Below are 57,671 nucleotides of genomic sequence, written 5' to 3'. Positions count from 1 at the left end.
CTCGAATAAGTCCACTTGGGTATTGTGCGGTGAGGTGAACATAATGGAGCGACCATCGAAAGGTCCAAGGTTTTTGCTGCGGTCATCGATCAGCACGTCCCCTTTGAGCACGTGCTTGTCACCACAGAGTATCCTGTTCTGCCAGGGAATGAAGGGAAAGTATGCATCCAGCCAATCCGATTTTTCACGAAGGGATTGCGGAAACTCCATGGCGGCCGAGGCGATGTACACTTGGTGCCTTGCGCTGAGTTCCCTGAGCACCTCACGGCTTCCCTCGATCAGTTTCAGGTCCTTGAAAAACCCATCCCTTCGGGTATGGTCCTTGATGGATTGTTGGTGGGCCTTGGGCACACATTGCCAAAACTCCTTGCCCATGCACTCCTCCGCCTTTATATCGGCATTGTATTCCTGGTTATAAATATCTATATGGGCTTGGTAAGCGTCGGCGATTACCTCGTCCATATCAACAAAAATGATCATAGGCCTTCTTTTTTGTGAAGTACGTCAAATCCCTTCAAAAATGAAAGTTTCCCGATCAATTCCATGGGCAAGGACCTTTATTTCCTCAAAAAGTACCCATGCTTTTCCAAAATTCCATAAAATTCATCCTGTGGTGGACTAAACTTCCACACTGGATTTTAATTTAGAAAAATATCGAGTATTTTCACGATCAAGATGCGTGTAAAGGGCCTAAAGGTCCTTTGGACCAAAACCGACCAAAAATGTTGCCCACAGGAAACTTCCCCAAAAAAGTATATCTAAACGGAGAAATACTGGATTCCCATGATGCTAAAATCTCGGTGTTCGATCGCGGATTTCTGTTCGGGGACGGGATTTACGAGGTGATGGTGCAATTGGAAAACGGCATTTTCTACAAGAAGGCCCATTTGGACCGCTTACAGGACAATCTGGACAAAATAAGCATCCTTTTCGATGTAAGGGACATCGACGATGCGTTGATCGGTTTGCTCAGTGCTTCGGGACTATCCCAAAAGTCCTCTCTGATCTATATGCAAGTGACCCGGGGCATTGCCCCCAGAAAACACGCTTACCCCAAAGGGGCAGCGGCCAGTGTGATGATGTATGCCCTGCCCTATGAACTGCCCCCGATCAACCCAAAGCGGATGAAGGCCATTATAGAGAGCGATTTCAGGTGGCATCGCTGTGATATCAAGTCCATTTCCCTATTGGGCAATATCATGACCAACGAAGCGGCCATGGAGTCCGGGAACGATGAAGCTGCCCTGGTCCGTAATGGCATCCTGACCGAAGGGTCCCATACCAATATTTTTTTCGTCAGGGACGGCACGGTGATCACCCATCCGGCCGATGAACATATCCTCAACGGCATTACCAGGAAGATCGTGCTCCAACTCTGTGGTGAGCTGGGGATCCCGGTAATGGAACGCCCTTTGAGGGAAGAGGAAATACCGGATATGGACGAGGCCTTTTTTACGGGCACCACGACCCAGATCGCTTCGATCTCCCAATTGGGGGACCACAGCTTTGGGCATGGTGATGAGGTTGGGCGAACGACCAAAAAATTACAGGGGGCCTTTGCACTGCTCAGGGAAAAGGATACAGCCGAAACCACTCTTTAAACAACCATTTTATGATGACCAAAATAAATTCCAGCACACGTATTTTAGCGCTATTGGGAGCATGCCTGCTATGGATCACATCCTGCGGTCCGGGTGAAACCTACGATCTGTTGATCCTCAACGGATCGGTATATGATGGCAAGGGGGGCGACCCTGCGCAGACCGACATCGGGATCAAGGATTCCATGATCGTGGCCCTCGGCGACCTCAAAAACGCCAAGGCGGATAAAATCATAGATGCCACGGGAATGGCCGTCTCCCCTGGTTTTATAGATATGCACACCCATATTGAGCCGATCATGGAACTGAATTCCTGTGAAAGCCATGTGCGACAAGGGGTGACCACGGCCCTTGGGGGACCCGATGGAAGTTCCCCTTATCCTTTACAACCCTATATGGACAGTCTCCAACAAAAGGGCGTTGGAATGAACGTGGCCTATTTGGTCGGTCACAACACGATCAGAAGAAACATTATGGGATTGGAGGACAGGACCCCCACCCAAGAGGAACTCAAGGCGATGGAGGCCCAAGTGGACAGTGCTATGAAAGATGGTGCCTTTGGTATATCCACGGGACTGAAGTATCTGCCCGGTGCCTTCTCCAAGGTCGATGAGGTCATCAGTTTGTCCAAGGTCGCCTCCGGCCATGGTGGCATCTACACCTCGCACCTTAGGGAAGAGGGACTTGGACTCTTCGATGCGGTGGCAGAGGCCATTAAGATATCGGAAGATGCCGATATCCCCGTTGTGCTGACCCATCACAAGGCCATCGGAAAGCCGATGTGGGGCAAAAGCGCAAGGACCCTTGCCATGGTGGATTCCGCAAGAGCCAAAGGACTGGACATTAAAATGGACCAGTATCCCTATGCAGCGAGCTATACGGGCATTTCCGTGCTCATTCCCAGTTGGGCCAGGGCCGGTGGACAAGAAGCGTTCAAGGCGCGGGTGGCCGATCCCGTTCTGCGCGACAGCATAAAAAACGGTATCGTCTTCAACATCCTCAATGACCGGGGCGGTTCCGACCTGGACAGGATACAATTCGCAAAAGTGGCCTGGGAACCCGGGCTGGAGGGCAAGACCTTGAAATTTTGGTGCGAAGAGAACGATATGGAGCCCTCCGTGGAAAATGGCGCGGAGATGGTCATCAAGGCCCAATTGAACGGCGGGGCTTCCTGTGTGTTCCACGCCATGGCAGAGGAGGATGTGGAACGCATCATGAAACACCCCTTCACCATGATCGGCTCGGACGGTCGGTTGGTAGAGCCCGGCATGGGACACCCCCACCCCAGGTGGTACGGTACCTTTCCAAGGGTCTTGGGGCGTTATGTGCGGGAAAAGAATACTTTGGAACTCAGTGAGGCCATACGCAAGATGACCTATTTACCGGCACAGAGCCTTCAACTATCCGATCGCGGATCGATACAGGAGGGACTCAGGGCCGACATTACGGTTTTCGATCCGAACACGGTCATCGACAAGGCCACTTTCGAAAAACCGCACCAATATTCGGAAGGCATCCACTACGTGATCGTCAACGGGGGCATCGCTGTGGACCAAGGGGAGTTCAAGGATATCAAATCAGGAAAAGTTTTAAGAAAACAATAGTATACCATGAAAATTATGAAACATATTACATTGGGCATTTTGATGACCTTGGGATTTTCGACCTGTTCGGTCTTCGCCCAGGGAAGCACTGAAATTGACAAAAAATACAGTAAGGAGGTCGATCGTCTGTATAAATCCAAAAAGGTCAAGGAGGCCTTCTCCCATATAAGGTCACAAATGGACGAGACCACGGCCGACCTGATCACACTGACAGAAGTATTGGCCCCACCCTTCATGGAGGACGAAAGAGGCAAGGTCTTCGCAAAAATGTTGGAAGAGGCAGGAGTGGACAGCCTTTGGACGGACAAGGTGGGCAATGTGATCGGTCTTCGAAAAGGCACATCGGGGGCTTCGGGCTATGTGGGCGTGGACGCCCATCTGGACGTGGTCTTTCCTCAAGGCACCGATGTAAGCGTACAAAAAGTGGGCGATACCCTAAAAGCGCCGGGCATCGGGGATGACACCCGTGGCCTTGCCATGTTGATCAGTATGCTCAAGGCCATGAACAAGGCCGAGATCAAAACGGAAAAAGACCTACTGATCGTGGGCACCGTAGGTGAAGAAGGTCTTGGCGACCTCAGGGGCATGAAATATTTGTTCAACGAGTCGGGACTGGACATAGACTCCTGGATAGCGATCGACGGTGGCAGTTTGGGACGGATCAGCAATGCCGGACTTGGCTCCAAACGCTACAAATTGCTCATTAAGGGACAGGGAGGTCACTCCTGGGGAGCTTTCGGACTGGCAAATCCACATCATGCACTGGGCAAGGCCATCGATATCTTTTCCAAGGATGCTTGGGCCTACACCTCAGGTGATATCCCCAAAACGAGTTTCAATGTGGGCAGGATCGGTGGGGGAACCTCGGTGAACTCTATCCCCTTTGAATCTTGGATGGAAGTGGACATGCGGGCCATCGACCCTAAAAACCTCGATGAGATAGAGGCCATTTTCAAGAATTCGGTGGAAAAAGCGATCACGCAATACAATGCCAGTGGTGTCCGGGGAGAGGTCGATTACGAACTGATCAAAATCGGTGACAGGCCATCCGGGGAGCTACCTGCTTCCCTACCCTTGATCCAGAGGACCATGGCGGCGACCAAGTTATTCGGGGAAACACCAAGATTGGGCCGTGGTTCCACCAATATCAATATTCCGGTGGCAAAGGGCATTCCCGCCGTATGTATCGGAAGGGGAGGCCAAGGAGGCGGGGCACACTCCCTCCACGAATGGTACCTGAACGACGAGGAAGGCGATGAGTCCATCCAATTGGCGCTGTTGATCACCTTGTCCGAAGCAGGACTGGACAAATAAGCAAGCATGAAATCGGTATCCAAACTTTTGACCGCCCTCGCATTGGCCATATCACTACAGGCCAATGCACAGATCAATGAAAAACAATGGGCGCAAATTGACAGTCTGTTCATCGCGTGGAACCGTCCCGATCATCCAGGGGGCGCCATTGCCGTCATGCAAGGGGACCAGCTGGTCTTCTCCAAGGCCTACGGACTGGCCAGTATGGAATATTTGGTGCCCAATACCACGGGGACCCAATTCAATGTCGCCTCGGTATCCAAGCAATTCAGTGCTCTGGGCATTGTGAAGTTGCACTTGGAGGGCAAACTATCGATAGATGATACCATCGACAGGTATATCGAGGGACTTGCCCCTTTTGGACAACAGGTCACGATCAGGCAAATGCTCCATCATACCAGTGGACTTAGAAGCCTTCACGCCCTGTTTGGACTGGCCGGCTGGCGGAACGATGATACCCGTACCAATGAAGATGTGGACCGGATCATGGCCAAACAACAAGAGCTCAATTTTGAGCCGGGATCCGAATACATGTACTGCAACACCGGTTATATGTTCTTGGCCAATATCATAGAAAAAGTAACGGGCAGATCATTTGTCGCCTATATGCGGGAAGAGGTATTCGAACCATTGGGAATGACAGATACCTATGTCGAGGCGGATTATGACCACATTGTACCCAACAATGCCACTTCGTACTACCGACGAACGGAAGGGTTTGCAAGGGCAGTGGAATATTGGGGCTATGTAGGCTCCGGGAACATGCACACCACGACCATGGACCTGATATCCTATCTCAAAAATTATTACGACCCTTTGCCCGGATGGAAACCGGCCTTCGATATGATGCAGACCTTGGATCCCTTGAACGATGGCAGTCACAACCAATATGCCCTCGGGGTCAATGTGGACGAACTGCTCGGGGAGAAAAGAATCGGCCACGGCGGTTCCATAGGGGGCTTTAGGTCCAATATTTCCGTTTTCCCGGAAAAGAGGACAAGTATTGCCATAGTGACCAATTTTTCCACTGCCGCACCGGCTGATAAATCGGAACGGATTGCCTCTATCGTTTTTGGTAAAACGCCGCGACAAAAAGACCTGCGAGCGGTGGAGCTGACCAGGGAACAAAAAAATGCCTATACGGGCACCTTTTGGGACGATACCACCTATACTGAGGAAAGAATCACACTGGAAGGGGACACCTTGTTTATGGGCAACAAAGCCTTTCTGCCCATCAAAAGCGATGAGTTCTCAGCTTTGGCCGAGGGCGATGATGACCGCATCACATTTGACAGGGAAAAGATGACCTACTATCCCGCAAGCGGAAGTCCCAAGGTGTTTTCAAAACTTGAAAAAGGCGCATCGAAACTTACAACGGGGGCTGAATATGCAGGTTCCTATTACAGTCCCGAATTGGAGACCACATATACCATCCACTATGAAAACGGTACATGGTACGCCCATCATATACGGCATGGGAAACTACCATTGGAATTGCGAAAAAACGACCTTTTGAAAGGTAGGTACCCCTTATCGAACATTAGGATACAGCGAAAGAACGGAAAGATCACGGGCGCCCATATCAGTAATGGTAGGGTACGTAACCTTTGGTTCACCAAAACAGAATAATAAAAAAATGAGAACACTTTTATCCCTTTTTATGCTCTGTTCCCTCACCCTGGGAGCGCAGAGCTTTCCCGACAGGGTATGGCATAATGCCTCGGAGGAAGAGGCACGGCCATGGCAGAATGAAAGAACCAGGGCATTCCGTGACTATTTGATCGATAGCACGAAGATCACAGGGCTTATGATCGTGCACAAGGGCAAAGTGGTCTTTGATTATGGGGACCTAGAGGAATTGAGCTACATTGCTTCCATTCGAAAAAGCGTACTCTCGATGCTCTATGGCCAGTATGTCGAAGATGGCACCATCGATCTGGACAAGACCATAGCTGAATTGGGCATTGACGATGTGGAGGGCATCTTGCCCATTGAACAAAAAGCCACTATCCAGGATATCATATCGGCCCGATCAGGGGTGTACCACCCTGAGGGCTATCCAGGGGGAATGCAGGAGTACGCACCGGAAAGGGGTTCTGTGGAGCCGGGTTCCCATTGGCTTTACAGCAATTGGGACTTTAATGTGGCCGGTTTTATTTTTGAACAGGAAACGGGCCGGGACATTTATGATGAAGTGGAGCGCCAATTGGCGGACCCTTTGCATATGCAGGACTGGGATAGATCGCTCCAAGGTAAACAGGGAAACACTTCGATCTCGAAATATCTGGCCTATCCAATGTGGTTTTCGACCAGGGACATGGCACGTATGGGCCTACTGATGCTCAACAAGGGAAAATGGAAAGATGTTCAGGTGATCAGTGAATCCTGGGTGGATGAAATGCTCAAGACCAGGACCACCTACAAAGAGCTCAACAAGAGCGTGCCCGTATTCCAGAACAGCGGTGTCAACTATGGTTATGGATATATGTGGTGGCTCTGGCAAGGAATGGACGATCCACGCTTCGAAGGGGCCTATTCCGCCAAAGGGGCGATGGGCCAGAACATTACGGTCTACCCGGCCATATCGACCGTTCTGGCATTCAAAACAAAGGCGGCCTACCGCAGGGTTAACCCCTCCCAAGTCAGAATCGATGTCGCAAAAAAAGCGGCCGAGATCTTTGAAATGGAACCTTAGTCCTACTGAAGACCGACTACCTTAAGTTCCCTGGTGTTCCCTTGGTAATCCGTGATCTTTATATCGGCCGTGCTCCCCTTGTGATAGCCCAAGGTCCTTGAAGGGTTCCCCAAGTAGGTGTTCCCATAGGGAAACTCCACCCTTTTTAATTGACCGTCCACCGTGGTGATTTCCGCAAATGCATCCATGGAACCGATCGGCATCCTGGCCATTCCGGTATTGTCATACCCATAGGCCCTAAGTTTTCCCGAATTGTTCCCGATGAGCATGGCGGAAGTACCATCCGCGAGTTGGATCATGGCGGTTCCTTTTGCACTGCCAGACAATGATAGACCGCTCTTGTTGGGGGAGACCACGGTGAATCCACCATTTCCGTCCCCGAGCAGACAATATCCTATGGACGCATCACTTTGCCCGATAAATGGTTCGATATCGAACTGATTGCCCGTGACCAAAAGATCCAGGTTGCCATCGCGGTTGAAATCTTCCACCAACATTCCGAATACGGGGGAAAACTGGACTTCCTTGGGCAACGGGACCATAGTGAATTTTCCATTGCCCAGGTTTTCGATATAGCCGGACGCAAATTCATAGACTTTCAACTGCCCGGCATCCTCTAGACCTGCAGCCTCCTTGACCTCGTTGAAATCGGCCTTTGCGTAGGACTCGTAATCCTTGAACTTGCCCTTCATGGCGCTGATCTGGTCCACAAGGATATCCCGTGTATGGATAAGGTGCTCCTCACCTTCCCTATAACAACTGATCAATGGATCAATGGTCCCATTTCCGTCTATATCCTTGGTATATATGGTCAGGGGTTGTTCCGGTGAACACTTAAAATCACTGTTCAGGCCAAAATTCCCTACTACATAGTCCATATCGCCATCGGAGTCAAAATCCCCGGCGACGATACTGTTCCACCATCCTTGGGTAAACTCCAGTCCGGTGGTACCGGTCACATTGGCAAACGAGCCCTTGTTGTTTTTCATAAAGGTTATTTCCATGAACTCTCCCACCAAGATCAGGTCGAACCAACCATCATTGTCAAAATCCGTCCATAGGGCATCACTGACCATCCCCAGTTCCTGATTTCCAAAAACCTCCGTACTTATATCCTTAAAACCATCGGGGTCGTTCCTAAGTAGATAACTTTTCGGGCTTTTGGGATAAAAACCATTGATCACGCGGCCTCCGACAAAGACGTCCAGGTCGCCGTCCCGGTCAAAATCGGCCAGCTCCAGTGACCCTCCCCTGGCCTTTCTGCCCAGGAATGTCCCGCAATCAAAGTTCCCTGTGCCATCATTGTAGAAAATCGCATCCTTATAATCCTGCCGGGCCATTTCCTCTATGCCTCCCCCATCCACGGACAAGAGGTCCAGGTCACCGTCACCGTCCACATCCACAAAGACCACGCCCATGTCCTCCCTTAGACCGGCACAGGTTATGGAACGTTCTTCGAAAGTGGCATCAACTCGCTGGACATAAAGCTTGCCCGTCCTTTCCTTGGTGCCTCCCACATAAAAATCCTCCAGACTGTCCCCATTGATATCCCCAACGGCAATGCCCGGTCCCAGATTGGTGTTCATTTTGAGCAAGGTCGTCTGAAGCTTGAACTCGTCAAAATCATCCTCCATATGCTCGTAGGCCACACCTATCTCCGTGATGATCTCATGGAACATTTTGGAGCCTGGATCTTTCTTGTCGGTATCCATAGCCTCCGAGGCATGGGCAATATCAAGTGTCAAGTGCTGATCTGCGGTTACATCATACAGCGTCTGTACCTGTCCATTGTACCAGACTACCTGCAAGGAATCCACGGTAGCGGAGTCGCCCAGCCCAAAATGCATTTCGGCATCCATGGTGGAGAGATAACCGCGCACCGTGGAGAAAAACTTATACTGTGTCTTGCCATTATGGTAAAGGCTTACGGAGCTGCCCGTAAGATCCTCGTGCGCTTTGCCCTTTAGCGCAATGGCCAAATAATGGGCACGGTCCATGGGTTTGGTCTTCGCTATGGTATTGTTCTTATAGATACTGGCGGGATCGTCGATATTGTTGACCACCAGGTCGAGGTCCCCATCGTTGTCAAGGTCGGCAAAAGCGGCCCCGTTGGAATATAGGGGCTTGTCCAGTCCCCATTCCTCCATTTTATTGGAGAATGTAAGATCTCCATTGTTCTTGTAAATATAGTTGGAGAGTTTAACCTCTGGCAAGCTGCTCACCCGTTCCAGTTCCCCCTGGATCAACTCATCCTCGGTCTGATATTTGGCAGGTCGCTGGGTGTAGGATTGGTAATCCAAATTGGTGATATCCCTACGATACCCATTGGTAATAAAGATATCGTTCAGTCCATCATTGTCAAAATCGGCGATCAAGGGGGCCCAGCTCCAATCGGTATTATGGATGCCACTGAACTGCCCAATCTCACTAAAGGTCTGGTTACCATTATTGAGTTGAAGGGTGTTGCGCACGAATTGCGGGGCATAACCTATGGTGATATTGTGCGAAAAGACGTCCAGACTGGGTTTCATCATGGTCTGTTTGATCCTTTCGTTGCTGTTTGGGAACATATCCACCGTAATGACCTCAGGGTTTCCGTCATTATTGAGGTCTCCCATATCATTGCCCATTCCATTATAGCTCAAGTGCCTAAAATATGTGGTAAGTCGATCGGTGAACGTACCATCCTGATTATTGACATATAACAGGTCATCGGTCAAAAAGTCATTGGAAATATAAAGGTCCAACCATCCGTCCTTATTGATGTCACAAACCGATACTCCCAGCCCGAAGCCTTCCATGGAGATACCGGCATCCCATGAGATATTGGTGAATGTTCCGTCCCCATTGTTGCGGTACAGGCGATCGGTACTGTCCGCGCTACCGTCACTGGTCTTGTACTTGGAGGTATTCCTATTATAATCGACCAAGGCATTGGTCAATACATAAAGGTCCCTGTCACCGTCTTTGTCAAAATCAAAGAACACTGCCTGTACACTATAGCCGGTATCCGCGATACCGTATTCCTTTGCCCTATCGGTAAAGGTTCCGTCCCCATTGTTCACAAAGAGCCTGTTCGCCCAATCTTCCCTGGGCCAATCACGGGTCCCTCCCCTACTTACATAGATATCCAAAAGTCCATCCTCGTTGATATCCGTCATGGTAACCCCGTTGGACCAACCGGTGGAAACAATATGAGCGGATTCGCTGATATCCTCGAATTGGAAGTCCCCTTTATTGATATATAGACGATCCGCGACCTGGTTCCCTGTAAAATATAGATCTTTCAGGCCATCGTTGTTGATATCCCCAACGGCCACCCCGGCCCCATTGTACATATATTCGAACCCGACAATGTTCATGGTATCCAATTCCATGAGCTTATTGGTAAAATCTATATGGGTGGTCTGCGTATCCAATAGTTCAAACAAGGGCTCTGTTTTCTTTTTAGGGGTGCAGGATACAATGATCAGGGTACATAACAGAAGATATGCTCTAAAATTCGTCATGGTCGAGGTCTATACAGGTTATTAGGTTGTCAGTATTGATTGTTCGATATTATCAATACTATAATAATAGTTGTTTTATGTTGCCAACTACGCAATATTAAAAATTATTGGGATGAATACATCATTTTTATTTTTTTTAAAAAAAATCACTATTTCCCCGGTAATTGTTATGAACAATTGATTTTATCCCATCATTTTCCTTGAAGCCAAATTAGGACCGGAACAGGCGAAAGCGCGAAAACACTACTATTAAGGAAATGTTAAGTCAACCTTAATTATGAATTTAATAATATAACTATCCCAAATTTACATTTATCGAAAACGTTTGCGATAACCTTAATATTTATCTATACTTTTATGGATATAACAAAATTAACGGTAACTATTTGCTATTTCGGGATTTTAATGTTTTAATTTGCATTTAACAGTTGAAGTGTTTTATTAACATTATACTGTTTTATTCACAATAAATTAACTTAATTTTTTAACTATTTAAACTAAATCTCGTACGTATTAACTAACTAGACAAACCTTGATCATTATGAATGAAAACAGACGTTCATGGCACAATCTTGCTAAGCCATGTTTATCTCTTGCTCTAGGGTTTTTATTGATGCTGTTCAGCAGCTCAGTTATCAGAGCCCATGAAAATCCTTTGGATTTTAATCCAAATCCAGACCAATCCCAGATTACGGGTACGGTCACCGATCAGAACGGGGAACCATTGATCGGTGCCAACGTATTGGTGAAAGGTACCACCAATGGTACACAGACCGACTTTGATGGGAATTACACCATCAGTGCCGATTCCAATGCTACTTTGATTTTTAGTTATGTTGGATTCTCAACACAAGAAGTAGCGATAAGTGGAAGGTCTGTTGTAGATGTTACGCTATCCGAAGATGCGAGCCAACTTGATGAAGTAGTAGTATTAGGGTACTCTACTCAAACAAGAGGTGACCTGACAGGTTCCGTAGCTTCGGTAGATCTATCTGAAGCCACCAAAGCGCCGATTGTGAACGCTGCGGAAGCATTGGAAGGTAGGGTTACCGGTGTATCCTTGATCAACTCAGGTGTTCCCGGTTCGTCACCAACGATCCGTATCCGTGGATTCGGTTCCACCAACGGTAACGACCCACTTTTCATTATTGATGGGGTACAGACCACAGATGGTTCCATTTTAAACTCCATTGATCCTGCGGACATTTTACAAATGAACGTATTGAAGGATGGTGCTGCATCTATTTATGGTGCAAGGGCATCCAATGGTGTTGTGATCGTAACCACCAAGAACGGAGGTTACAATATGGAGTCAGCAGAAATATCTTTGGATATGTACACTGGTTTTTCCAGAGCTGCCAATCTTCCAGGCCTATTGAATCCTCAACAACATGGACAAATGTTCTGGGACAGTTTCAACAATGTGGGACAAGCACCAACACATGCCCAATACGGCGATGGGGCTTCCCCTGTTGTGCCATCAACTATTTTGGGTGCGCCAGAACCGGTAACCGCAAGATCGGGAGGTTCATGGTTTGATGACATCTTTAGAAGTGCTCCTACACAAAACGTCTCCTTGCGTATGGAGAACGGTAATGCAGGTGCCAAATATTCCATGACCGCTTCTTACCTAAACCGTCAAGGTATCCAATTGGAGTCTTCCTTTAAAAGGGGACTGATGAGGGTAAACTCCGAGTTCAAGGTTGGGGAAAAAGTTAGGATAGGACAGCACTTGAACGTATCCTTTGCCAACAGTAGTGCTCCAAAGAATCCAAACACAAGTTTGGGTGGCAGCCCATTGATGTTGGCCATGAGAAACTCCCCATTATTGCCAGCCTACACGGACGCAGGCAACTACGCGGGAACTTATTCCAACGCATTGGACCTATCCAACCCTACCAACCCGGTGGCGGATTTGAGAAGGGCCGGTGATAACTTCTACAAGACCTTCAGGATATTGGGCGACATTTATGCTACCTATCAGATCGTGGATGGACTTACCCTTAAATCATCCATTGGTGGTGACGCAGAGCTTTTGAGTACAAGAGCGTTCTTGCCGACCAACCCTGAGCACTCCGAAGCCAGATCGACCAATTCATTGACCGAGTCGGACACGGATGCCTTTAGCTGGGTGTGGACAAATACCTTGAATTACAACAAAACCTTCGGAGATCACAACATCAATGCATTGTTTGGTCTTGAAGCTGTTGAGAACAGGAGTAAATTCAAATCGGTGACCGTTACGGACTTTTTGTTCGAAACCCCTGATTATTATCTTCCTGATACTGGAACCGGAGATCCTATTGTAAGTGCTGGCGACAACACCACATCCCTTTTCTCCGTATTCGGTAGCATCAACTACTCATATGGCAACAAGTATTACTTGACCGCTACATTGCGTAGGGATACTTCTTCCAACTTCTTGGGAGATAACCAAAGTGATACCTTCCCTGCGGTAAGTGCAGGATGGTTGTTGAGCGAAGAAGATTGGTTCGATTCAAGCTGGTTGAACCGTGTGAAGTTCAAAGGATCTTACGGTGAATTGGGTAACCAACAGGTGCCCGTAGTAGGTCCGACCCTTACTCAGGCCGGTATCGATGTTGGACAATCCAACTATGCATTCAACGGAAGTGGAGCTCCTTCCACTGGTGCCATTATTTCTGCCATTGGAAACCCTGATTTGAGATGGGAAACTTCCCAAACCAGTAACCTTGGTGTGGAATTGGGCTTTTTGGACAATAAGTTGAGCGTAGAGTTTGAACTGTTCAAGATCACTACAGAGGATTTGATCGCGCAGGATTTGCAATTGATCAGTACCACTGCTCCTGATGCCAATGCTCCTTTCGTAAACTTGGGAAGCATAGAGAACAAAGGTTTCGATTTGGCAATTGGATACAGGGACCAAACAGATTCCGGTTTCCGCTATGGTGTAGATTTCAACCTTTCTTCTTACAAGAACGAAGTAACCGACCTTATCTATAACCAACAGTTCGGAGATCCTGGATTCAGGGGTGGAGCTATTACAGTGACCGAAGTGGGACAGCCTATCTCCTATTTCTATGGTTTTGATGTGATCGGTATCTTCCAAAGTGAATCAGAAGTAGGGTCTTCTCCTGACCAACAGTTCGAAAATGATGCTGATGGTGTTGGACGTTTCAAGTACAGGGATGTTAACGACGATGGTGTGATCAATGACTCGGATAGAACCAACATAGGTTCTCCGCACCCGGATTTCACTTACGGTATCAACCTTAATTTAGGGTATAAGAACTGGGATCTTTCCGCATTTTTCTCCGGCGTACAGGGTAGGGATGTATACAACTATTCCAAAATCTTTACCGATTTCCCGACCTTCTTCTTCGGAAACAGAAGCACAAGAGTGTTGGATTCCTGGTCACCACAGAATACAGGTGGATCATTGCCTGCTCTTGGAACATCGGTTGTTAACCGTGAGACAAGCCCTAACTCCTATTTTGTTGAGGACGCATCTTACCTAAGATTGAAGAACCTTCAGATCGGGTATACCTTACCTGATACCATTTTGGACAAATTGGGCATGAACCAGATCAGATTGTATTTACAGGCATCCAACCTGTTCACTATCACCGACTATAGTGGAATGGATCCTGAAATTCCAATTCTGGTAACTGATGGGTCTGCTGATAACCTTACACAAGGAATCGATACGGCTCCTTATCCTTTGGCCCAAGTTTATACGTTTGGTGTTAACTTAAAATTCTAAAAAAAAATGATTAAGAGAATATTTATTATTGCTATACTCATAGGTACTGCATTTGCATGTAAAGATGATTTTACAGAGCAGAGTCCCATTGGAGTTTTGTCCGACGAGGCAACGGCCAATGAGACTGGAGTAAATCTTTTATTGACAGGTGCCTATTCTGCTCTTGATGGAGTTCGATTGAACCAATTGGGCAATGGTTTTGCCATTGCTCCCGACAACTGGTGGGCTGATGCCATGTCCGATGATGCACATAAAGGAAGTACCGATGGTGACCAAGTGGAATTGTTCCAATTGGAGACTTACGACATCCAGACCAGTAACCCATATATCCTTGGTAAGTGGATGTCCCTTTATGCCGGTGTAAACCGTGCCAATGCCGTAATTTCACTGATCTCAACTATTGAAGAAGGTGATTTCTCCGCGCAGTTGGCCGAGGCGCGATTCCTAAGAGGTTATTTTAACTTTGAACTACAAAAAATGTTCGGGAACCCAGCCTATATCTCCGAGGAGAACTATGCCAATGTTGAGTTCAACCAACCCAATACCGGGGACATTTGGGCGGAAGTAGGGGCTGATTTCCAATATGCCATCGATAACCTTCCGGATGCACAATCCGAAGCTGGAAGACCTACATCTTGGACCGCAAAGGCCTTTATGGGCAAAACACAGTTGTACCAATCCAATTGGGCCGCTGCCTTGACTATGTTCCAGGATGTGATCAACAATGGACCTTACAGCTTAAATGCTGAATTCGTGGATAACTTCAACGCTGCCGGTGAAAACTCAGCAGAGTCTGTTTTCGCTGTTCAATATGCTGCCGATGGCGGACAATCTTTGAACGGTAACCAAGGGGGTACATTGAATTTCCCAGGTGGTGGACCTATCAACACTTGTTGTGGATTCTTCCAGCCTTCACAGGATTTGGTAAATACATTCCAAACCGATGGTAGTGGTCTTCCTTTATTGGATACCTACAACCAGAGCGATGTAACGAACGACCAGCTTGTGGCAACTGATGATCCTTTTACACCTCATACCGGACCTTTGGATCCAAGATTGGATTATACCGTAGGTCGTAGAGGTATCGATTACAATGGCTTTGGTGTCATGGTAGGTCAGGAATGGATTCGTTCTACGGATGCCGATATCTCAGGCCCTTATTTGGCTGCTAAGAACATGTACCAGGCCGATGAACTTGACGCCAGTCAAGGTTTGGGTGCATGGGGCCAACAACACTCCGGTCTTAACTATAACATCATGAGATATGCTGACGTTCTTTTGATGGCTGCGGAAGCAGCTGTGGAAACTGGAGATCTACCTACAGCACTTGACTATGTAAATCAAGTTAGAAACAGGGCCAAAAACATGACATACGTAATGAACGAAGCTGGTGATGCTCCCGCAGCAAACTATGCCGTTGAGCCTTACGGTTCTTTCCCTGATGCAGCTTTTGCAAGACAGGCCGTCCGATTCGAAAGAAGATTGGAATTGGGCATGGAAGGCCACCGTTTGTTCGATTTGAGAAGATGGGGCGTATCCGCAGATGTCTTGAACACTTATGTAGTCAATGAAACGAGGACCATAGCCACATTGGATTCCAAAGTAAGAACATATCAAAGTTTTATGGACCTGTTCCCTATTCCAATAACAGCCATTGACCTTAGTGGTAATGTACTTACTCAAAACCCAGGGTATTAAATAGTTTAATTGAGTTTAGTTAAGCGTTTATTCGTTTAGTACCTGATGGCCTTGTAGTGATACAAGGCCATTTTTAATTATGAAAAGGCTTGACTACCTTTATTCGGATGGATCGAACAAACCAAAACCAAACACTATGCAAACTTTAAGGACATATTTTAAATGGGGCACCCTTCCCCTAGCTGCACTTATGATCGGTTGCGGCCCCAAATTCAAGGAAGAGATAAAAGAAGGTTACCATTTGGTCAACAATGAGAACGGCGCTGTGCTTGGATACAGCCCGGGTTCCGATGTCAATATCATAACGGTGGACCGATTGGCTTTCAAGGACCTCAATAAGAATTCCACCCTAGATCCATATGAAGACTGGAGACTTCCTGCAGAGGAAAGGGCAAATGACCTGGCCTCAAAAATGAGCGTGGAACAAATTGCAGGTCTTATGCTCTATAGTGCCCACCAGTCCATTCCCGGTGGCGGCAACAGCTTTTTTGGGGCCGTGACCTATAATGGCAAACCCTATAAGGAAAGTAGTGCCCTACCCAGCGACCTCTCTGATGCGCAAAAAAAATTCCTTGAGGAGGACAATGTAAGGCATGTGCTCATTACCAGTGTGGAATCCCCGGCGATTGCCGCACAATGGAACAATAATGCCCAGGCCATGGTCGAGGGCCTTGGTTTGGGCATCCCGATCAATACAAGCTCCGATCCAAGACATGGTAGCGACTCCTACGCCGAGTTCAATGCAGGTGCTGGAGGTAAAATTTCGATGTGGCCCAGTACCTTGGGCATTGCGGCCAGTTTCGATCCAGCCCTAATGCAACAGTTTGGTGAAATCGCCTCTCAGGAGTACAGGGCCTTAGGGATTTCCACTGCCCTTTCCCCACAGATAGACCTTGCCACGGAGCCACGTTGGTCCCGTTTTGATGGCACCATGGGTGAAGACCCTGAACTGGCCGCCGACATGGCCAGGGCCTATGTGGAAGGCTTTCAGGCCTCCGAAAACGGGGATTGGGGCAATCGTAGCGTTAATGCCATGGTCAAACATTGGCCGGGAGGTGGACCGGAAGAGGGCGGACGAGATGGTCATTTTGGCTACGGGGCCTATGCTGTTTATCCCGGTAACAATCTGGAAGACCATTTAAAACCGTTTACCGAAGGTGCCTTTGATCTTAAGGGTCCGACAGAAATGGCCGCGGCCGTTATGCCCTACTATACCATTTCATACGAAAGGGACACCAAGAATGGGGAAAATGTCGGGAATGCCTACAACAAATATTTGATTACCGACCTGCTCCGTGGCAAATATGGCTATGATGGTGTTGTATGCACCGATTGGGGAATTACCAGCGATGCTCCGAATGTTTACGAATTTAGAGGAAAACCTTGGGGTGTGGAAACCATGAGCGTTGCCGAGAGGCACTACAAGATCATTGAAGCAGGTTGCGATCAATTTGGGGGCAACAATGATATGGGACCGGTTCTGGAGGCTTATCAAATGGGCGTTGAAGAACATGGTGAGGAGTATATGCGTGAACGTTTCGAGGTCTCTGCCGTTCGCTTGCTCAAGAACATCTTTAGAACAGGGCTTTTCGAAAACCCATATTTGGACGTTTCACAGACCGAAGCCACCGTTGGCAAAGCGGATTTTATGGCAGCTGGTTACACCGCCCAGCTCAAATCAATCGTTATGTTGAAGAACAGGGCTAAGACACTTCCTGTGAAGGAAAAGAAAAAAGTTTATGTGCCGCAGCGTTATGTGGCCCCTACGGTAAATTGGTTTGGGGTTGCCACACAGGAGCGTACCGAACATCCATTTAATATGGAAGTGGTGGGTAAGTATTTTGACATCGTGGATAACCCCGATGAAGCAGATCTGGCACTTGTTGGTATCGAAAACCCAAATGGAGGGGTCGGTTATGACATTACCGATAAAGAAAACGGAGGCAATGGCTATGTCCCCATAAGTCTTCAATACGGCACCTATACCGCCACCAGTGCACGCGAAAAGAGCATTGCCGCGGGCAGCCCATTGGAGGAAGGGGTCTTGAACCGCTCCTACAAGGGTAAAACCACAACAGCAGTGAATATTTCGGATATGTCCCTGGTCACGGATACCAAAAGAAGAATGGGCGATAAACCTGTTGTAGTAATCGTGAAAGTGGCAAAGCCCATGGTATTCTCGGAAATAGAGGACGCCGCCGATGCCATTCTAGTACATATGGGCGTACAGGACCAGGCCATATTGGATATCGTAACCGGTAAAACGGAACCCTCTGCCCTATTGCCTTTCCAAATGCCCAAAGACATGATGAGCGTTGAATCACAGTTCGAGGATGTTCCCAGGGACATGGAACCCTATCTGGACTCAGAAGGAAACAAATATGATTTTGCCTTTGGACTTGATTGGAAAGGGGTTATTGACGATGACAGGACCAAAGCTTATAAATAGAAGCTTGAGCTTGGAAAAGGTCTCCTAAAAAGGAGGCCTTTTTTTCTGATGAACCCTGAATTTGCCAGCTATTATTCCATCGTTTATTTGAACTTTTTGTCTTTTTGGGATTATTTGATTTTACCTATTCTTCCAACTATTAGCAATCCAATTCCGAGTCCAACTAAGAGTCCAGAGAGAAAATCCATAGGTTCATTTCTCAGGACAAATCGAATGACAATTCCAGCTATTAGGATAACTAACCCAATGATTCTAACTTTATTCATACTGTTTTATGTTTTTAATAGGCATCATTATAAATCGTTTATTTGAACTTTGTTTTGAATCCCCTCTCAAAAGCTGTTTATTTATAACTGGACGGTATTTTAATTTGTAGATACCGTTCCTACTATTATTATCATAAACCCAGCTAAAGAGAAAAGATAGTCGGCTGGTCTTAATTTTCTCCCGTCATTTGGGTCAATTCTGTCCGAGTCCAGTCTTAAAGTGGTTACAATAAAATTATCTCCATAAATTCTTTTATTTATTAAATTCAAAATGAACGAAGTGACAATCGTCAAAGGCAATGCTTTTAACCAGACCAAGTCATTTCCATTTACATTTTGAATTTGAGGTAAATCACGATATGTATAATAAAATACTAACTGAATCACTCCTACTAATCCCCAAATGAAAAGTATTTTGTTATTCCAAAACCGTTTATGGTAAACATCAAATATTAAGAAGACATAACACAACGGAATTACAAAATAAAAATCTTGAATCCATTCTCGATCATAAAGATTCAGCATATAAATTAATGCGACAATTAAGTGGATTCCTATGTATGCAAACAACAAAATCTTGTCTATTCTTTTCAATGTCACTACAATCGTTTATTTGAACTTTTTAGTTTGTTGGATCATCCTTTGTGAAACTTGTACTGGATTCACCATCAGGTGTTATGTCTAGAGATTTCCCTTTTACAAATAATATGCCTCTTGCATATTTTTCAAAATCCAGACCTGATTCATTAAAGGTCTTCCAATTGCTAAATTCAATTTCGCAAAAACCATTTTCACTTCTATTCCAGTTTCCTGTGTCAGTAATAATTTTGCCTCCTATTCTGTAATAATGTAAAAATGACCCATCCTTATTCAGTTCCAAATAATTTGTGGCATTTGGATCATTATTACATACATATTTTCCAGTAACCTCTTCAGGGCATTCACTTAAATCCAAACAACCATTGTTTAATGTTAGAATTAATAGACCTAAAAAAGAGGCAACAGTACTTCTCATCGTTTATTTGAACTTTGCTTTAATTTGTTTCCATATTGAATTAGCATTGTTGCCATTTGTTTTTATTCCATCTATAAAAGTGTCCAATTCAGTTTGCTCCAAATTATTTGAATCATCATAAATCAAATAAAAAGTCAATACGAATTTGCTAACTTGGTAATTTAAAACTCTCAAATTTGATGGGATTGGATTAATGCTGTTTTTGGTTTTATAGTCGAACCCATATTCAGTGGAAAGTGCTCCTGTCATTTGATTTCTCAAAATCCTTTTTGCATTCATGGGTACTTCGTTAGTCTTTTTTGCCAAATAAGGTGCCCACATTAATTCATACTTATTGATACTCCGAATATTCAGATTGCTTCCGCCTTTCAATGCCCTGATGTGAAATAAATAACATGCAATTACTGGTCTTCCACTATTTTTTTTGAGTACAAATACAGGTGGAAAAATTCCCTTTTCAAAGCTGTCCAAGTCCTTTTTTGAAAATTCCGAGTTTTCTGGAAAAACATATTCTGCTTTGAATTTTTCAAAAATAACACCGTCATCGACTTTAAATCCACTTGGAATAGGTATTGAAATTCCGATGTCGTTCAATTCAATAGAATTTTCTAAAATTCCAACTTTAGGTTTGAATTTCAGTTCTCGAATTTTTATTTGGTCTGTTAATTTCATTCTAATTAATGGAAGCTTGTTTAAAGAAAGTAAAATACATCACCATTATCGTTTATTTGAACTTTGATTGTGGTTACCCATTACTTTATCCTAGCTATTCTGACTATTTCACCATAACCCTCATTAAAGGTTCCTTTATATCCAATTTTCTAGTCGCCATCCGTCTTTTAAATTTTCAAAGATTTCAGGAATGCTCCACATTCCATACGGGGAGAACTTTTTTTGCTCATCACTTAGCTCTTCAACAACCTCAGATTTATCCCCTTCATTTATTATTCTCCATCCAGAACCAAATACATTTTCTGTTCTATATCGTTTTGGTATGGTGAAGTCAAGAGACAAAGGTATGTTTCCAATAAGATTAACACCTTTATCTTTGATACCATAGCGGTACGGAAAATCTAAAAAGAAAAAGTCATCTTTTATTATTGAATAAATATCAATGGGACGTTCATCATAAACCCTGTAGAAAACCCTCATTTTTTCTAATAAAGTTTCATTTTCAGCTTCCTTCACATATTGTAAATAAACTTTTTTTCCGTCTTCTTCTAATTCAATAATATCGCCTAATGTCATTTTTTATAATGTCAGTCAAACCATTAATCGTTTATTTGAACTTTATTCTTTAAACATACCTGAATCGATTCCAGGTATTATCTTAAGAGCGTTTTTATAATAGATTTTTTTAAGCACTTCATCAGACAAACCCATTCCATACAAGCTCCAAAAGGCATGATATTTTTTATGGTATGGGAAGTATTCATCAGTTGTTTCCAAAGTCCTGAAGTATGTTGCATATTCTGATGGCACCCATGAATCCTTTCCGAACAAAATCCTATCTTGATGAGCTTCAAAAAAATCCTTGGCCGTTATGGGTTGTCTGCCCAATTCCCCGATGACTGCGCCAAACTCAACATACACATTTGAGTATTTATTCAAAATCATCGAAAGCTGCTCCAAATTATTTCCATACCAACCAAAGTGTGCATTAATAAAAATAGTATTGGGGTGTTTGGAAAAAACATCATGTTGTTCTTTCATCAATTGTTCCCAAGGTGGGATTGTACTGTTTGAATAGTTGCGATCTGGATATTTATATAATTCGAGCCACCTTTCATTTTTTTCATCCATTGGATCCCAAAAAGACTTTGGAGCACCAGAATGAATAAGAACTGGTATCCCAAGTTCTCCACATATTGCCCAGATGGGATCCAACCGAGCGTCGTTGATTGGGATCCTATTGCCATGAATGTCCAAATGGGTCATGCCCAATTCTTTGAAAATCTTTAAACCACTGGCTCCGTTGGCAACATCCTCCTTAAGTTGGTCCACCGTGTATTCCGTCCATTGCACGAACCCAAATCCCTGAAAGTCGATATTTGCAAACACCGCCATCCTATTCGACATACTATTTTTGCTCACATTCTCCACCTTCTCCTTTAATGTGGATCCCCAACCTCCACTGAGGTTGACCATGAAACTCATGTTTAAAGTGTCCATAGCCGTCTTAAGCTTTTTGAAATCTTCTGGTGTCTTTAAATTTTGGTGACTATGAACATCTATAAAAGGGAACTTCGAAGCGGTTATAATATGCTCAGGAACCACCAAAGTAGAAGTTGGGTTATATTTCTCTATTGTAATTTGAGCATTCAACCAAAGCGGAACTAGGCCTATTATAGCAATCAATTCTAATTTTATTATCCTCAATTCCACTTGTTGTTTGAATCGTTTATTTGAACTTTTATGGCTGTTGATTTTGGTTCATTATCTGGATGAAAGTTTCATGCAAATAAACTCTCTTCAACTCGCTATTTTCTTTCTTGTTGTAAATCAAAATTTCAAATTCGGTTTCAGGCCTTAACTCTTGTAATGGTCCAGCCAACATTTCGGATTCCACTCTAGCAAGTGTATCCAAATAATTTGTCTTAGCGGAAATTATCAAATTCCCTATTACCTGTTTGGCTTGATTTATAATATCACTTTCCGAGTTCTGAAAATAGTTGTGCCTTACAATTTCCACGTTTTCACTTTCAAGGTCATATAGAAATCCAAAAACACTGTCTTTAGTAATTATTGCCCCCTTTTTTACAAAATCGAAAGGAGGATTAACATTGGTGGAACGTTGTTCAATGAATGCAAGCGAATCCAATTCGTCGAAATTTAGTTTCAAGCTGGAAAAGATTTCTGAAATTAGTGCGGTACGTTTGTTATGATTCTCTTTAGCCTGATACAGTAACTCTTGTTCTGGAGTTCTTCCACTATCTAGCTTATAGACAATTGTTGTATCGATGTATTGTTTTACATATTCTTCATTTTGATAGACCTCCCAATCACTCTTGAAATTTTCGTCATATAATTCCTTAAAGCTTTGAGCATTTGCGAATGAGCAAATCAATAATATTAATACAAGTGGTTTTTTCATTGATTAGACCAGTTATGCTTATGGTTTATTTGAACTTTGATTTAATTTATAATCAATTTATCTAGCGTGAACAATGTTACTATTGTCCCAACAATAGCCCAGTCACGAATTTTAATACTGTAAAAATCTCTTATTGGTTTGATGACCAACATAAAAGCCAGAATGAAAAACACAGCCAGAATAGCGCCTATACTTATATAATCTCCTTGATCCTCCAACAATACCTTACCATTGACACCCATTGCGATTAGTATAAACCCAATTGAGTATATCAATAAACTCGATACACTTGTAATCCATCCCCAACGCTTACCTTTTAACAAAAGAATTCCTGATATCAAACCCAATAATCCTGACAAGAAAACAAAATGAGCTTGTTTGAATAATTTAAATAGAGATATTCTTTCATGTCAGAAGACTTATGACTAATAGTCTCAAAATCAGGTAATGTTGCACTGGCTAACCTGAAAATAGAAAGTAAAGAAACAAGAAGTATCAATTTATACTCTTTCATCGTTTATTTGAACTTTATTTTTTCGAATTCCATTTTAAAAGGGATTTTATCTTGTCTATGTATAATTCCCCCCATTGTTAGGACAATAAATCTTTAAAAATAAGTTTAATGATGATGTTGAAAGAGGGGGGTCTGGGGGGAGACTCATAACCTGCCCGATTTGTTGAAAACCCTTTTTGCCTCTTTGGTACCATCATGCCACTTGTTTCTTGCTCTGTTGATAAATTGTTAATGGGGTTTCTTCCCCTAGGCTTTGATGCCTGCGCTCATTGTTGTAATACCTAAAATATTCCTCCAGCCCACGGTAGCACTGCAGACCGTCATCGGCCGGGAACAGGTACACGTGCTCGTACTTTACGTCGCGCCAGAGGCGCTCGATAAATATGTTGTCCAGTGCCCTTCCCTTGCCGTCCATGCTCAGGCGTATGCCCTGCTGTGGTGCCGTGGCCCAATCACAGAACTCATGGGCGGTAAACTGGCTTCCTTGGTCAGTGTTGAGGATCTGCGGCGAACCGTGTTCTTCTATGGCGGCCTCCAAGGTCTTTCTGCACCATTCTGATGTCATTGTATTGGAAAGTGACCAGCCTACTACATAGCGGCTGTACAGGTCGATTATCCCGCAAAGGTACAAATAGCCACCGCGAACCGAGATATAGGTGATGTCCATGGCCCATACCTGACCACAGCGTGTTACTTCTAAGTTTCTCAAGAGGTATTTGTATATTCTGTGCAGTTCCCCCTTGCCTTTCTTGGAAGTGTTGGGCTTAGGGCCAATGGCAGATATCCCCATAAGCCTATACAACCGCTCAATTCGTTTCTTGTTGATGCAGTGCCCCATGTCACGGTTAAGCCAGGTAACCATACGGGGAACGCCAAGCCAAGGGTGCAACATGTGCTTTTCATCAATCTGACGCATCAGTGCCAGATTCAGGTCGGTCTCCTGTTTTGGACGGTAATACACCCCACTGCGGTGGAGCTCCAAAAGCTCGCACTGGCGCAGTATGCTCAGCTTGGATTTTTTATCCACCAGTTCCCTTCTTTGCTTTCCGGACTTACTCATGATGAGGCCTTCTTTAAAAAATCATTCTCCACCTTGAGCTGCCCTATGGTCTTTAAAAGACGTTCCTCCATCTCCTCGGACTCCGTTTTGGGATCCTTGACCTTATTGTCAAAAACGCCTTCACCGTTCTTTAAAAACTGGGCTTTCCATGTCGTTATCTGTGCCGGGTGGATATCATACTTCCTGCCCAGCTCTTGGATGGTAAAACGTTCCGATAGCGCCTCCAGCACCACCTTGAACTTGAATTTAGATGTGTGTTTCCTGCGTGTCATAATACAGTAAATTTAAGATAAAAATTAAACTTAACTTACTGTCCTATTCTCGGGGGGAATTATAATGAAAGTAATTACCAACCCAATTAAAACAAGTAAAGTTCCGTATAAAATGTCGTTTGAATTTTCGTATTCATTTAGAAAGACGATTTTATCCTTTTTCAAATTTGTCAATACATCAACACTTTCCTTTCCAAAAACCTGTTCACAAATAAGGCGATTCCCATTTTTTACAAAAACCTTTCCATTGAATTCCAATTTGTAGTAGCCGCCTCTTCTTCCTAGATTATCACAGTTCAATGGTGTCTCTAGAACCTTTGCAGATACAATCCTATTTTCCTCAGTTATTTTCTTTTTAATTACTCCATTCCTGATCACTAGCAAGGAAACAAGGACCATAAAAATACCACCAACTTTTAAACCATACTTATTGAGAAATGTGAGTGTTTTTGTTTTCAAGTCAGAGTTATAAAAATAAGTTTGAAAGGCTATTTGAATCGTTTATTTGAACTTTATCTTAAAGATTCTATTGAATGGTTGCCATCTGTTCTTTCATTTGCTTTCTAAAATAGAAGTACATGAAAATGTAAAGGGGCATACCTATAAAGAAAAATATAATAGCTCCATCCGCTCCAAAAGATTTCCCCAGTGCTTTGTAAAAATTGGATTGGTCCATAAAAGATTTCATTAGGAAAAATAAATACCCTAAAAGAACCATCACATTTGTAATAGATAAGAACAAATCAGCATGACTCCAATTTAAAAACAGTAAAGTAAGTAAGATATTCCCAAATATTAAATATAAATACAAGCCAAATGCAATTCTTGAGTTTCGACGAAAACTATCATATAAACCCAAGGCCCGATCATATGTCGAGTTTTGAAAATTTCCAGTGAGCCTAAGTTCAAACTCGTCAATCCCTCTACTCTTAAGAATGATTAATGCCTCATTTTTAAGTTCATCACTATAACCATATTGCCTATAGTTTTTAACCACATCAATCAGCTTCGTACTTTCCATCCTCTTAAGCCGCTCTAAAATATCCTCCATGTTATGAATGATTCATAATCGTTTATTTGAACTTTGTTTGTAAAGATATTTTTTCTTCAATCAGCTTTAATGCATTTCTAAATTCCATATTGTGAGTCGGTGAAGTTTTATACCTCCAATCACCTCCATTTTTCAATACAATCTTTAAAATCCAAGGGTCTTTTTTAGCAAACATCCGACCAGCTATTGATGTTGAAATATAAAGCCTCATAAACCAATTGTCATTTGGGTTGTAGTGTGAAACCCTTTTAACATCAGAATATTTAAAAGTCCTGAAATCCCAATAGTCCAAAGCCTTTATTTGAAATTCATCCCTATGAATTTTAACCATTGGAAATCCCTTTTCCTCAACTCTTAAAATTTCGTTTTCCTTTGAATCCTTAATCACAATCGTTTATTTGAACTATTGATTGCTTCTATTTAAAACACTGATCACCAAACGCTTTACTGTTTCCATTTCCTCAGGTTTGCTTGATGCTATAAATAAGGTTAAGCTAGCTAGTGTTTCGTTATTGATTATTGGTTGTTGTTTACTATTAAAAAGCATATTGTTATGTTGCAAGAATTTTAGAAAACATGCTGCCGCAATTCGTTTATTACCATCTACAAATGAATGGTTTTTCACAATCAAGTATAAAAGCATTGCAGCCTTTTCTTCTAATGTCGGATAAAAATCCGTTTCGCCAAAACCCTTTGCGACTTGGCTTAGAGAGCTTTGAAAACTGTTGTCCTTTTCCTTTCCAAATACAGCACTGTCAAATTCAGATTTCATTTGATCCACTACCTCAAAATAAGCCTCTATAGTCGGATAGGTTGCCGCTCTTGCAGTTAATCCTTTGGCATCTAATTGCTCATGGTCGTAATCGTCTAATAAACTTAAACCTTTAGCATAAACTTTAAGCCATTCATTATCTTCTACTTTTTCTTCAATGGCCCTGCTTAATATTTGTATGCCTCCTTTTAAAAGTTGTACTTCTTGCTCCTTTTGGGCCAAACGTTTTTCATTTACAGCGTACCCTTGTATAAGATATTCCTTTAGAATATTGGAAGCCCATATTCTAAATTGTGTCCCTCTTTGAGATTTTACCCTATAACCTACAGAAATTATAACATCTAGATTGTACAAGTTAACGTTGGAGGTTTGTGTTTTCCCTGCAATGGCACCGTGTTGAGTGGTTGTCCGGGATTTCCGGACAACCAGTTTTTCATCCAGTTCACCTTCTTTAAAAATATTTCGTATGTGCTCTGAAATCGTACGCTTGTTTTTTTCAAATAGTTGACCCATTTGCGCTTGGGTTAACCAAACAGTATCTTGTTCAAATTGAACATTAATTTGAGTGGAACCGTCATTGGCCTGATAAATCTCTATTTGCTTATCCGTATTCATATAGTTATGAACTGAAACCTTCTGTTTGAGATAATTTTTCATTACTGTCCCATTAAAATCTAAAATAGTTCTTTGAAATATTTGAAATATAGTTAGTTACAGAGGTTTTTCGATTAAACGGATTTCAATTTTAACTTTTGCAATTCTTATACAGATTTGCAATGCATAAAGACAAATTCGTTTTCTCACAGCTTGTTTCCTTTTTGGATAGAAACAAGTTCAATTATATTGTTCGTACCTATCGGGGGGATAAATATGTGAAGCACTTCACCTGCTGGAACCAGTTGCTCGCTTTGATGTTCGGCCAGCTCTCCAATCGTGAAAGCCTTAGGGATCTGGTAATCGCACTTGATGCCCACCGATCCAAATGTTATCATTTGGGAATGGGGAAGAATGTCTCTAAATCATCTTTGGCAAGGGCCAATCAGGACAGGGATTACCATATCTTTGAGGAGTATGCCTACTATTTGGTAAATCAGGCCAGAGAAACCAGAACTACCAACATCTTCGATCTGAGTGGCCACGTCTATGCTTTCGATTCGACAACGATCGACCTGTGTCTTTCCGTATTCTGGTGGGCAAAGTTCCGAAGGAGAAAAGGTGGCATCAAAGTACACACCTTGTATGATGTGGAAACACAGATACCGGCATTTTTTCATATTACCGAAGCTTCAGTACACGACTCAAAGGTTATGAAAGAAATTCCTTATGAACCAGGGTCCTACTATATATTTGATCGAGCCTATAACAACTTTAAGATGCTGTATAAAATCCATCAGATAGGTGCTTACTTTGTGATCAGGGCAAAGAATAACCTGCAGTACAGATCCATCAAGTGGAAACGCAGATTGCCCAGGAACGTGCTTTCAGATCTGACCATTGGGTTGACTGGATTTTACCCAAAGCAGTACTATCCTGGGTCACTGCGGCTTGTCAGATACTGGGATGAACTACAACAACGGGAGTTCGTCTTTTTGACCAATGCTACTCACATCTCAGCCCTACAGGTTGCTGAACTTTATAAGAACCGCTGGCAGGTAGAGCTGTTCTTCAAATGGCTGAAACAACACCTTAAAATCAAAAAGTTCTGGGGTACTACCGAGAATGCCGTGCGAATCCAGATCTATGCTGCCATCTGCACCTATTGTTTGGTGGCCATCGTTCAGCACGATATGAAACTGGAGAGAAGTACTTATGAAGTGCTGCAGATATTAAGCATCTCCCTGACCGATAAAACGAACCTTCGGGAACTCTTTAGCAAAACTAAATTTCAAAATGACAAAGAACGAAATAGGCTTAATGGGCCAAATTTATTTAATTTTTAAAACGTCCCAATTTTAATGGGACACTAGTGATAATTTTTGTTTAATCACTTTCAGTCGTTAGTTATCGTTTATTTGAACTTTAGTAATTATTGGTGCTAAGCTAGTTATAAAGGCTTTCATCTAAGCCAAAATAACCACCACCTATTTCTTCACATTTTTCAAGATAACTCAATAAAACATCTTCTTCATTGATTCCCCTTGCTCCGAAAAAACTAATTTTCTCATCATCTTTATGAACCAAAATTATAACTGGTTCCCCATCGTTGAGCATAAATGGTGAATTCAATTCAAATCCAACATCAGGTGTTTCCTTTTCTAAATTGTAGATAAAGTAAATACTCGTCTTACTGATGTTCTTATAATCAATCTTTCTTTTTGTTTTAAATATTATGCCTTGCACCTCAATAAAGTCATCGTCATTATAATCCTCAAATTTCTTTTTAGATTCTGAACAGCCAATTAATGAGACAACAAAGCAGAGTATGAAAATGATTTTTTTCAAATTAGTTCTGTTTAAATACGTAGTAGCTCATCGTTTATTTGAACTTTTATTCGAGTACGGCTTTCACTTGTTTCTCTAAATCCTGAATACCGCTAAATTTCCTAAAGTCTAAATCCTTTCCAAGAGACTTCAATTCATCTACTAAGTCCAGTATCAATTCATATGGTTCAGCCTCAAATCCAAACATGTTATTGTCAAATTGAGTACCTAATAAAAGTCCATCATTTTCCATTCCAACACACCAATTTTCCATAAACTCGACTAATGTTATTTCCGCTAACTCATATTCATTCCAGCCATCCTTTATGCAAGATTTGGCTCTTGCACTTTCTGACCAAAAACAAATCAACCCAATCGGGTTACCATCTTCATCTTCATAATGTACAGAGCTAGATGTTGCAAATCCCGTTTTGTTCTTCAATGCATAAACCGTTTCAGTTTCACTTACATTCTTGATAAACTTTTTATGTCGATTTTTAACAGTGATATGATCTTGGAACATTTTTCGAAAATGGTTTAGATGAATCGTTTATTTGAACTTATCATTTCTTTTTTTTAATCCTAGATAACTAGCAAAGCTTATAATTGCAATTAGCAAACATACCACCCTTACTATTCGTATATCAATCGGCAACCCTCTATATTTAACGGGTTCTGACTGGAAGTGAAGCCCAATAAACACTAATGTGAAAACAATTGCAAGAATCAAGAAATGGTTCCAGTTTTCGCTTTTCATTTATTCTAAGGGCTTTTTTCTTTTTCCAATTTATTTTTAAAACTCATCAACTCTTCTTTAGTCAAATCTTCCCGATTGATTGCGGAAATTCCTGCATAAACTGGACTTGCAACTCTTGGGGCATAGATTAACTCATCATTTATGATAAGTGCCAATCTAATATCTGCGGCATATGCTCGTTCAGTGGCATTTATCCAGTTTTCAGTAGCCTTTCCTTCATCGAATTGAATGCTCAATCCAACAAACCCATCTCTGCCTTCATATAACTCCAACTTTTCAAAATCCTTTATCTCAATAATTGGTTCAGGTTTTAAGAACACCGTTTCTTCACTCTTAAACATTTTTCTAGGAATCCCATCATTATTGTCTGACTCAAAATACCATCCAGTGGTTAGTTCTGTTTCGTCACTATTCTGAGAATAGGACTGAACAAAATTCAACACAAAAATTAAGGTCAATAAGGCCGTATTAAATTTCATTGGTAATCGTTTATTTGAACTATTCAACTACTTAAATTTCGCTTGCTATAAATTAAAAGTCCTATAAAAGTCAAACTACAAAGAATTGCCAAAACATGAAATGTTTTGATTGCTTTACATAAATCAATTCCAGAAACAAGGGATATGCAGTCTGTTAATTCTCGTGTCTCGTACTTTAAACTAACCATAGAATTGAATGCCATAAACTCAAATAATGCAATTCCAAGAAAAAGCAAAATAAGAGCAATTATGTAAAGTGTTTTTCTCAATTTATTTGAATCGTTTATTTGAACTTTTGTGTATTTCAGATTCTCATTTTAGGAGTTCATTTTTTCATTAGTTATTTAGCTTCCATATGGCCAGAATTATAAGAAAGAAAACAACGACAATAAAAATAAGCTCAACTTTTCTTTCACTTTTTTTCTTTTTCTGAATGTCAATTTTAAATTTTTCCAGCTCTGCATCGGATAGTTCGGGGAAGTCATATACAGGTTTTGATTCGGATTTTTTGAACCCCATTTTCTTCCTATCAAATTTTCCTTGGTTTTTATCCTTTCGGGCTTTTTTTCTAGCTAGGGTTGCTTTGAATTGAGATAAACTGCCTTCAGCCATTTTACTTCGATTTTTCCATGTGATTGAATCAAGCATGTCTTTATCATTTATTTGAACTTTTTAAAAGCCATTGTTTTTTAAACAAAAAAAGGTTTGAATCGATAATCATTTCAAATACTTTATTCTTTCCCCTTTCGATATAAATACAAGGGCATCGAAAAGTCTGAACCAATTGGTTTTGTCCTTTCTCAAATTAAACATTCCTTCAAATTCCTTCTCCTTAAACTCAGGATTATTATCAATTAATGCTGTTGAATCAATAAAATAATTTTTCTCGGTCGTTGGCAATAAGTGTAAAAGGTTTTCCTCATCCTCACTGGATTTTTTAATCCATTTTTCCTTTCTGTAGGGCATATTTATAGAGGATACAGCAATATGATACGACATATTGGGATTTAAATTTACAAATTGAGCTCCCATTGTTTCCCCATCCATAAAACCATACTCAAATTTTGCCATATGTGCATTGGCCAACCAAACGATGATTTTTTTATCAGAAAGGTTATTGACCAAGAAATCCAAGTTTTTGGCCATTTGTCTGTCTCGAATTGGAATACCTTTCTTTTTTCCACTGTGGGTCGTATATATTAAAACAGCACTTTTGAAACTTTCTAAAAATTGATGCCAAAGTTTATCCCGTTTAATATGCTCGTTGTCCAAAAGCTGGTTTAAGTTCAAAATCACAGAGTCAACTACTGAATCATCAAGCACCTTATTTGAAGTGGGGCCATTTTTAATTATGGCATCTATAGATGAAATGAAACTTTGATCAAATTCAATGGAATTTTTGTTTAAGAAGTCAATCAGCTTTTTTGTAAAGTTATAGTAGCTATAGGGAGAATGGGTCTGATTGTCAAAGCCCCATATCGTCACATTGTTTTTATCTAAAAAATCAAACAATTCCTTGCACTGTTCTACTCTTGACCAATGGGGGAATATATTTTTTTTATCATGTTCGAAATAAAGGCCAAAGAAATCGCTCTCAAATGCAATCTCAGTATAGCCAAGTTCCGTAACCAAATATTTTACGAAATTGGTTTTTGCCAAAAAGTCTGAGCCAATATGATGTTCTGCCTCTCCCAAAAATACAACTCTTTTACCCTCAACCCTTTTACTGATTATTTGCTCTACATCATAAGTTAACAGATTTTCAATATGGTTTAGTTCATAGATGTTCTCTTTTACCTGAGCAGAAGATAAACCGGAAAATAAAAGTACAATCAAAGCATTTAAGAAATATCTCATGAAAAGACTGTTGTTTTTTGAAATCAAATCGTTTTATTGAACTTTATTATTTTTTAAAATCTTTCAGTATCTTCTTGAAATCAGTCCACTCCCTGTCCTCATAAAAGTTTATTTCAATAGGAAAAACATCGTACTTTTCTAAAGCACCATTGAGCATTTTCATAAACTCATCTTGTTTGGTTGTATAATAAACCAATTCTTTTAAATTATTTCCTGTTCTGCTATATACGTGAGTGAAAATATCTGAATTGCTCATAGAACTTTCTAAAGCCCCCTCAAGTAAAATCATTCTTTCATTAACACTTTTTGGTGGCATTCCATTTCTCTCACTTCCATCATATTTCCATGAGACCACTGTAAGGAAAGGAAATTTACTTATGATTGAATCATTTGGGAGTTCATTCACAAACTTCATAATTATAGGAAGGTCATCTTCATAGTATCTACCTATTATTCCTTTTGGCTCTTCCATCGGATCTTTTTCTTGAGCTCTACCTTTTCCTAATCCTAAAAATGATAGCATTAAAATCATAATCAAAAATCTAACCATTTCTCAAGATACTTATGTTCAACCTATTATTACCAATTTTTCTGTCAACTCATCATTCTTGATATACATAATATGAACTCAGTCAATTCAAAACTTGCAAGAGCAGTAAAAACGCCAAGCTCATTTTTGAAATCCTTTTTGTTGAACAAGGTCCAAGTATAAAACCCAAGCGGTATTAACATCAGGAACTGTAATATGCCCCAATGTGAAAAGTTCATATAGCTCCAAGTAAATGACAAAAATGCAAAAAGCCCAATTATCATTCCTGTCCATTTGCTTTTAAGAATACTCCAAATTGTGAATATAAGGGTGAGTGCACCGAAGCTGAAAAAAGAAATGTTTATGTTAATATTCTCGGAGAGAAAAGAAAGTCCAACACTTAGGGCAAGTCCAATCAAGATTATTTTTAAAAGCATCGGCTTAGTTTGGCGAATTAGAAGAAGTCCGATTAGCACTCTAATTCCAAATTTGATTCTTTCAAACTTCATCTTGCAATCGTTTATTTGAACTTTTCTTGGTTGTTATCTTGGTAGCAGCACAAGAAATAATCATATTTTTCTGTCTCGAATTCATACCCTAGATTTTCGAAAAATAATTTTATTTCTCCCTCAATCTTGTAACCGTTGTAAAGCATTGGATCATCTTCTATGTTTTCAAGACAATTTTTTGCCGCCTCAAGGTCGAAATCTACAATCTCAATTTCGTGATGAATGTGGTCTAATGACTTTTCAAAAACATCAAATTGTCTTACTACGTTCATCTTATCGTTTATTTAAACTTTTGTTTGATTTAGTTGACAAGCTACTTCAAAGCAATCAAAACATACAAATTGATGAATTACCATACAATCTGCAAGATTGTATTTGTCACCTATCGAATCAATTTGGGCATAAAAACTCATTGGATTCTTACATGAATCACAATTAGGGAATTGTTCTTCTGTTATACCATCAGGTTCACCTCCCAGTTTGTGTCTTGTCCCTGCAACTTCATTCCACTCAAACCCCAAAGCTTCTCGTGCATCTTGTGTTTTCGGATTTGGGATTAATTTTATTTCTGGAATTTTCATTGCTTTTCAATCGTTTATTTGAACTTTATTATTGATATATGCAATTTGATTTCATTTTAAGTATCAGTTGTAATATCATCCCAATCTTCCTGGTAGCAAGTAATCCAATTTAGTGCGTAATGTCTTTGATAAACAATTGAGGGATTATATCCATTAGGATATGGTCTATTATTTAATCCAGCATCCCTTACCGCCCAATGTATTCGATAAATAAGGTCAGTTTGATCTAGTATTTCTTCGGTACTTCGAATTTCTGATTGCTTAATGAAATTATCCAAAGACCCATATTTTTCTTTTGTTCCTTCATGGGCTTTAGTCAAATCGCATTCTTCGATTGGTTCATTAAGTTTGTCAACCATTCCAAGAGACCAGAAAAGGACGTTTACTGCTTCGGTTCGCCAACTAGCAGCGATTTTATCTTCTTTGGTTAAACTCTTTTTGGTCAAGTATTCCTTTTCGGATTTTGAGACACTTTCCCATAGATTGATTTCTTTTAACCAACTTATTATTTCTTTTCTGTCTTCATCGAAAGCTGTGTCAACAATACCAGTCAATATCATAATCCTAGATGCAATTTCAGATGGCTTTCTCAGAATGACTTCTTGACTATTTTCAATCAATGGCAAGTGTTCACAAATTGGAATACCTTTTGATTCCAGAAATTTGTTTGTCTCTATTTTTCGGGATTCTGATGCTTTCAATGGTTTGGTAATTTATCTAGTTTAAGAAGGTTGATTGTTTATTTGAATTTTGTTTTTAACTAACTGATTAATGTTCCCAGTATTCTAATTGGTAATTGATAATTGTTGAGTCTTTATCCAACTTAAAGTACAGGGTTTTACCTTTAACAGGATCAATATCCCTCCCATAATCAACCATAATTTCATATCCGATTGTCCACTGTCCAATATTCGCATAGTTATTGTGTGGACCAAGAAGTTCTTCGAGTTTGGAATAGGACATCCCTTTGTACAGGTAATTTTCTATTAAATCGTTGACCATGGCCTCCCTATTTGAATAAAAAATATCATCCATATCATTCCAGGTGTTCTTATCGAACCTTTGTTCTTTTATTTTGGTACTGCAACCAACCATAACAATTAACAACAAGATTAATAAAACCCTATTCATCGTTTATTTGAACTTTGATTTTTGGAAGTTAGTTCTCTACTAAACTTGAAGGTATTTTAAACTCAAACAAATGTTGGTTGGTATCTTTCAGTCCCAACCTGAACACCTTGACTTCCTTACTCTGGAATTTACTTCCATAATTCTTGTAAATGGTAGCTTTTAGGTAGGTGGGGGACAATTGTTTGTTACCCAAATAGGTCGCATTTACCTTCCAAACACCAAGCAACTCATCATCCAACAGAAAATCTGCCATGGAAAAACCCAAACGTTTTTCGGAACGGATTCGTTCAGGCATTTCAGCCAAGCTATGCTTCCAATTAAAATACTGGTTGTCGGGATTCACGAACTGTAAATCAAATTCGGCTTCGGAATCACTCCACTCGAAAACCAATCGGGTATTGTAGAAATCTTGATCGGTCTTCTTTCTTGTTTGGATCTTCACGGAACTGTTCTCCAGTAAAAACAAGTTGTCAATTTCACGCTGTACAAGGGTTTCCAAGTTCAAGGAATCGTTCTGTAAAATCCCTTCGTCCAATAAATAGGAACGCCTTGCAAAAAGTGAAGTTGCGGATTCAGGCATATCCAAATTACGGTAACTATTGGCCAGATCTATGTAGCTTTGAGCATAATCAGGTCTTAACTGATATATTTTTTTGAAAATTTCATGTGCTTTTTCATTCCTTTTTTCTTCCTCCAAAGTATAGGCCATTGCTTTCAACATAACTGGATTATTCTCTGAAACCTGAACGAATCGTTCCAAAATGGAATCTGCAAACTCCTTTTCTTTTCTAACTTCATAAAAATGAACATAGGAATCCAATATAAAGTTGAGATTGTTCCCATAAACAAGTTCCATTTGACCATATTCGATTTTAGCTTCCTCAATAGTTTTACTGTTTTGAAGGTTAATCAAATATTGGGGCAGTGATTCCCCTTGTCCATTTTGAACAACTTTACCCTTCAAATAATTGTTTCTAAGTTTTGCTTGATCAAATGGTTTGTTGTTTTTTTCACGAGGAGTCATCGTTCCAGATTTTGTATTGATAACAACCACTCCTCCGCTTCCTTGGGTACCATATAGAGTTGTACCTGCAAGCGATGGGATAAAAGCTATTCTACGAACATTTCCAAAAAGAAAACTACAACTAACTTCAGGTAATATCAAACCATCAACGTCAAAAATAGGTCCCCTAGCATTTTGAATACTTTGGTTAGATCGCATTTTCACCAACAACTTATCAGTTTCGGGATCACAAAATGCATAAACACCTGCCAACCTCCCCAACAAAACCGAATTAATATCAGGAGCATTGTCTAATTCCTCTTCATCTATAATTCGCAACGAATAACCAGCAGTTTCTTTGTTTAAAAATCCAAAACTTGACTTAATAATATTTGTATTCACATCATATTCTGATTCTAGCTGTCGTTGCTTGTTTTTTCTCTCTCTGCCCACCACTTGAACTTCATCCAACTCTTCCATACTAAGTCTCATATTTACATTTAGAATTCTGGTCACGTCTTCCACTATAATGGATATGGTGTCCATGCCGATATAGGTATAACTTATTTCCTCCTTGGGATTGGCGAAAATCTCATAATACCCTTCTGCATTCGATGTCGTTACGGCTCCGCTGGCAATATTGGACACATGCACATTTGAGAGTGGATCACCTGAATTGGTAATCCGTCCATGGATTGATTTTTGACTAAACGAATGGATTGCAAAAAAGAGAAAAAGGATAGCTGTAATGGTAGTGTTTTTCAAATTGAAAGTCTTATGGATGAAATAATCTAAAAATTTGAGTTAATGGTTTGACATACAAATTAGTCTATTTTTCTTATAAAAAAAATAGGTAAGAGGTGAAAGTATTGGTGTATATTAAATTGATATTATAATTCTATTACGTAACCAAAAACCATAACCTGAAAGTTCAAATAAAGGGTAAAATGGAAACTATTTAATTAGTACGGGGAAAATGAACTTTAACATACCAGTGGAATCGTTTTACTCTAAAAGTTCAATTAAACGGTGTCCTTTATACCCCTACTCGAAGACTGTCCTGAATAAAATTTAGCTCGAGCTACAATGTAATCTGTTATGATTGTTTGCCTAACAAACCAATTGGTAAAGTATGGCTACAAAAAAAGCCCCCACAAATATGGGGGCTTTTTTCTGTGATCGCGGAAGGATTCGAACCTTATCCGCTATCCCTTATGTTTACTGGGTTTACCTTGCTTATATTTTGTTTACTAACCGAATTACAGACCACTTTTAGCTATCTCTCTTCGTAGACATAAAATTTAATTATAAATTATTACATCTCCCTAAATAACCAATTGATTGTTTTACTTGACAAGAAAGAGCAGAAATCTAGATAAAACACGATAATACTTAACTCAATTCAGTAAACAAGTTCCTGAAAGAGCTATAAAAATTAAATTTTATCTAATGTTATGGACTTTTACTTGGTATTTTATGGTTGTATTTGTTTTCCTTTCCACTTCCCATTTTCAAGTTCAAATAGCTTTCTGTCATGGAACCTGGATGCTTTAAATTCCAAGAATTCTATTCTCACGGGGTCAATTGAAAACCCTCCCCAATCCTCGGGTCTATCTACCATTTCTTTTCTGGAAACCCTTTGTTGTATTTCTTGTTCAAGTAATTTCGCATCCTTGGTTTCCTTACCCTGTTCACAAATCGAAGAAACTATTTTGGAATAGATATCCCTTTCATGGAAATATTTATCTGCAAGTCTTTCAGGTATTTTTCTCGCTATTCCTTGAACTCTTATTTGTCGCTCCGTCTCAGTCCACCAAAAAGTCAAAGCAACATGGTTGTCCTTTGCTATCTCGATTCCCTTGAGAGAATTCAATGGCCCGGTTATGATGAAGGCATCATTGATTATTTCTTTTAGGGACACGAATCTGGCATTGGGGAATTCATCAGTTCCATGGGTCGATAAACAAACAGCTGTTGGAATTCGAACCTGGGTCAAATCAAGTTCTTCTTTATACCATTCCTTAAAAATTTTTATTGGTGAAGTTTTCATTGTTCTCTTTCGATAATAAAGCTACTTTCTTGTTTTTTAAATCCAACCTTTGGGTAGTATTCAATTGCCGTTGGCACTGAAAGAAGTAATACCATGGATTGATTGCCCACTTTTTCTTTTGTCAAGCTTATCAGTTTTCTTCCAATTCCCATTTTTTTGTAATCACCCCTAACTGCAAGATCTGACAGATAACAAGCCCAGACCCAATCGGTAATGGAACGAGAAACACCTACCAGCAATTCATTGTCCCAAGCTGTTATAATCAGGTTGGAATTTTCAAACATTTGCTCCATTCTCTCCTTGTCATTTGTTGGACGTGGCAAACCTGCGTTGTCGTAAAGCTCAATTATTTGGTCTGTTGTGGGTCTTTTATTAAAACTGTATTCTATGTCCATTTATTCATTTTTGTTTGTTCAAACTTTCCCTATAAACATGATATTCCATTCTGTCGAAGGTTGGGACAGTTCATGATTTTATGATTATATATAAGCCGCTATAGCAATATCCATAAATATGTTGTTGTAAATGACTCTTATCAATGTATTGTAAAATCCTATGGAATAGCCAAAAGATGGTTACAAAGAAACTTTATTTCATTGTTAGTTTGGCAATTGCATTCTTTAGTGAATTATCACTGGTCAGATATTGCCTTTCTACGGACCGGGTCAGTTGTTGGTCATTTACGATTGTATCTAAAGTTTGAATCAAGAAATTGTAATTGGTGAAATTGGTTTCTGTAGTGAGGATTGTAATCAACCATTTCCACATCTTCTCTTCACCGATTTCCTTTTTGATGGCGGTAAAAACAATTGGAGCGTAATAATAAACATATAATTCCCTGTTGCCATACTGGGATTCACCTTCTATTTTCCCCATTGAAATCGGGTCAAAATCTTTGAGTGCCTCTATTTTATCCGATATCTTTTTATCATAAACCTCAGCTCCCATCATTGCTTTGGTTAATTCTAATGACAAAAACTCTGCAAATCCCTCGGTCATCATATCCCCAAGTTCAGAGTTGAGAACTTTATATGTGCCAAAGTAATAATGTCCAAGTTCGTGTGCTATGAAAGGCCTGTACCAATTTTGAATTTTAGGGTCAAAAAGACTGATCAATCCCATTTCCCCCCAGCCAATACTGAAAATTGAAGGATAGGAAACGAACATCCAACCGTCTTTCTTTGAAGTTGGTGTTGTTTCAACAAAGGTTACCGCCTGGTCAAATGGTATGTTCAGTTTGTGGGTATAGAAGTCCTTATATGAATTGATTAGGTTAGTAAATTCATTTATTTGTTCACTAGTAAAACTAGGATTCAAAACATAGGTATCCCCTACCGCGGAAAAGTCAAAATTTCCGCAAAAGAGTGTCAATTCGCGGGCAATATCACTTTTGAACCTATAATTTTGTGCATTTACTGGTTTGTTGCCGTTGATGTAAAGGGTTGTGCAATCTTGACAATCAATTTCCACATCATACTTGAGATTATCATAGGTTTTGTCATTGGTTATATCATATAGTACAGGATACCAAGAGGATTGCAATCCATCTGCCCTAATAGAATTGTGGTTAAATGCGATGTTTCCTCTCCAATCTTTCCTGGAGTAATTGTTGAGCGTATCTTTAACAACAGGATATTTACCTACATATTTAACTTGAACCTCATTTGGCAAAAATTTCCCTTTACCCGTATCATCGGGGAAAAAGTATGCTTTTGTTTCTCCATAAGAGAGCGTGTCGTTGTGGGCCACAGAAAAACCCAGAAGGAAATCATTTGGTTCGGTAGTCTTAAAATTCAATATGTTCAAACCCGAATTTAGTCTAATGAAATAGTCTTTTATCTGTGGAATGTCACGTAAAGATAAATCGGCTTCAATGGTTCCTTGTTCAATTGAGATTTTGACCTTTCCTGTAAGTTTGGGGATTGTTTCTTGTGCACCTAGTTGCATACCGAATAGATAGGTCAAAATTAAAAGTGTTCTTTTCATTCCAAATTGATTGTTGTTGCGGTTTATATCTGAATAATTAGGAGTTATTTTATTGACCATGGCACTATGGATTTGCTTATGGTGGATGAAGGATTTACAGTGACTTCCCTTTTGATTTACTGATTGTTTTATGGCTTGTAACAAATACAATATCCACACATTTTCACATATGCATTACAAATGACGGTGGCATCAATTAACTATTCCGAATCTTTTATTTTTATAATCAACAATGATTCGTTTATCAAGGAAGAAGGAATTTCCCATTAGACCCATGATTTCTTCTTTTTCATAGAATTGTTTGAACTCCTTTTTAGAATCATAGACTTTTAGGTTTTCTGTTTCAATTTTAAAATTTCCAATATAGATATCAGAAGTAATCTTGTAACCGTGAACATCGTAGTATTCGCCCCAAGAAGAAGTGGTCAATGTATCCGTTACAGAGCTTTCTTTACTAATTTCTTCGATATCATCTTTATCAACAGCCAAAGGAAACATGGATGCACCAGTATCAAATAAAAAATAATGGGTAGTTCCATTGATGGTTACAGGCACTTTTAATCTCCCGTGCTTATCCTGTATGGCGTCCACAAAGGTTGTTTTGTTTTTATAATGGGTATTCAAAGAATCCAAACTTGCTATTCTTTGATTTGGAAAATCAATGATCAAATATTTTTCCTTGAATAAATCCGTGCCTATTGTTCCAATATGTTTTATGGTTGGTGTATCAACCGAGTCCTGTGTCAATACTTCTCCATATCCATTGTAATAAAACAATTCTCGATTTTTGAATAAAACGGTATCCAATCTAAAAGCAATGGATTTAAAAAAAATTTTCTTTCCATTTTCAAAATTTGCATTTGCAATAGTGTCAAGCTTCACATTCTTATACTTATCCAAATAAGGCTTTAGAGTATTTCCATATACCATTGTCAAATTTGCGCCCAAGTCAAATTGACTTTTAAATTTATGTGGTATGCCTTCAATCGAAAAGGGTATAGTAATGGCCAATTTATCAATGTATTGGTTACCTATGGAATCTCCGACCCAATCAAAACCAATCCACTTATTTTGTTTTCCATCTACACTTTTTTGCTCCTTTTTCAAGTCGGTACAACTTATCAGTAGTGTAACAATTAGGGTAGTTAAAACAAAAAAGGTCTGTTTTCCTGAAGTCTTCCTTTCTTTCATATTAGTTAATCATTTATTAACGGTGTCGCTTTCAACTATTTAATTTAACTTTTAGAAGTGGCCTATCTTTTAATTCCATATGTAGTATCGGATATGGTTTTCCTGTAGCATCCAATTCAGAGTGACCTATTACTTCAAATCCGCAATGCTTGTAAAATCCAACAGCTTGTTCATTCTGTTCGTTTACATCGACCTTGATGACATTTAGCTTTGTGATAGCGTAATCCAGTAATGTTTTGCCAATCTTTTTCCCTCTGTAATCAGGGTGAATGAACAGCATTTCTAAATTCTGTTCCGCAACACCAAGAAATCCGGCTATTTTATTCTCACTATTTCGGATACCCCTCAACTCAACTGCATCCAAGTAGGTATTCAAGATCAATGGTTTAAAATATTCTATATCTTCTTCCTTTAAAAAATGATGGGTTGCCCTAACCGATGCTTCCCAGACATTTACCACTTCAGGATATTCGATTTTATTTATTTGATCTATCGTCAGTTCCATATTTTCAATTACTATACTGTTTAATTACTCAATTGGATTTCCTTTTTCGCCACCATGCTATTGCAATTATCAAAACAGTAATCAATAGGACACCTACTCCCATCATATTCAACATTTTGCCTTGCAGCATCGTAAACAAAAGGGTATCTACTTTTCCGGTTTTCAGGAAGACCCAATCACTTGCCAATCTTGTGGCCAAATCCGGATTTCCAGTTTCCAATATAATTATTCCATCTCCAGATACTGGGTCAATTCGTAGTGCCGTATTAATGGGAGGGTTACTCTGTCCATCATGTCCGATTATATATTGATCGTTTCCAACATCCACATAAAGAAATGTGCCCAAACCATAAATTGCCTCCCCCATCATATCCCAATGGGATTCTTGCATTAAGTCCAGAGAACTTTGACTTAACGGTCTGCCCTCAACATCTTTTTTATCCTTTACGAACAGCATAAAAAATTTCTCCAAATCAGCTAAAGAGGTATACAGTGATGTTGCGGCCAAAGAGGTATAAAAAAAATGAGGGGCCTTGGTACCATCCGCATTATAAAACTCACAAAGATCATCGCCAAGTGAATCGGACCATTCGTAAGTCGACTGAGTCATCTGTAACGGAGCAAATACATTTTCTTTCATAAAGTTGTCAAATGATTGTTCACTTGTTTCCTCCACCAATAATTGCAAGAGTGTAAACCCTCCCCCAGAATATACCCAGCTCGAATTTGGCTCAATGCCCACTTTAGTTTCTCCACTTTTTCCTTCATCGGCATCATCAGCTTTTGTCAAAGAGGCTTCTAGGGTCTGTACGGCGTCAGGGGTTTCGAATCCCGCATAACCAAGTCCGTCCGTAAGTCCGGCCGTATGACTTAGCAAGCGCCTAGCTGTTACTTGTTCATTGTCAAATTCACTTGGAGGCAATTGCCATCTTGTCAAGTATCGACTAACCGGGGTGTCCAGATCAATTTTTCCCAATTCATTTAATTTCATGACACCTGTTGCTGAAACAAATTTGGACAGGGATGCTACTTGGAAAATGGTATTTCTATTCACCTGTTTTCCGACCGAATAAAAAACTTCCTCTTCTATTCTCCCTTCTTTAATTATTGCCATGGCAAAGTTACCCACATACTCTTTTTGGATTTCCTCTTCGACGGCTTCAACAAAGGATTGTGGATCTGTTTCGTTAGTGAAGGGTGTGTGCCACCATCCATACACGGTGCCAAAAAAACAGGTTAGAACCCATACTATGGAAATAGTTACAATAAGGGCCAGGTTTATTAGTATTCTTTTCATTGTTCTGCTAAGTTTTTGTTTGACACGTATTGGCCAACAATTATCAATCAACCAGTTCCATAACCATTTTACGACCACCCAGGTCAATTTCTTGTTTTAATACCTTACGGGATTCTCTTTCTATATAATAAGTACTGATTGCGGTGTTATGGGAAATATCATCGGTAACGGTGACTTTCCACACCTCCTTAATTGCTCCTTTAAGTTCCAATGTGGACTGTTCTGTATTTTTAATGGTGGCAGAGAGCACCCCTGCCCCTGATTTCGGATTATAATCAAAAATTGCTATTGAACCATTGTATCCAGTTTTCAAGGGCAGCCATCGTATAAATTGTGGGTAAAAGTTACTGTCAAAGAAAGGGGCGTCCACCGATTCGGAAATTGCAATTTTTTTACCAGATTGTTTGTCGTTGTAATATCCGGTCACTGGGTCCGAAAAATTGAGTACCATATCTCTCTGTTGGTTGAAAGAGGAATGGTAAATGGGCTCAAACTTCCTTCTCCCAACTATGGTACTGTCTACCCATAATGAAGCAGCGCCTGGCATTTCCACGGTTGATATGATGTAAATTCGCTTTTTCTTCTTTTGGATCTCGGTCTGTACCTTACCAATATCAATTTTTGAACTATCCTTGAGCATGTACCAAGCCATTTCATAGTTTTCCTCATGGATAAGGCTTTTGTCCACAGGATTATTTTCTGGGGTCAGGATTGATTTTTGCCCCATAGCTTGGAACGATGTTGCCAATACCACTAGTAGTAGGTAGTAAGTTTTTTTCATGTCGCTTTTCAATTTGATTGACTTGTTAGTGCCATTTAGTAGAATTTGTTTCACTTAAGTTGCTATTAATTTTAAAGCATGAATAATTACTCTATCTTTTTAGGGACATTGGAGTGATTCCCGATTCTCCATTTCTCGCCATAGACAGAGGAATATATAATCTCGATATCAATCTCATCATCATTTAAAATCTGATACAGTTTATTTGCCCTATCCAGTGTGCTTTTCGTAGTTTTTTCGGTTGTAACAAGCCCCCAATCTTTAATCATGTTCTCATCTAAAAGCTGAATCAAATTGATTTTCTCATTTGCAGGTATCAATCGCCCAACCCAAAGGTTGGAATAGACGTAGTTAATGGAATCTTGTTTCCCAATTGTTTTTTCAACATAATGTATGATATCGTCATATACCATATCGTTCGATGCAGACACCTTAACTGATTCAATAAATGCTGGCCCAACTCCGTGATTGGATAGGCCAAAGGAATATTGTAGTGTACCTGATTTTTCATTCATTAGACTCAAATGTGGGTAAGCAGCCATATACTGCTGTTTTCTGAGCAGATTGGTTTGGTAAACAAAAACAATCAACGTCAATAGACTAACTATTAAGGCAGTCAGTCCTACAATTTTTTCAATATTCCAAAATCCTTTTATCGTCATTTTAAAATCAATTTCATCTTTAAAATTATCCGTTGTTTGGATGTGCCATGTAAGGGCTATACAATTCCTGACCAGTAACCTTTGCCAATTCCTATCAAACTCAATCAGAAATTGAAAACACCTTAAAACATTCTATTTTAGACTTTTGAAAAATTTCGTTTTACAATTCAAAACCTTGGTCGTATAAAGGGCACTTGCCATACGATAAATCTGTACTTCTAGTGAATTTTCTTAAAAAACATTGAATATCCGTCCCAAGCCCGGGTTTATTGCCCTTAAAGATTTTAAATGTTCCATACAGGTCATATGGAATGGATGGATTAAAAAGGGAAATTCTTCCAAGTACCAAGGAAACCTATCCTATGTACGATCATCCACTATAGTAGAACTTTGTACGCTCATATAACATTTAAAATTGAAGAAGATGAAAACAAAGATGAATTCAATTCCAAAAAAATGGACCGCCTTTGCAATAGGACTATTTCTAATCGGCATGGGGTCCCTAGTGGCACAGTCCCATAGTTATAACACCGATGAAAGCACGATTGCGCTGGATGGCTATAGCCCAGTATCCTATATTGATGAAAACATGGCACAATTAGGAAAGAAGTCCTTTAAGGCAACCTATGACGGGTTAACCTACTTTTTCGTTAACCAAGACCAACAAAAAAAGTTTCAATCCAACCCCAAAAAGTACATTCCCCAATATGGTGGCTGGTGTGCCTACGCCGTTTCCTTGGGCTATAAGTACCGCCCGAACCCTAAAAGTTTTCGGGTAGTGGATGACAAGCTGTATTTGTTCACCGTAAATGTAGAGGCAGAATTTGTCAAGGCCTGGGAAAAGGAAGGTAAGGAGAAACACATTTTACAAGGAGACAAGAACTGGAAGACCTTGGAGAAATTCAAAAGCTTTTAAAAGGTCTTTAAAAAAAATTCCTTTCAACCAAAAATACTGCAAAGGTCGCTGTAACATAATCCAATCATTTCATACGATGGATAAATGTCAGCGGCTTCCTTCTTTCGCTTCATTATAATTTCGACGTATTAGGATTCAAAACCCGATCATTTAATATGAAATCGTTTATTTGAAATTTGGTAACTGTCTAGCGTATGAGTATAGCAGATTTTATTCGCAAAACTTTTCATGTTTACACTCTCATTTCACACTTAAGCCACTATTACCTATATCAAATCTTAGGGTTAGCTTTTTATCCACTCAATTGCATTTTCAGACATTTTTTTATAGTTGTGACCTACTTCTTTTACAGTGTGCATTTCCCAATTAAATGTCCAATTATTTTTGCTGGTCAATTCCTTGTTCTCATTAAAAAAAGTTGTTCCACGTTCCAACCGATGTGCTCCTTGTTCCATTGCCAAATCCGTTGTTCTAAAAGTCCCTAAACTTGGATCATTATCGAGTTCTCCCAAAAGAACAATCAATCTTTTTTTGTAAGATTTTTGCAAATCTGTTTCTGTATTCTTGATACCATACGGAAATTCAAGGTTCTCGTTTGGCAAACTGTAAAATCCAGAATTTGCAGCTATAGCTGTCCCAATTCTCGATTCGGGCATTAACATTACCATTCTATGTACAAATTGTCCACCAGCTGAATGACCAAAAATATCGTACTGCTCGTTTGTGATATTGTTAACCGATTTAATGTGGTCAAATATGTTTTCAACCACTGTGTATGCCCATTCTGTTTTCGGGTTTTTAGTTCCAAAAAAGGTGAATAAATTTCCCTCTTGGTAGTCGTTCGTTGTATATTTTGAAAACTTATTCTCGAATTCAGGCGCTATTATCAGTAGGTCATTCTTATTGGCCAATTCAATCCAAGCGTTAAGATAGTCATCCGCATTTCGCCCACCACCGTGCATAACGAAAACTATTTTGTCTTTGTCATTCCAACCTTCTGGTTTATAAGTCCATACCTTGATCGATTTTCTCTTACTATCTTTATAGGCATGGATTACAAAAGAGTCTATTCCGACATTAATTTTATTGGTTGCTGTTATTTCAGGTCCTTTTGGTAGCACATAGAGGTAAACGTAACCTGCAACTGAAAGAAGTAAAAGAATGGAAAATGTAAATAAAATTACCTTTTTAAATATTCTAAAAAATTTGTTCATTTATTCTCCTTTTTTATTGCTCAAATCTATACATCCTTGATTAGCTGCTTAGTTTTTAATTTCCGAATTGCTCTTTTTCAAGGACAAATTGTTTTTACATTAACCCTAACTTGTTCATATAAGCGTAGAATACATCTATATATCCAAATTGGGGTAAAATCTATGTATTTGATCATCTTCTATTGGAATCGTTTAATGAATTTTGTTCCAAACTAATTTAGGTTTGGGTCGCGCAACTACATATTTTCTTACAATAATTTCTAAGAATTCAATTCCTTTAATCTCTTCTTCTATTAATTTATCCTGTAATCCTTCAGACTCGGAGGTCATCCCAGATAGTCTAATTTCAAGGAAGTCCAATGAATGGTCAAAATTGTGATTAAAGAATACATCATCCGATTTTTTTCATATCCAGAAATCACTGTTGAACATCTTTTTGAGATATCAAGCAAACTTACCTTTGAACCCATTCCAGATCCAATAAGCAATTCCTCCAAAAAATTTAAATATTCCAAACAACCATCCCTTTCATAATAAAACCATCATGTTGGGGCTCAATCAAAAGTTGGGGGATGTAAAAAGTAAGTTTTTTACCAACTATTCTTTGGTAAAATATGGGTATTCCAAGTTCTTGGCTGCCGCTTTTGCCCAATCCTCTCCTAAAATTTTCGACATCAAATAAAAAGAGGTGTCGATTCCAGCTGAAACCCCGGCAGAAGTGATTATTTTTCCATTGTCTACAAAACGTTGGTCATCCTTAACTTTTTTAATCTTTGGATAGTTATTTTTCAGATTGGTGATTCCTGCTCTGTGGGTTGTAGCTTCCAAACCGTCTAAGAGTCCTATTTCAGCTAGGATAAATGCACCGGTACAAATGGAGAACACATAATCTGCCTCTTTTGAGGCCGTTTTAATCCAGTCTTTTGTCTTTTCGCTTACGGTACTCCACATTCCCCCAGGAACAATCAAAATATCAGGTGTTGGGGAATTAAATATTGAGTACTGAGGATTTACGCTCAAATTGGGCATAGTAATTACCTCGTCCTCCGTCTCGGCAACTGTATACACATTGAAATTTTCACCACCTGCAACAAAAACGTCATATGGACCTGCATAGTCCAGAACTTGTGCGTGATGATATAACAATATGGCCACATTCAAGGGCTTATCTAATTTTTTTAATGAATTAAAGGGTGTGGTCACCAATACCAACTCCATACCACAACTAGGGCAGTTTCCAGGTTGATGAAAATGCTTGCCGTCAGATGTACAGCCACAAGGAGCGCATTGATAAATGGGTTCTTGAGTAGATTGTGCAAAAGTGCTCGTTTGCAAAAGGAATAAACAAATCACAAAGAGTAAATTATATAATAATGCCTTTTTCTTTTTCATGATGGATGAATATGTTAAAGATTTGAATCAGTATCAAAAAGTAAAGGGCAAAGGAAATTCAATTCATTAAATTTAACTAGGACATTTCCCTATCCATTGAGGACATTATTAGCATGTGTATCCATTTTTTTCAGAAGCTTAAATAGCTGGCCAGTAGACTTAAATCCACAAGCTTCGGCGACACAATCCATTTTGTATTTCTCTCGGATCAATTGCTGTGCGTGCTCCATTCGTATTTTGTCAATGTAGTTGCCAATGGTGATTCCGGTAGCTTTCTTGAACATCCGAGTGAGGTTCCTAGGACTGGTATAGACCATTTCCGACATTGAATCGATAGTTAACTTTTGATGGAAATTTTTAGTTATAAAGTCTTGGATTTTGTGCACTCGGTCATCGAGATGATTTCGATGCTGTAAAAAGAGGCTCAACTGTGGATCAGTCCCACTCCTACGCAAGTAGACCAATACCTCACGTGCGACTTCCATAGCAAATCGGCTTCCATATTGCTTTTCGATTAGAAATAATGATAGGTCAATACCTGATGAGATACCAGCACTAGAAAAGATGAACTGGTCTTCCACAAACAACCTGTTTTTCAGTAATGATACCATAGGAAAACGCTCTTCGAAACTTGCAAAACGCCTCCAATGAGTTGTACAGCTCTTGCCATCCAAAAGACCTGTCTCAGCTAGAATGAATGCTCCTGTGCAAACGGATGCCAACCAAATACCTTTATGATGTTGTACCTTCAACCAATAAAAAAAGTCGGAAAGCTGATTTATATATTCTTGATTGGAAAGCAAAGAGAAATCCAATCCGGGTAAAAAAACAATATCTTCTTTGTTGAGTTCCAACTCTTGAAAGTGAACGAGTTTAGAAAAATACAATCCACTTGTGGACAAAACCTCACTTTTGTCTGTGGTTACAAAAAGAAGCTCGTAATCTGCACCATATTCGACAGCCTCATAAAACACATGTGCTGGTCCGGCCATATCCAATAGGTGAGTTTGGGAAAAGCAGATAAATACCAACTTCTTTGTGTTTGTGGACATATTGACTAGTTAAAAGTTTAAGATATCTATTAAAAATAGAATAATAAGGAGGTCGTACTAATCCTATAAAAAGGGGTAACAGACAAGTAAGGAAGGTCTCGAATTCATATTATTCTGAAAGAGTAGTCTCTAAAAGTTATTATTCCTGACATCCCATATAAATTCTGGTTTTTAGTATCACGTAATTCCATTAAGTCCTTTTTTAGAGATATTCCTTTTCGTACCAATCAGCCAACCCTAACTGTTCTATACAATTTAGAGTTAAGCATTGTATAATACTGCAGTTTCTTTGCCATCATTTTTGAGCTTGAAGAAGATAATATTTCGAATCTTATGTTTAATACAAATCCATCTAGTGGAAGTTTCAAGCTTAGTGCCGTGATACTGCTCATTTATATCCAAAAACCATAACCTGAAAGTTTAAATAATCGGTAGAATGTAAAATATTTATAAAGGAAAATGAACTTTAATAAACCAGTAGACTTTTTTCACTCTGAAAGTTGAATAAAACGGTAACCTTTAACCGCTGCTCGAAGACTATCCTGAATAAAATTTAGTTCGAGATACAATGTAATCTGTTACGATTGTACCTAACAATCCAATTGGTGAAGTATGGGCACAAAAAAAGCCCCCACATTAGTGGGGGCCTTTTTCTGTGATCGCGGAAGGATTCGAACCTTCGACCGTCTGCTTAGAAGCCGCTTTAATACCAAATCTTCCAAAAACCAAAATCACTATATTTTATTGTATTTCAATGTGTTACATTTATTTTAACCTCATTTGAAATCAAATGGAATCAATTATTTGTTTGCAAATTGTTTGCAAATTTTTTTGCTAACTTGAAGTAAATGAGAACATATTTGACCCTTTTATTGGATACAAGAAGAGCAAAAAAAGATGGCACCTACCCTATCATTTTTCGCCTCACTCATTTGCGAAAAACAACATCCATCGCAACTGGTTTTTCAATATCCGAAATATTTTGGGATCATCAAAAATGTTCCATTAAAAGAAACTACACTCGCACGGAATCCATTGCCCGATTGAATACACTTTTATTAAAAGAAGAAGCTCGTGCAAATGACATTCTCAACAAACTTTCTGATCAAGGTAAGTTGAACTATTTGTCAATTGTTGAAGTGAAAAATCGAATCACAAGAAACAGTACCTATGAATCCTTTTTTGAATTTGGGAATTCTGTAGTTGAGGATTTAAAGGCGGCACACAGATATGGGACGGCAAGACATTATAAAGGCATTTTATCGGTCTTGAAGACCTTCAATAAGGGCAAAGATCTTAAGTTCAATGAAGTGAATTACTCCTTTATCAAACGCTTTGAAAAATATCATTTAGCAAAGGGAAATAGTTGGAATGGATTATCTACTTACTTACGCGGCTTACGAGCACTCTTCAATAAGGGTATAAAAGCAGGGTTAATTGAAAAGGAAGCCTATCCTTTTATGAATTATACAATAAGACAAATTCCAACCGAAAAACGAGCTTTGGAAATTGAAGATATCAGAAAGATCCTAGAATTGGAAATTCCAGAGGATCAAGCATTGTTTAGATATCGAAACTATTTCATTTGTTCCTTTTTTCTCTATGGTATGAACTTCACGGACATGGCATACCTCCAAGTAAGCAATATAGTGAACGGTCGTATTAAATTTCGCAGAAAGAAAACAGGAAAACTATATGACATAAAAATAACCGGACAACTTTCAGAAATCTTGAACAGTTATTTGAAAGGAAAGAAAGCGGAGGATTACATATTTCCTGTAATAAAACGAGAAAATCCTGCTAAACAGGAACGAGAGATTAATTGGGAAAGGCAGCGTTATAATCGCGGGTTAAAAACAATTCAGGAGTTATGTGGAATTGAGCAGAAGCTTACAACCTACGTTAGCAGACATAGCTTTGCTACACAAGCTATGCTTCACAACATTCCTTTGGAGGCCATTTCTGCCATGCTTGGACATAGTAAGCTGAATACAACTCAAATCTATCTCAAATCGTTGCCGACTACTATCCTGGATGATTACAATGAGAAGTTAATTGAAGCTATCTAAAGTTATTAACGACAATTTAAGGGAGGCCGTCATGACTGGAATCATCCATGAAATCATATATTATTGAAAATCATTGTTTTAGTTGAATTTTTTCATGATATATCCCTTCTTAAATAGCATCATTTATTTTAATATCATGAAATTAGCGATGTACTTAGAAGAGGTAAATCTACAAAAGGATTCTGCTAGTGAGATATAATAATTGATTTTTGAACTATTTCTTGATCAGTTATTATATTAAGTATATAAACCCCGTTCGTTAAATGTTCAGTTGGAACAACCGATAAGTTCTTGTTTTGGCTTTTGAATAAAACCTTCCCGTCCATACTGCTTAAAGTGACATTTACAAAAGTTAAATCAGCGCGATTCTTCAGCAAGATATTTATCCGTTCATTTGCAGGGTTAGGATAAATTTGGTTTTCAGTTATAGCTACTCCTATACCATCGAATTGAGTCTTAAGTGGAATTCCACCTCCACCACTGCTTGAATGGGATACACTTTTAGTCTTAGCTCCTCCAACACCACATTTATTTTTCCCCATGACCTGTACCAATCCGGAAATCTGTCCCATTCCAGTATAAGCTGTAAGATAGCGATCCGTTGTTGTCCTCATTTGCCAACGCTGACCATTGTAATTCCAGCTTGTAACTACATCAAAAGGATAAGGCAGACGCCATTCATAGCTACTGGCTCCAGAAGCTACGGACGAGTTATAATTTACAAATGCACCTGTTAAAACAGATGATGGACCGGAAAGGGAAGATGGTGCACTGGGTTCGCCTACCCAAACATCTTTTGTTAATTGAATACCATTAAAACTTGCCGTGACCTGACCCTGACTTCGAGTACCACTTACCCCCTTGACCGTAACCGAACTATTAGTACTGCTTACAATGGTCATATTGGTTGAAGTAGTCCAGTTAACAGTGGTACTTGGGGGATATTGCAGGGTTATTACTGTATTTATATTCGAACAAGTACAATCGTCACCAATCAACTTGGTTATCTGACAGTTCGTTGCTACAGCATCTGATAAAATAGAATATTGTGGTATCGCATTTTTCATAACCGCCACTTGTCCATCAGTAAATAAATCTCGGCATGCCGACCTTGAATAGGACATAATGTTATCCGTAAGGGGACTGTAACCATTTCCGCCAGTGTAATTACAGGTAACATCGACGTTAAAACTCGAAAGCTGCGGGTCAGCTGGCGTATCGCAAATTTTATCCCCAGCCGTTGAGCAATTTGAACCATTTATATTTTCAACCCCATAGTAAGTTTCATGAGTATGCAATAAGTTAAGACAATGTCCCAATTCATGGGGAGCTGTAGAAGTAAGCACAAAATCATTATCTATTATCATATTCCTGCTAGGAATATCCTGGGCCAATCCAGCGTAAACAATTCCACTGGAGGTTTGACCTGAATTTACAAGATAAACATTTATGGCATTCGCTTGGTTGTTTGTACCAAATAGCTGGTTCGCCTCATTGTCCGTTCCGATATCGAATAAAGCATCACTATCGATGTAATCATTGCCGACAGATTGTATTGAAATTTCGTGTGGTAAAAATGCACTGTTCATGACATTAAGAATATCGTCGATAACCGTTGGATTGACCCCACCGGTACCATTGGTTCTGCGAACAATATGGAAATATAAATTCAAACAATAGGAGGAAGAGACTGAAGATTTTCCAGAAATACCTGATGAAACTGAATATGCGGTCGGTGTAGGGGTAGCACATTCTTGGGCGTGGATGAGGCAATTAAAACCAATAAAAACTATTAACGTAGTAATTTTTTTCATGCTGGACCGTGATTATGAGATTTATAATTTATATTTTCAAAAATTTGAGCTTAATACCCTCATCCGGCGTATTATTCCCTAATGCACTAACTATCAAAATATCCGGAAGATCACTTTCATCATCAATGAAATAATCAGTCCTATCATCTAGGCATTCAAAAAAAACAGAAATTTTTGATTGTTCTTCTGAATATTCATAGGTGCCACTGCATGAACTATAACTAACGACAGCTTCATTGCCATCAGCAAAAGTTATGGTATAACTCGCACTATCATCAACAGTTTCCCAATCGGCACTTCCATCCAATTTGGTTTGATAGGTTGCTGTCAATTTCCAGGTTCCTAAAAATTGATTCACCTGGTAACCTTCTTGACCAGAATTATCAGAACAAGAAAATAACAGAATTGATATAACGTATAGAAACATTTTCATTTTAAATTGTTTACTTTTCTAAGTGAGTTCAACGAAATTCATTATAACGTAATAATAAAATTATTTTCGTATGTAATATATTACAAATTATTTTATTTTTTCTTAATTTATTGAATATTTTATCTTTCAATTAATTGCCCATGAAATTGAATTATCCAAAGCTTGTTATTTTTATAACTCTTTTAGGCTATTCGGTAGCGTTATCTGGGCAATCCATTGTTATTGAAGACAGAGAATATGCTGACATAAATGGTAAATTGAAGGATATATTTGATGACTCTTTCGATACCGATTGCCTTGATGTTTCTATTGAAAGGGCGACCAATCTATCGTTAAATGGAATCAGCACATTTAATAGAGGTAACTCAGAATTTCCGTTTGATACAGGTTTCGTACTATCAACAGGTCAAGCACAGATGTCAATCGGACCAAACAAATCACTAAGGACGAGTTCGGTCAGCGAACCGTTTGGCGGGATATATACCATACAGGAAATTCTCGACGATAGAATTGGTACTGTCGGTCAATATTCGGAATCAAAAGCTATTAAATTGAGATTTGTATCTCAAACTGATTTTTTCAATTTAAATTACATATTTGCTTCTGAGTCTTATAAAGTTGGGGACATTGAATGTTTTGATGGCGATAGTTCAAAACAGGATGGATTTGCAATATTATTGACCGGTCCAGGTATTACACCAGATACCTTTGATCATGACAATGACACGACAACACCTGAAATAGAATATGTACATCACGGTAAAAACATTGCATTACTACCGGATCAAGTTACGCAAGTAGGCCTACATAGCATTCATAACAATCCGGAGTGTAACAATCTTGGATTCCAATCATACTTTATAGAGCAAGAAGTTGGTACGGGCGAAATTGAGGCGAACGGTAGAACCGTGCCGCTAACCGCTGTCTCACCGATCATTCCCGGTGAAGTCTATGAATTGGAAATTATATTGACCAATAGAGGGGACAATAGCTTGGATTCTTGGCTTTTTATTGAATTTGCACAGAAGCCTATTGTGCCTGATTTAGAAGACACATATTTTATATGTAAAGAAAATACAAACAGTAACAACTATCAAAGCATTTTCATTGACACAGACATTGATGACCCAAAGTATTCTTTTCAATGGTTTTTAGATGGCGACCTTTTATCCGATCAAACAAATAATAACGTTGAGGTATTTGTTCCGGGAGAATATTCGGTAAATATTGTAGCTCCCAACGGATGTTCAAGAACTTACTCCTTTTCTGTTGTTGAATCTTCAATTCCGTTTGATTTAGCATATTCCCTGTCCGGAGAACTTTTTACGAACCAACAAACAGTTGAAATTAGTACGACAGGAATAAGTGACTATTTGTACTCCTTAAATGGAATAGAACAATCTTCATCAACTTTTACAAGTATTGCTCCAGGTACATATCATTTGGTAGTTAAAGATATCAACGGTTGTGGTGAAGCCGGCTTGGATTTTACAATAGTTGATTATCCAAAGTTTTTTTCCCCCAATGGAGATGACATCAATGATATTTGGAGACCTAATATGGGCAATATCAGTAAAGATGGTAATGTTTTTATCTATGACAGATATGGTAAGATGCTGAATAACTTCTCCCTGAAAAATGGCTCGTGGGATGGAGTATTTAATGGAAATAGAATGCCTCCAGCAGACTATTGGTTTATTATAAATTTTAAGGACGGACAGGTTTTTAAAGGGCATTTTTCGTTAATAAGGTAACCATCAGCCCCTAGATCAACCCCTTTCAATTTATTGTCCAACCAATTCTTCCCCGAAACAGAAGACATTAATGATAATTTTATGAATTTAGCGATATCCTAAAAGAGGGAAGGCTAGATAAATGAAGGGCGAACGGAACACAGTGAAGTGCTGTAAGTGTCCCCAAATCTTACCCCCAACTTTTGCGCATGGATCCTTTCGGGTTTTTGTAGTGTTCCGGTAGATAAGCGTAAAGCAAAAACCCGAAAGGGCGCAACCTACTTCTGGGATTTCAGTAACCCATGTCCTCACCTGCTCCCCTAGCCTTATCGATACCCTTTCCAAGTGCCTTAATGATCTTGGCCGCCATCTGCACTTTATTGGTAGGTATGCTGGGAGCTTTGATACCCATCGTCTTAAGGAGTTTAAAGGCCATGTCCTTTTCCTTGGTGGGCAGTCCCATGACCTTGGCAAAGAACTTCCCCGGTTCCTTGGCATGGGCCTTTCTCCCAACATAGGATTCCACATAGTTCCTCTTGAACCCAGTTGTCCTGTCAAAGGTCTTTTCGGCTGCTTGGTAGAAGCTGTCCCGATCAAATCCCCTCTTTACCGTCTTTCCGTTCAGTTCCACTTCCGAGGCCTTGTGCTTGGCCATGGGTGAAAGTGTATAGGTGTTCGTCACATCCCTCCTGCTGACTATGATATGGATATGGGTCTGTGGCCCCTCCTTTTGCATCCCTGCGGCCACAAGCTGCCCGTTCTGTTTGTGTGGGGCCAATCTTGTTTGCTCTGCAATCCTCTTTTCAAGCTCTTTGACATTCCCAATGGATTCGCCACGTTCCACTTTCCGTATCTCGTTTTTGAGCCTTGCTATCTCCCCTCGGTAGGGAGCATTCTCCTGAACCTGTTTGTCAAAGCCCCTATAGGTGCGTTCATGTTCGATCTTGGCATAGTATTTCAGGTTCTCGGCCTTTACCTCTTGGTTCCTATGGAAACTCTTGGCATAGTCCTCCATGAGTTTCCTAGTGTATTCCCTTAACAGTTTCTGGTCATTTCCTATGGCTTTAAGTTCCCTTTGGTTGGGACTGACCACAATGGAATAGAATTTCGGGTCCTTCTGCCTTAATTTGGCGGTATTGGCATCAATTTCATCGATGACCTTTTCAGGGCTTACGCTGTCGTTCTCTTGGTCAAAGAATTCCTCCCTTTGTTCGGGCGACCTATCCTCGTTTTCCTTTTCCAGATAGTCCACATAGCTCCCCACACTGGAGTTATAGGTACTGCCTATTTTCTGTGCTGAGATGGTAAGGTACATAAGTGTCATTTTAATTGATACTTCATTACTGTCCCATTAAAATCTAAAATAGTTCTTTGAAATATTTGAAATATAGTTAGTTACAGAGGTTTTTCGATTAAACGGATTTCAATTTTAACTTTTGCAATTCTTATACAGATTTGCAATGCATAAAGACAAATTCGTTTTCTCACAGCTTGTTTCCTTTTTGGATAGAAACAAGTTCAATTATATTGTTCGTACCTATCGGGGGGATAAATATGTGAAGCACTTCACCTGCTGGAACCAGTTGCTCGCTTTGATGTTCGGCCAGCTCTCCAATCGTGAAAGCCTTAGGGATCTGGTAATCGCACTTGATGCCCACCGATCCAAATGTTATCATTTGGGAATGGGGAAGAATGTCTCTAAATCATCTTTGGCAAGGGCCAATCAGGACAGGGATTACCATATCTTTGAGGAGTATGCCTACTATTTGGTAAATCAGGCCAGAGAAACCAGAACTACCAACATCTTCGATCTGAGTGGCCACGTCTATGCTTTCGATTCGACAACGATCGACCTGTGTCTTTCCGTATTCTGGTGGGCAAAGTTCCGAAGGAGAAAAGGTGGCATCAAAGTACACACCTTGTATGATGTGGAAACACAGATACCGGCATTTTTTCATATTACCGAAGCTTCAGTACACGACTCAAAGGTTATGAAAGAAATTCCTTATGAACCAGGGTCCTACTATATATTTGATCGAGCCTATAACAACTTTAAGATGCTGTATAAAATCCATCAGATAGGTGCTTACTTTGTGATCAGGGCAAAGAATAACCTGCAGTACAGATCCATCAAGTGGAAACGCAGATTGCCCAGGAACGTGCTTTCAGATCTGACCATTGGGTTGACTGGATTTTACCCAAAGCAGTACTATCCTGGGTCACTGCGGCTTGTCAGATACTGGGATGAACTACAACAACGGGAGTTCGTCTTTTTGACCAATGCTACTCACATCTCAGCCCTACAGGTTGCTGAACTTTATAAGAACCGCTGGCAGGTAGAGCTGTTCTTCAAATGGCTGAAACAACACCTTAAAATCAAAAAGTTCTGGGGTACTACCGAGAATGCCGTGCGAATCCAGATCTATGCTGCCATCTGCACCTATTGTTTGGTGGCCATCGTTCAGCACGATATGAAACTGGAGAGAAGTACTTATGAAGTGCTGCAGATATTAAGCATCTCCCTGACCGATAAAACGAACCTTCGGGAACTCTTTAGCAAAACTAAATTTCAAAATGACAAAGAACGAAATAGGCTTAATGGGCCAAATTTATTTAATTTTTAAAACGTCCCAATTTTAATGGGACACTAGTG

General features: G+C 39.9%; 54 protein-coding genes (1 of these 54 running past the window's edge). 13 read left to right on the top strand and 41 right to left on the bottom strand.

The window, feature by feature from the left end; translation table 11 throughout:
• Window positions 1-480, bottom strand: partial view of a 5' nucleotidase, NT5C type gene (locus PY091_RS13820; protein ID WP_275650245.1) — the 5' portion only. 42 nt of this gene lie to the left of the window's left edge; 480 of the gene's 522 nt are visible here — the first part of the coding sequence; it begins with the start codon at window positions 478-480; its stop codon lies beyond the left edge, outside the window.
• A 242-nt stretch (window positions 481-722) separates the two neighbouring features.
• Here PY091_RS13820 and PY091_RS13815 point away from each other — a divergent pair, with 242 nt between their 5' ends.
• Genes PY091_RS13815 through PY091_RS13795 form a run of 5 tightly spaced genes read left to right on the top strand, consistent with a single transcriptional unit; the run spans window position 723 to window position 7,214 of the window.
• Complete coding sequence (locus PY091_RS13815) at window positions 723-1,601, top strand: aminotransferase class IV (RefSeq protein WP_275650244.1); 879 nt, start codon at window positions 723-725, stop codon at window positions 1,599-1,601.
• A gap of 11 nt (window positions 1,602-1,612) precedes the next feature.
• Window positions 1,613-3,205 (top strand): N-acyl-D-amino-acid deacylase family protein, encoded by a 1,593-nt coding sequence (locus tag PY091_RS13810; RefSeq protein WP_275650243.1) that lies wholly within the window; start codon window positions 1,613-1,615, stop codon window positions 3,203-3,205.
• Between the two features lie 15 nt (window positions 3,206-3,220).
• A complete protein-coding gene (locus PY091_RS13805; protein ID WP_275650242.1) occupies window positions 3,221-4,519 on the top strand; it encodes a M20/M25/M40 family metallo-hydrolase in 1,299 nt (432 codons plus the stop codon).
• Window positions 4,520-4,525: 6 nt separating this feature from the next.
• Window positions 4,526-6,148 (top strand): serine hydrolase domain-containing protein, encoded by a 1,623-nt coding sequence (locus tag PY091_RS13800; RefSeq protein WP_275650241.1) that lies wholly within the window; start codon window positions 4,526-4,528, stop codon window positions 6,146-6,148.
• Window positions 6,149-6,155: 7 nt separating this feature from the next.
• Complete coding sequence (locus PY091_RS13795) at window positions 6,156-7,214, top strand: serine hydrolase domain-containing protein (RefSeq protein ID WP_275650240.1); 1,059 nt, start codon at window positions 6,156-6,158, stop codon at window positions 7,212-7,214.
• 2 nt (window positions 7,215-7,216) lie between these two features.
• Here the strand turns inward: PY091_RS13795 and PY091_RS13790 are convergent, their stop codons facing one another.
• Window positions 7,217-10,723 (bottom strand): VCBS repeat-containing protein, encoded by a 3,507-nt coding sequence (locus PY091_RS13790; protein ID WP_275650239.1) that lies wholly within the window; start codon window positions 10,721-10,723, stop codon window positions 7,217-7,219.
• A 541-nt stretch (window positions 10,724-11,264) separates the two neighbouring features.
• Between PY091_RS13790 and PY091_RS13785 the strand changes: the two genes are divergently transcribed.
• The 3 genes from PY091_RS13785 to PY091_RS13775 all read left to right on the top strand — a co-directional run bounded on the left by PY091_RS13785 (window position 11,265) and on the right by PY091_RS13775 (window position 18,612).
• Complete coding sequence (locus PY091_RS13785) at window positions 11,265-14,465, top strand: SusC/RagA family TonB-linked outer membrane protein (RefSeq protein WP_275650238.1); 3,201 nt, start codon at window positions 11,265-11,267, stop codon at window positions 14,463-14,465.
• A gap of 6 nt (window positions 14,466-14,471) precedes the next feature.
• Window positions 14,472-16,163, top strand: a complete 1,692-nt coding sequence (locus tag PY091_RS13780) for a RagB/SusD family nutrient uptake outer membrane protein (protein WP_275650237.1) — start codon at window positions 14,472-14,474, stop codon at window positions 16,161-16,163.
• A gap of 136 nt (window positions 16,164-16,299) precedes the next feature.
• Entirely contained in the window at window positions 16,300-18,612 is a 2,313-nt protein-coding gene (locus PY091_RS13775) for a glycoside hydrolase family 3 protein (protein ID WP_275650236.1), read from the top strand.
• A gap of 365 nt (window positions 18,613-18,977) precedes the next feature.
• Here PY091_RS13775 and PY091_RS13770 read toward each other — a convergent pair whose 3' ends face one another.
• From PY091_RS13770 to rhuM, 13 genes are all read right to left on the bottom strand, one after another.
• Window positions 18,978-19,478: a hypothetical protein gene (locus PY091_RS13770; RefSeq protein ID WP_275650235.1), complete on the bottom strand. Its 501-nt coding sequence runs from the start codon at window positions 19,476-19,478 to the stop codon at window positions 18,978-18,980.
• A gap of 22 nt (window positions 19,479-19,500) precedes the next feature.
• Window positions 19,501-19,893, bottom strand: coding sequence for a hypothetical protein (locus PY091_RS13765; RefSeq protein ID WP_275650234.1), 393 nt, complete (start codon window positions 19,891-19,893; stop codon window positions 19,501-19,503).
• Between the two features lie 3 nt (window positions 19,894-19,896).
• Window positions 19,897-20,565 (bottom strand): hypothetical protein, encoded by a 669-nt coding sequence (locus tag PY091_RS13760; RefSeq protein WP_275650233.1) that lies wholly within the window; start codon window positions 20,563-20,565, stop codon window positions 19,897-19,899.
• A 135-nt stretch (window positions 20,566-20,700) separates the two neighbouring features.
• Window positions 20,701-21,141 (bottom strand): hypothetical protein, encoded by a 441-nt coding sequence (locus PY091_RS13755; RefSeq protein WP_275650232.1) that lies wholly within the window; start codon window positions 21,139-21,141, stop codon window positions 20,701-20,703.
• A gap of 42 nt (window positions 21,142-21,183) precedes the next feature.
• Entirely contained in the window at window positions 21,184-22,065 is an 882-nt protein-coding gene (locus PY091_RS13750) for an amidohydrolase family protein (RefSeq protein WP_275650231.1), read from the bottom strand.
• A 241-nt stretch (window positions 22,066-22,306) separates the two neighbouring features.
• Window positions 22,307-22,987, bottom strand: coding sequence for a hypothetical protein (locus PY091_RS13745; RefSeq protein WP_275650230.1), 681 nt, complete (start codon window positions 22,985-22,987; stop codon window positions 22,307-22,309).
• 41 nt (window positions 22,988-23,028) lie between these two features.
• Complete coding sequence (locus PY091_RS13740) at window positions 23,029-23,346, bottom strand: hypothetical protein (protein WP_275650229.1); 318 nt, start codon at window positions 23,344-23,346, stop codon at window positions 23,029-23,031.
• 348 nt (window positions 23,347-23,694) lie between these two features.
• Window positions 23,695-24,561, bottom strand: a complete 867-nt coding sequence (locus tag PY091_RS13735; RefSeq protein ID WP_275650228.1) for an IS3 family transposase — start codon at window positions 24,559-24,561, stop codon at window positions 23,695-23,697.
• Window positions 24,558-24,833, bottom strand: coding sequence for a transposase (locus tag PY091_RS13730; protein WP_275650227.1), 276 nt, complete (start codon window positions 24,831-24,833; stop codon window positions 24,558-24,560). The genes PY091_RS13735 and PY091_RS13730 overlap by 4 nt, the downstream gene beginning before the upstream one ends.
• 30 nt (window positions 24,834-24,863) lie before the next feature.
• Entirely contained in the window at window positions 24,864-25,292 is a 429-nt protein-coding gene (locus tag PY091_RS13725) for a hypothetical protein (protein WP_275650226.1), read from the bottom strand.
• 67 nt (window positions 25,293-25,359) lie between these two features.
• A complete protein-coding gene (locus tag PY091_RS13720) occupies window positions 25,360-25,884 on the bottom strand; it encodes a hypothetical protein (protein ID WP_275650225.1) in 525 nt (174 codons plus the stop codon).
• 22 nt (window positions 25,885-25,906) lie between these two features.
• Window positions 25,907-26,272 (bottom strand): hypothetical protein, encoded by a 366-nt coding sequence (locus PY091_RS13715; protein WP_275650224.1) that lies wholly within the window; start codon window positions 26,270-26,272, stop codon window positions 25,907-25,909.
• 15 nt (window positions 26,273-26,287) lie between these two features.
• Window positions 26,288-27,313: a virulence RhuM family protein/type II toxin-antitoxin system death-on-curing family toxin gene (gene rhuM / locus PY091_RS13710; RefSeq protein ID WP_417957272.1), complete on the bottom strand. Its 1,026-nt coding sequence runs from the start codon at window positions 27,311-27,313 to the stop codon at window positions 26,288-26,290.
• A gap of 119 nt (window positions 27,314-27,432) precedes the next feature.
• On the opposite strand from rhuM, the gene PY091_RS13705 reads away from it, so the two are divergent.
• Window positions 27,433-28,596, top strand: a complete 1,164-nt coding sequence (locus tag PY091_RS13705; protein WP_093980379.1) for an IS4 family transposase — start codon at window positions 27,433-27,435, stop codon at window positions 28,594-28,596.
• A 100-nt stretch (window positions 28,597-28,696) separates the two neighbouring features.
• Here the strand turns inward: PY091_RS13705 and PY091_RS13700 are convergent, their stop codons facing one another.
• The 20 genes from PY091_RS13700 to PY091_RS13605 form a co-directional block, all read right to left on the bottom strand.
• Window positions 28,697-29,098, bottom strand: a complete 402-nt coding sequence (locus PY091_RS13700; RefSeq protein WP_275650223.1) for a hypothetical protein — start codon at window positions 29,096-29,098, stop codon at window positions 28,697-28,699.
• Window positions 29,099-29,144: 46 nt separating this feature from the next.
• The gene (locus tag PY091_RS13695; RefSeq protein WP_275650222.1) at window positions 29,145-29,600 is read right to left on the bottom strand and encodes a DUF2750 domain-containing protein; all 456 of its coding nucleotides are present in this window, start codon (window positions 29,598-29,600) and stop codon (window positions 29,145-29,147) included.
• 239 nt (window positions 29,601-29,839) lie between these two features.
• On the bottom strand, window positions 29,840-30,313 hold the full coding sequence (locus tag PY091_RS13690) for a hypothetical protein (RefSeq protein ID WP_275650221.1): 474 nt from the start codon (window positions 30,311-30,313) through the stop codon (window positions 29,840-29,842).
• 336 nt (window positions 30,314-30,649) lie between these two features.
• Window positions 30,650-30,925, bottom strand: coding sequence for a hypothetical protein (locus PY091_RS13685; protein WP_275650220.1), 276 nt, complete (start codon window positions 30,923-30,925; stop codon window positions 30,650-30,652).
• A 105-nt stretch (window positions 30,926-31,030) separates the two neighbouring features.
• Entirely contained in the window at window positions 31,031-32,197 is a 1,167-nt protein-coding gene (locus PY091_RS13680; RefSeq protein WP_275650219.1) for an erythromycin esterase family protein, read from the bottom strand.
• A gap of 19 nt (window positions 32,198-32,216) precedes the next feature.
• Window positions 32,217-32,702, bottom strand: a complete 486-nt coding sequence (locus tag PY091_RS13675) for a DUF695 domain-containing protein (RefSeq protein ID WP_275650218.1) — start codon at window positions 32,700-32,702, stop codon at window positions 32,217-32,219.
• A gap of 62 nt (window positions 32,703-32,764) precedes the next feature.
• Entirely contained in the window at window positions 32,765-33,208 is a 444-nt protein-coding gene (locus PY091_RS13670; RefSeq protein ID WP_275650217.1) for a hypothetical protein, read from the bottom strand.
• Window positions 33,209-33,219: 11 nt separating this feature from the next.
• Window positions 33,220-33,480, bottom strand: a complete 261-nt coding sequence (locus PY091_RS13665) for a DUF7683 domain-containing protein (protein WP_275650216.1) — start codon at window positions 33,478-33,480, stop codon at window positions 33,220-33,222.
• 12 nt (window positions 33,481-33,492) lie between these two features.
• Window positions 33,493-33,789, bottom strand: a complete 297-nt coding sequence (locus PY091_RS13660) for a hypothetical protein (protein WP_275650215.1) — start codon at window positions 33,787-33,789, stop codon at window positions 33,493-33,495.
• Window positions 33,790-33,845: 56 nt separating this feature from the next.
• The gene (locus PY091_RS13655; RefSeq protein ID WP_275650214.1) at window positions 33,846-34,490 is read right to left on the bottom strand and encodes a DUF4272 domain-containing protein; all 645 of its coding nucleotides are present in this window, start codon (window positions 34,488-34,490) and stop codon (window positions 33,846-33,848) included.
• A 67-nt stretch (window positions 34,491-34,557) separates the two neighbouring features.
• The gene (locus tag PY091_RS13650; RefSeq protein WP_275650213.1) at window positions 34,558-34,824 is read right to left on the bottom strand and encodes a hypothetical protein; all 267 of its coding nucleotides are present in this window, start codon (window positions 34,822-34,824) and stop codon (window positions 34,558-34,560) included.
• Between the two features lie 124 nt (window positions 34,825-34,948).
• Window positions 34,949-36,688, bottom strand: coding sequence for a hypothetical protein (locus tag PY091_RS13645; protein WP_275650212.1), 1,740 nt, complete (start codon window positions 36,686-36,688; stop codon window positions 34,949-34,951).
• 709 nt (window positions 36,689-37,397) lie between these two features.
• Window positions 37,398-37,973, bottom strand: coding sequence for a pyridoxine/pyridoxamine 5'-phosphate oxidase (locus tag PY091_RS13640; RefSeq protein WP_275650211.1), 576 nt, complete (start codon window positions 37,971-37,973; stop codon window positions 37,398-37,400).
• Window positions 37,970-38,368 carry a GNAT family N-acetyltransferase gene (locus PY091_RS13635; RefSeq protein ID WP_275650210.1) on the bottom strand — a complete coding sequence of 133 codons (399 nt, stop codon included), beginning with the start codon at window positions 38,366-38,368 and terminating at the stop codon, window positions 37,970-37,972. The genes PY091_RS13640 and PY091_RS13635 overlap by 4 nt, the downstream gene beginning before the upstream one ends.
• A 193-nt stretch (window positions 38,369-38,561) precedes the next feature.
• The gene (locus PY091_RS13630; RefSeq protein ID WP_275650209.1) at window positions 38,562-39,959 is read right to left on the bottom strand and encodes a gluzincin family metallopeptidase; all 1,398 of its coding nucleotides are present in this window, start codon (window positions 39,957-39,959) and stop codon (window positions 38,562-38,564) included.
• A 192-nt stretch (window positions 39,960-40,151) separates the two neighbouring features.
• The gene (locus PY091_RS13625) at window positions 40,152-41,150 is read right to left on the bottom strand and encodes an aspartyl protease family protein (protein WP_275650208.1); all 999 of its coding nucleotides are present in this window, start codon (window positions 41,148-41,150) and stop codon (window positions 40,152-40,154) included.
• A gap of 31 nt (window positions 41,151-41,181) precedes the next feature.
• Window positions 41,182-41,655: a GNAT family N-acetyltransferase gene (locus PY091_RS13620; RefSeq protein WP_275650207.1), complete on the bottom strand. Its 474-nt coding sequence runs from the start codon at window positions 41,653-41,655 to the stop codon at window positions 41,182-41,184.
• Between the two features lie 28 nt (window positions 41,656-41,683).
• Complete coding sequence (locus PY091_RS13615; protein ID WP_275650206.1) at window positions 41,684-42,952, bottom strand: serine hydrolase domain-containing protein; 1,269 nt, start codon at window positions 42,950-42,952, stop codon at window positions 41,684-41,686.
• A 43-nt stretch (window positions 42,953-42,995) separates the two neighbouring features.
• Window positions 42,996-43,733, bottom strand: a complete 738-nt coding sequence (locus PY091_RS13610; RefSeq protein ID WP_275650205.1) for a DUF3108 domain-containing protein — start codon at window positions 43,731-43,733, stop codon at window positions 42,996-42,998.
• Window positions 43,734-43,819: 86 nt separating this feature from the next.
• On the bottom strand, window positions 43,820-44,395 hold the full coding sequence (locus tag PY091_RS13605; protein WP_275650204.1) for a hypothetical protein: 576 nt from the start codon (window positions 44,393-44,395) through the stop codon (window positions 43,820-43,822).
• Between the two features lie 424 nt (window positions 44,396-44,819).
• Here PY091_RS13605 and PY091_RS13600 point away from each other — a divergent pair, with 424 nt between their 5' ends.
• Complete coding sequence (locus PY091_RS13600; protein ID WP_275650203.1) at window positions 44,820-45,311, top strand: YHS domain-containing (seleno)protein; 492 nt, start codon at window positions 44,820-44,822, stop codon at window positions 45,309-45,311.
• A 284-nt stretch (window positions 45,312-45,595) separates the two neighbouring features.
• On the opposite strand, the gene PY091_RS13595 is transcribed toward PY091_RS13600, so the two are convergent.
• The 3 genes from PY091_RS13595 to PY091_RS13585 form a co-directional block, all read right to left on the bottom strand.
• Window positions 45,596-46,525: a hypothetical protein gene (locus tag PY091_RS13595; RefSeq protein WP_275650202.1), complete on the bottom strand. Its 930-nt coding sequence runs from the start codon at window positions 46,523-46,525 to the stop codon at window positions 45,596-45,598.
• 597 nt (window positions 46,526-47,122) lie between these two features.
• The gene (locus tag PY091_RS13590) at window positions 47,123-47,743 is read right to left on the bottom strand and encodes a DJ-1/PfpI family protein (RefSeq protein ID WP_275650201.1); all 621 of its coding nucleotides are present in this window, start codon (window positions 47,741-47,743) and stop codon (window positions 47,123-47,125) included.
• Between the two features lie 263 nt (window positions 47,744-48,006).
• Complete coding sequence (locus PY091_RS13585) at window positions 48,007-48,969, bottom strand: GlxA family transcriptional regulator (protein WP_275650200.1); 963 nt, start codon at window positions 48,967-48,969, stop codon at window positions 48,007-48,009.
• 872 nt (window positions 48,970-49,841) lie between these two features.
• Here PY091_RS13585 and PY091_RS13580 point away from each other — a divergent pair.
• Window positions 49,842-51,038, top strand: a complete 1,197-nt coding sequence (locus PY091_RS13580; protein WP_275650199.1) for a site-specific integrase — start codon at window positions 49,842-49,844, stop codon at window positions 51,036-51,038.
• 185 nt (window positions 51,039-51,223) lie between these two features.
• Here PY091_RS13580 and PY091_RS13575 read toward each other — a convergent pair whose 3' ends face one another.
• On the bottom strand, window positions 51,224-52,852 hold the full coding sequence (locus PY091_RS13575; RefSeq protein ID WP_275650198.1) for a zinc-dependent metalloprotease: 1,629 nt from the start codon (window positions 52,850-52,852) through the stop codon (window positions 51,224-51,226).
• Between the two features lie 28 nt (window positions 52,853-52,880).
• The gene (locus PY091_RS13570) at window positions 52,881-53,285 is read right to left on the bottom strand and encodes a hypothetical protein (protein WP_275650197.1); all 405 of its coding nucleotides are present in this window, start codon (window positions 53,283-53,285) and stop codon (window positions 52,881-52,883) included.
• Between the two features lie 140 nt (window positions 53,286-53,425).
• Between PY091_RS13570 and PY091_RS13565 the strand changes: the two genes are divergently transcribed.
• Window positions 53,426-55,039, top strand: coding sequence for a T9SS type B sorting domain-containing protein (locus PY091_RS13565; RefSeq protein WP_275650196.1), 1,614 nt, complete (start codon window positions 53,426-53,428; stop codon window positions 55,037-55,039).
• Window positions 55,040-55,310: 271 nt separating this feature from the next.
• On the opposite strand, the gene mobB is transcribed toward PY091_RS13565, so the two are convergent.
• Complete coding sequence (gene mobB / locus PY091_RS13560) at window positions 55,311-56,333, bottom strand: MobB family relaxase (protein ID WP_275650195.1); 1,023 nt, start codon at window positions 56,331-56,333, stop codon at window positions 55,311-55,313.
• A gap of 145 nt (window positions 56,334-56,478) precedes the next feature.
• Between mobB and PY091_RS13555 the strand changes: the two genes are divergently transcribed.
• Window positions 56,479-57,642: an IS4 family transposase gene (locus PY091_RS13555; protein ID WP_093980379.1), complete on the top strand. Its 1,164-nt coding sequence runs from the start codon at window positions 56,479-56,481 to the stop codon at window positions 57,640-57,642.
• Window positions 57,643-57,671: the final 29 nt, after the last annotated feature.

Origin of the sequence: Flagellimonas okinawensis (assembly GCF_029194005.1) — a bacterium.
GTDB lineage: Bacteria > Bacteroidota > Bacteroidia > Flavobacteriales > Flavobacteriaceae > Flagellimonas > Flagellimonas okinawensis.
This window is presented reverse-complemented; position numbering and strand designations above follow the sequence as displayed.

Excerpts from the sequence above, each read along its gene's own strand:
- PY091_RS13815 (WP_275650244.1), top strand. The coding sequence starts at position 723 with ATGTTGCCCACAGGAAACTTCCCCAAAAAAGTATATCTAAACGGAGAA.
- PY091_RS13810 (WP_275650243.1), top strand. The coding sequence starts at position 1,613 with ATGATGACCAAAATAAATTCCAGCACACGTATTTTAGCGCTATTGGGA.
- PY091_RS13805 (WP_275650242.1), top strand. The coding sequence starts at position 3,221 with ATGAAACATATTACATTGGGCATTTTGATGACCTTGGGATTTTCGACC.
- PY091_RS13800 (WP_275650241.1), top strand. The coding sequence starts at position 4,526 with ATGAAATCGGTATCCAAACTTTTGACCGCCCTCGCATTGGCCATATCA.
- PY091_RS13795 (WP_275650240.1), top strand. The coding sequence starts at position 6,156 with ATGAGAACACTTTTATCCCTTTTTATGCTCTGTTCCCTCACCCTGGGA.
- PY091_RS13790 (WP_275650239.1), bottom strand. The coding sequence starts at position 10,723 with ATGACGAATTTTAGAGCATATCTTCTGTTATGTACCCTGATCATTGTA.
- PY091_RS13785 (WP_275650238.1), top strand. The coding sequence starts at position 11,265 with ATGAATGAAAACAGACGTTCATGGCACAATCTTGCTAAGCCATGTTTA.
- PY091_RS13780 (WP_275650237.1), top strand. The coding sequence starts at position 14,472 with ATGATTAAGAGAATATTTATTATTGCTATACTCATAGGTACTGCATTT.
- PY091_RS13775 (WP_275650236.1), top strand. The coding sequence starts at position 16,300 with ATGCAAACTTTAAGGACATATTTTAAATGGGGCACCCTTCCCCTAGCT.
- PY091_RS13765 (WP_275650234.1), bottom strand. The coding sequence starts at position 19,893 with ATGAGAAGTACTGTTGCCTCTTTTTTAGGTCTATTAATTCTAACATTA.
- PY091_RS13760 (WP_275650233.1), bottom strand. The coding sequence starts at position 20,565 with ATGAAATTAACAGACCAAATAAAAATTCGAGAACTGAAATTCAAACCT.
- PY091_RS13755 (WP_275650232.1), bottom strand. The coding sequence starts at position 21,141 with ATGACATTAGGCGATATTATTGAATTAGAAGAAGACGGAAAAAAAGTT.
- PY091_RS13750 (WP_275650231.1), bottom strand. The coding sequence starts at position 22,065 with ATGGACACTTTAAACATGAGTTTCATGGTCAACCTCAGTGGAGGTTGG.
- PY091_RS13745 (WP_275650230.1), bottom strand. The coding sequence starts at position 22,987 with ATGAAAAAACCACTTGTATTAATATTATTGATTTGCTCATTCGCAAAT.
- PY091_RS13735 (WP_275650228.1), bottom strand. The coding sequence starts at position 24,561 with ATGAGTAAGTCCGGAAAGCAAAGAAGGGAACTGGTGGATAAAAAATCC.
- PY091_RS13730 (WP_275650227.1), bottom strand. The coding sequence starts at position 24,833 with ATGACACGCAGGAAACACACATCTAAATTCAAGTTCAAGGTGGTGCTG.
- PY091_RS13720 (WP_275650225.1), bottom strand. The coding sequence starts at position 25,884 with ATGGAGGATATTTTAGAGCGGCTTAAGAGGATGGAAAGTACGAAGCTG.
- rhuM (WP_417957272.1), bottom strand. The coding sequence starts at position 27,313 with ATGAAAAATTATCTCAAACAGAAGGTTTCAGTTCATAACTATATGAAT.
- PY091_RS13705 (WP_093980379.1), top strand. The coding sequence starts at position 27,433 with ATGCATAAAGACAAATTCGTTTTCTCACAGCTTGTTTCCTTTTTGGAT.
- PY091_RS13695 (WP_275650222.1), bottom strand. The coding sequence starts at position 29,600 with ATGTTCCAAGATCATATCACTGTTAAAAATCGACATAAAAAGTTTATC.
- PY091_RS13690 (WP_275650221.1), bottom strand. The coding sequence starts at position 30,313 with ATGAAATTTAATACGGCCTTATTGACCTTAATTTTTGTGTTGAATTTT.
- PY091_RS13685 (WP_275650220.1), bottom strand. The coding sequence starts at position 30,925 with ATGGCTGAAGGCAGTTTATCTCAATTCAAAGCAACCCTAGCTAGAAAA.
- PY091_RS13675 (WP_275650218.1), bottom strand. The coding sequence starts at position 32,702 with ATGATTTTAATGCTATCATTTTTAGGATTAGGAAAAGGTAGAGCTCAA.
- PY091_RS13670 (WP_275650217.1), bottom strand. The coding sequence starts at position 33,208 with ATGAAGTTTGAAAGAATCAAATTTGGAATTAGAGTGCTAATCGGACTT.
- PY091_RS13665 (WP_275650216.1), bottom strand. The coding sequence starts at position 33,480 with ATGAACGTAGTAAGACAATTTGATGTTTTTGAAAAGTCATTAGACCAC.
- PY091_RS13660 (WP_275650215.1), bottom strand. The coding sequence starts at position 33,789 with ATGAAAATTCCAGAAATAAAATTAATCCCAAATCCGAAAACACAAGAT.
- PY091_RS13650 (WP_275650213.1), bottom strand. The coding sequence starts at position 34,824 with ATGGATGATATTTTTTATTCAAATAGGGAGGCCATGGTCAACGATTTA.
- PY091_RS13640 (WP_275650211.1), bottom strand. The coding sequence starts at position 37,973 with ATGAAAACTTCACCAATAAAAATTTTTAAGGAATGGTATAAAGAAGAA.
- PY091_RS13635 (WP_275650210.1), bottom strand. The coding sequence starts at position 38,368 with ATGGACATAGAATACAGTTTTAATAAAAGACCCACAACAGACCAAATA.
- PY091_RS13630 (WP_275650209.1), bottom strand. The coding sequence starts at position 39,959 with ATGAAAAGAACACTTTTAATTTTGACCTATCTATTCGGTATGCAACTA.
- PY091_RS13625 (WP_275650208.1), bottom strand. The coding sequence starts at position 41,150 with ATGAAAGAAAGGAAGACTTCAGGAAAACAGACCTTTTTTGTTTTAACT.
- PY091_RS13620 (WP_275650207.1), bottom strand. The coding sequence starts at position 41,655 with ATGGAACTGACGATAGATCAAATAAATAAAATCGAATATCCTGAAGTG.
- PY091_RS13615 (WP_275650206.1), bottom strand. The coding sequence starts at position 42,952 with ATGAAAAGAATACTAATAAACCTGGCCCTTATTGTAACTATTTCCATA.
- PY091_RS13610 (WP_275650205.1), bottom strand. The coding sequence starts at position 43,733 with ATGAAAAAAACTTACTACCTACTACTAGTGGTATTGGCAACATCGTTC.
- PY091_RS13605 (WP_275650204.1), bottom strand. The coding sequence starts at position 44,395 with ATGACGATAAAAGGATTTTGGAATATTGAAAAAATTGTAGGACTGACT.
- PY091_RS13600 (WP_275650203.1), top strand. The coding sequence starts at position 44,820 with ATGAAAACAAAGATGAATTCAATTCCAAAAAAATGGACCGCCTTTGCA.
- PY091_RS13595 (WP_275650202.1), bottom strand. The coding sequence starts at position 46,525 with ATGAACAAATTTTTTAGAATATTTAAAAAGGTAATTTTATTTACATTT.
- PY091_RS13590 (WP_275650201.1), bottom strand. The coding sequence starts at position 47,743 with ATGGAGTTGGTATTGGTGACCACACCCTTTAATTCATTAAAAAAATTA.
- PY091_RS13585 (WP_275650200.1), bottom strand. The coding sequence starts at position 48,969 with ATGTCCACAAACACAAAGAAGTTGGTATTTATCTGCTTTTCCCAAACT.
- PY091_RS13575 (WP_275650198.1), bottom strand. The coding sequence starts at position 52,852 with ATGAAAAAAATTACTACGTTAATAGTTTTTATTGGTTTTAATTGCCTC.
- PY091_RS13570 (WP_275650197.1), bottom strand. The coding sequence starts at position 53,285 with ATGAAAATGTTTCTATACGTTATATCAATTCTGTTATTTTCTTGTTCT.
- PY091_RS13565 (WP_275650196.1), top strand. The coding sequence starts at position 53,426 with ATGAAATTGAATTATCCAAAGCTTGTTATTTTTATAACTCTTTTAGGC.
- mobB (WP_275650195.1), bottom strand. The coding sequence starts at position 56,333 with ATGTACCTTACCATCTCAGCACAGAAAATAGGCAGTACCTATAACTCC.
- PY091_RS13555 (WP_093980379.1), top strand. The coding sequence starts at position 56,479 with ATGCATAAAGACAAATTCGTTTTCTCACAGCTTGTTTCCTTTTTGGAT.